Raw genomic sequence first — 54,764 nt, 5'->3', positions numbered from 1 at the left:
CCGCGAGCCCCTCCGCCCACACCCGCACCTCGGCCACGCACACATCATCGTCCACACGCAGACGATGACCCCTCAACTCATCGGAACCGGCACCAACACGCCGACAAGATCAAAATAAACGCGACTGTAGTACTAGACGCCGAACGCAGACCGCCCGATCCTGTTACAGGATCGGGCGGTCTGCGTGGCCGGCCGGTCGGGCAGGGTTTCGCCGTTGTCCACCACGGGACCGCGGCGGCTCGTTAGGGTCGAAACACACCCGCGTTCACCGGAGCAGAGAGTAGTCGCCGATGTCCAGTTTCCCGGGCCTCACCCACGTCGCGATCACCGTGTCCGACCTGGCGGCCAGCACCGCCTGGTACACAGCATTGTTCGGTTCGGCTCCCGTCCTCGACGAGGACGAGGAATCGGGCACGTTCCACCACACGGTGTTCGCCCTCGACGGCGGCATGCTCTTCGGCCTGCACACCCATCCCGACAGCGGCGCCCCTGCGCGGTTCGACGAACGGCGGGTCGGGCTCGACCACATCGCGTTCGGTTGTTCCCCCGACGCACTGCCCGGTTGGGTGGAGCGGCTCGACGCACTCGGCATCGAGCACGGGGGCATCAAGACGGCGCACTACGGGTCCGGAATCTCGTTCCGCGACCCCGACAACATTGCGCTGGAGTTCTTTGCGCCTCCGGCACCCGTGAGTACTTCTTAACGTCGGGCGGTTGATAAGTACTCACGGGCGCCGAAGGCGCATAATCCCTTCCAGCTCCTCGGCGCTGAGGAGTCCGCGCTCGAGGACCAGTTCGGTGACGCTGCGGTCCGAGTCGAGAGCGTCCGCCGCCAGCCGGGTGGCGGCCTCGTAGCCGATGTGGGGGCTGAGCGCCGTGACCAGCCCGATCGACCGTTCCACCCCGGCGCGCATGTGCGCGACGTTGGCGGTGATCCCGACGACGCAGCGGGACGAGAGGGCCTCGCAGGCCGCGGCCAGGTGGCTGAGCGACGCGAACAGGCTGTGCGCGATGATCGGCTCGAACGCGTTCAGCTGCAACTGGCCGCCTTCCGCGGCGAGGGTGATGGTGACGTCGTTGCCGATGACCTCGAACGCCACCTGGTTGACGACCTCCGGGATGACGGGGTTGACCTTGCCCGGCATGATGGACGACCCGGCCTGCACCGCAGGGAGATTGATCTCGCCGAGCCCGACGCGGGGTCCCGACGACAGCAGCCGCAGGTCGTTGCACATCTTCGACAACTTCACCGCGGTGCGTTTGAGCACCCCCGACAGCTGGACGAAGGAGCCGACGTCCTGGGTGGCCTCGACGAGGTCCGTTGCGGTCGTGAGCGGCAGTCCGCTGACGGCGCGCAGTTCCTCGCACACGAGCCGGGCGTAGTCGGGGTGGGCGTTGATTCCGGTGCCGATGGCGGTGCCGCCGAGGTTGATCTCGGCGACGAGCAGCGCGGCTTCTTCGAGCCGTTCGGCATCTTCCCGGACCATCACCGCGAACGCCCCGAACTCCTGCCCGAGGGTCATGGGGACGGCGTCCTGCAGCTGGGTGCGTCCCATCTTCAGGTGGTCGGTGAACTCGGCGGCCTTCGCGGAGAACGCTTCCGCGAGTCCGTCCATCGCGGCCCGCAGTCGGCGAATCGCGAACTGCAGCGCCACCTTCAGGGCGGTGGGGTACACGTCGTTGGTGCTCTGGCTCAGGTTCACGTGTTCGAGGGGATGCAGGAACATGTAGTCGCCGGGCCGGTGCCCGAGCAGTTCGAGACCGCGGTTGGCGATCACCTCGTTGGCGTTCATGTTGGTCGACGTGCCCGCCCCGCCCTGGATCACGTCGACGACGAACTGGTCGTGCAGCGCGCCGCCGCGGATTTGTTCGCAGGCGGCGACGACGGCGTCCGCGCGGCGCTCGTCGAGCAACCCGAGGCGCCGATTCGCGACCGCGGCCGACTGCTTGACGCACGCCAGGGCCGCCACCAACTCCGGGTAGCGGCCGATCGGGGTGCCCGTGATGGTGAAGTTCTCGAGCGCCCGCAGGGTGTGGATGCCGTAGTGGGCGTCGAGCGGGACGTCCCGCTCCCCCAGCAGATCGTGTTCGACGCGTGTGCGGACTGGCTGGGCGATGCGGGACATCGGTTTTCCTTCGGGTGGCTAGGCGAGCAGGTGGGTGCGGAGACCGGGGTCGGTCGCCGCGTCGTGCAGGGTCAGGGCCAGCGCGAGGGCGCCGTCGACGGCGGCCCGGTCGGCGGCGGGCGCGGCGCTGGCCGCGGCGAATTCGGCCTGATGGTTGACGGCGGGTGCCGAGTCGATGCCGATGTAGGGGTGGATCGCGGGGAGCACCTGCGAGACGTTGCCCATGTCGGTGGACGCCCGGTTCATCAGCGAGTCGGCGCCGGTGCGGAACACCCGGCCCAGCCCCTCCGCGTTCCGGACGTACGACGCGAGCAGCGCTTCGTCGGTGCGGAACTCCGAATACGGTTCGCTCTCCGGGGCGATGGTCAGTTCACAGCCGGTGGCGACGGCGCCGGCCTCGAAGCAGCGGGCGACCCGGGGTTCGATGCGGGCCAGCTCGTCCAGGGTCTCGGCGCGCACGTACCAGCGGCCCTCGGTGCGCTGGGGAATGGCGTTGGGCGCCTCGCCCCCGCGGGTCATCATCCCGTGGACGCGGGTGCTCGCCGGAAGCTGTTGCCGGAGCAGCCCGATGGCGACCTGCGCGACGGTGAACGCGTCGGCAGCGTTGACCCCACGCTCCGGATAGGCCGCGGCGTGCGCGGCCTTGCCGTCGTAGCGGATGTGGCTGTGGGACACCGCGTACGGCTCGGCGCGGGCGACGTCGACCGGCCCGGGGTGAGCCATGACGGCGGCGTGGACGCCCTCGAACGCCCCGCGTTTCAGCATGTCGATCTTGCCGCCCCCGCCCTCCTCGGCAGGGGTGCCGAGCACCGACAGGGTGATGCCGAGGTCGTCGACGAGCGGCGCGAGGGCCAACGCCGTCCCCACCGAGATGGCGGAGATGACGTTGTGCCCGCACGCGTGCCCGAGTCCGGGGAGCGCGTCGTACTCCGCACACACCGCGAGGTGCAGCGGCCCGGTGCCGACGTGCGCGCGGAACGCGGTGGGCAGCCCGCCGTACTGCTGCTCCACCGTGAAACCGGCGTCCGAGAGCACCCCGGCGACCCGGACGCACGAGCGTTCCTCCTCCCACGCGACCTCCGGGTGGGCGTGCAGGTCGTGCGACAGAGCCAGGATCCGGTCTTCGGCGCGCCTGGCCCCGTCACGAATCGCGGCGCCGGCGGTCACAGGTCACCCGGCACGCCGTAGGACGGGGCGGCCGTCGGATCGACACCCCGCACCCGGTAGTCCCGCTTCTGCGGTTCCCACACCGTCCACAGCCGGCGCAGTTCGCCGACCGGGTCGTCGTGCCAGTCGACACGCAGATCGGTGACGGCCCACGGCACGTCCTCGACCACCTGCATTCCGGCGGAGTGCACGGGCCCGGCCTCGCCGCCGGCGGTGACGGCGGCGGTGAGACCGTCGAGCAACCGGGCCTCGAACGTCGGGGCCGTGCTCGACACATAGCCGAACAGCAGCGACCGGATGACGCCCTCGTCGCGGAGCATGTTGCCTGCGACGGCGGCGCCGCTGCCCTCCGCGCTGCTGTGGATGCCCAGCGTCTGCGCTCCCGAGTGCACCGCGGTTCCGCCGTCCGCATCCACGACGACGATCTGCCGGTACTCCGGAAACCTCTCCTGCGCGAGAGCCGATTTCAGCGCGGTCTCCGCGTTCTCACCCGACGCGAGCGCGTCGAGCCCGATCGGTCCCAGCTGCGGATTGGTGACGTTCTGAGAGGCGACGACACCGACACCGGACCGCACGTGCAGGCAGCGCGACGCCACGGCGGGGCTCGAGGAGCAGACGACCATCCCGAACGCGCCTGCGGGATCACGGGCGACGAGTGAGAACGTCATGAGCTGATCACGGCCGTCGCGTCGATCTCGACGAGCCATTCGGGCCGGGCCAGGGCGTCGACGACGATGCCGGTGGACACCGGGTGCACCCCCTTCAGCCAGCGCCCGACCACTCGGTAGACGGTCTCCCGGTACCGGACGTCGACCAAATAGATGGTGACCTTGACGACGTCTTCCAGGCGGCTGCCCGATTCCTTCAGCAGCATCGCGATGTTCGTCATCGCCTTCTCGGCCTGGGCCTCGACGTCGCCGATTCCGACGGACTCCCTCGTGTCGAGGTCCTGGCCGATCTGCCCGCGGAGGTACACGACGCCGCCGGCGACGACGGCCTGCGCGAGATCGTTGTCGAGGTTCTGCTCCGGGTACGTCTCGCGGGTGTTGAACGGTCGGATGCGGGTGTGGGTGGTCATGCCGCACCTCCGTCGACGTTGTCGGACAGTCCCGCCGCGGCCTTGACCAGCCCGAGCGGCCCGTCGAAGTCGAAGTTGCGGTACACCGCGGCGAGCTGCGCGAACGGCGGCGACTGGGCGAAGAGCTGGAACGTCAGCCGATGTCCGGCGTAGTCGCTGTTGAGCAGGTCACGGGCGAACGCGAGGAGTTTGCGACGGTCGTCGGCCACCCAGTTGTCGTTGATCGAGTAGAACTTCTCCAGCCACGGCGCGACGTCCGGGTCGGCGAACGTGGCGGCGTCCGGGGTGATGCAGATCTGGCCGCCGCACAGTTCGCGGGCGATGTGCATCATCGCGGGCAGCTGGCTGAGCGCCATCACCCGGCCGGTGTAGAGCAGGGACTGGTTGGGCATGAGCAGACCGCCGGGGCTGGGCTCGGTCAGCGAGATCGCGGCGGTGAGGTGCGCGTTGATCGTCTCCCGGTAGCAGGCCAGCTGGGCGAGCTTCTCCTGCACGGCCTGCTGCTTCTCGAGCCCGCTCTGCTTGACGTTCCACAGTGCCGAGCCGATCATCAGGTCGGCGAGGTGCAGGGTGCGCTGCACGAACGGGAACGCGCTGTAGCGGTGCAGGGTGGAGCGGATGAACGTCGCCGCCCGCGTGTGCCGGTAGAACAGCACGTCTTCCCAGGGGATCTCGACGTTGTCGAACACGACGAGCGACTCGACCTCGTCGACCCGGTTGGCGAGCGGGTAGTCGGCGGCGGGTGCACGGCCGGCGAACCCGTTGCGGGAGATGTACTTCAGCCCCGGCGCACCCATGTCGAGCACGAATCCGACGGCGTAGTCGGACAATTCACTGTTGCCCCAGTTCGCGATGGTCGGCTTGGTGAACGCCTGGTTGGAATACGCGGCGGCGGTCTCGTACTTCGCGCCGCGCACGACGATGCCGTTGTCGGTCTCCTTCACGACGTGCAGGAGCATGTCGGGGTCCTGGTCCTGCGGGGCCTTGGACCGGTCGCCCTTGGGGTCGGTGTTCGCCGACACGTGGAACGGATCCTCCCGGACCGAACGCTCGAGATGGCGGCGGATGTTCTCCGAGAAGCGAGGATCCACCTCGTTGAGGACGTCCTGCCCGTCGAACAGCGACCACATCTCACCGATGGTCTCGTCCCCGACGCGGGTGACCACACCTCGGGTGTCCTCGAGCACCAGATCGACGGCGGCGCGCTTGTCGAGCCAGTCCTGCTGGGTGCGGGGCAGCTTGTTGGCTATGGCGTTGCGTTCACCGGAGTCGGGGTCGACGTAGGTCATCGCGTCCTGCGTGGCCTCGTCGTGCGCGAGGTCGTAGATGCGTGCCCGGACGTCGACGATCGGCTTGAACATGGGATGGTCGGCGACGTCCTTGACGCGTTCCCCGTCGACCCAGACCTCGCGGCCGTCCCTGATGGACTCCCGGTATTCGTCTCCGGTGCGGATCATTTCGTGCTCCTGGTCCTCGGCGCGGGGTGTGCGTCCGGGTAGTCGGGAAAGGTGGAGGGTTCGAATGCTGCGGGCTTGCTGTAGGCATGGGCGGCGTAGACGAGCGGTTCCCCGGGGTGCGCCTCCACGGCCGCGACTCGTCCGATGTAGACGCGGTGTGTACCGGCGTCGATGACCTCGTGGACGGCGCAGTCGAACGACGCGATCGCGTCGTGGACGCGCGGTGAACCGGATTCGGCCACGGTCCAGTGCCCGCAGGTGAAGTCCCACCGCTGCTTGCCGGGCCACGGACGGCCCGCGAACGTGTCGGCGACGTGATCATGCTGGGTGGCAAGCACATTGACGCAGAAGACGCCGTTCGCCGAGATCGCGTCGTTGACGGGGCTCCGTCCGTGGAGGCAGACCAGCACCAGCGCCGGGTCGGCCGAGACGGAGCACATCGCGCTCACGGTCTGCGCGGCCCGCCCGCCGGGACCGTCGGTCGCGACGACGGTGACTCCGGTCGCGACGGCGCCCATGGCCGTGACGAAGTTCGCGGTCGAGCTGTCCGGCACCGGTGGGGCCACCGATGTTCGGGCCGTCGTTTCGACGGCTGAGTGAGGGTCGGCGATCGGCATGACGGGCTCCTTTCTGTGTGCGGTGAGCGAGGAGTTCGTGCCGTGGAACCAATCTTGAAGTCCGCGGCGAAATCTGTACAACACAGATAAGTGGATCACTGCATAACGAAAATCGATGCAGCGCGAACGGGTGACCCGCAGCGTTCGGACCAGCGATAATTCCTACATCAGCCGATGCGGACGGGGACGATCATGACGCCACTGCAGCGCTACATAGCCGAAGAGATCGCAATCGACCATGCCGACGGGCTGCTGACGCGCCGGGAGGCGCTGCGCAGACTCGGTCTCATCGGCCTCGGGGTGGCGGCGGCGACCTCCCTGCTCGCCGCGTGCTCCACCGGCAACGACGAGCAGTCGTCGACGTCGGCGCCGGTGACACCCGGTGAAGCGACACCCCCGCCGCCCGGAACGGCCGACGCCGTGAGCACCGAGGCCGTGACGTTCGCGGGCCCGGACGGGCGGGTCCTGCAGGGCGCCTGGGCCGAAGCGGCCACCCCCCGAGGGACGGTGCTCGTGGTGCACGAGAACAAGGGCCTGACCGATCACATCCGCTCGGTGGCGGGCCGATTCGCGGGCGCCGGCTACTCGGCACTCGCCGTCGACCTGCTGTCCGAGGAGGGCGGGACGGCGACGTTCACCGACCAGGCCCAGGCCACCGCCGCGCTGGCCACCGTGCCGCCGGAACGCTTCGTCGGCGACATGAAGGCCGGGGTCGACGAACTCGGTCGCCGGGTACCGGACAAGAAGACGGCGGCGGTCGGGTTCTGCTTCGGCGGCGGCATGGTGTGGCAGCTCCTCGCGTCCGGCGAACCGCGGCTGGCCGCGGCCGTCCCGTTCTACGGACCCCTGCCCGAGGGCGCGGACTTCTCCGGGTCGAAGGCCGCGGTCCTCGCCATCTACGCGGAGCTGGACGCCAGGGTGAACGCGTCCCGCGACGCCGCCGCCGCGGCACTGACGAAGGCGGGGCTGCCGCACGAGATAGTCACCGTTCCGGGTGCCGATCACGCGTTCTTCAACGACACCGGGCCCCGCTACAACGCGACCGCGGCGGCCGAGGCCTACGAACGCGTGCTCGCCTGGTTCGGCGAATATCTGGGGTGAGGCGGGCGCATCAGCAGCGCGGCCACGAGGAAGCAGACGGCACCCACGAATGTGCCCAGGTCGGCAATCGCCGCGTTCTCCAGCGCGTCGGTGCCGGGCACGATGAACGCGGCGATCGCGGACACCCCGAACGCCACCGACCCGATCATGTTCAGCCAGGTGCTGCGCCAATTGCGAGCATGCGGATCCCACAGTTTGTCGGTATCGGTGGTGGCCACCACCGCCAGACCGCTGGCGACGAGGAACGCCGTCGATCCGAAGAGGTCGGGGCTCCACCCCCACACCCGGTCCTGTTCGACGTTGAGCCCCTGGATCAGCGCGACCGCGGTACTCACGTTGAACAGGAGCGTGCCGACGAACTGGATCAACGCGGCCCACCAGTCGTAGCGTTCGATCCGGTGCGATTCCGCCCCGGGCACCGGTCTGCCGCTGAGCGACAACTGGACGAATCCGGCGATGGTGAAGAACAACGATCCGACGAAGTAGGTGATGTTGTCGAGTTCGGGTCCGACGGCGTCGCCGTACACCCGCGTGGCCGCGAGTCCGAACAGGAAGGAGCCGATGATGAATCCCTGGGACTCCCGGCGCAGGCGCAGCACTCGGCGTGGCGCGGAGGAGGTGTGGTCCTTCGGCATCGTGACAACGTCCCCCTCACCCGTCGGCCCGGATCCTCAGACTCTCCGATGACCCGGGTCCGGTCAAGGCCGGGCGCAGAAATTCGGCTGCGAGTCCACGCGGGGTGTGCCAGGGTCGAACCATGACGAGCACCGGCGGAATCACGATCAGAACGGCGACCGAGCAGGACTGGCCGAGGATCGTCGTGCTCAACGAGATCTGCTTCGTGACACCGCAGACGGAGGAATTCACCGCCCACTGGAGGCAGCTCGTCAGCGGCGAACCGCCGGTGATCGCACTGGACGGCGACGAGGTCGTCGGCGCGACCATGGACATTCCCATGACGGTCACCGTTCCCGGCGGCGGCAGCGTCGCAGCGGCGGGCGTCACCGCGGTCACGGTCGCGCCCACCCACCGGCGGCGCGGCGTTCTCCGCGCGCTGTACACCGAACACCACGCGCGGATCCGGGCGTCGGGCGTGCCGCTGTCGATTCTCACCGCCAGCGAGGGCGGCATCTACGGACGGTTCGGGTACGGACCCGCGACGGTCGAGTCGACGGTGAGTATCGACCGCCGGTTCGCCGTCCCGCACCCGAAAGCACCGGATCCCGGCGGAGTGCGGATGGTCCATCCCGCGGAGACAAGGCCCGCGTTCACGGACGTCTACCACCGCTGGCAGCAGGTGACACCGGGCGCGCAGGTGCGGCCGGAGATCGTGTGGAACCGGATCTTCGCCGACCGCGAGAGCGAGCGGGGCGGCGGCACAGCGTTGTTCGGAATGGTCCACGACGACGGCTATGTGCTGTACCGCCGCGCCTCCGGCGACAACGGATCGTTCGCCCGGGTGGAGGAGATCCGCACGGTCACCGGCGACGCCCACGCCGCGCTGTGGCGGGCGATGCTCGGCCTCGACCTCGTGCGCCGCATCGAAGCGAACCTCACCCCCGAGGATCCGCTGCCCCATCTGCTCACCGACGGCCGGCTCGTGCGCACCTCCTCGCGTCACGACGAGTTGTGGGTGCGGATCATGGACGTCCCCGCCGCGCTGGAGGCCCGCACGTTCCGCGGCGACCTCGACGTCGTGGTCCAGGTCGACGACGGGTTCCTGAACTCCGGTGGCCGATTCACCCTCACCGTCCGGGACGGCAAGGCCGTGTGCACGCGGACCGACGCCGCACCGCAGGTGTTGCTCGACCTGGACGTGCTCGGCAGCCTGTACCTCGGCGCGCACCGGGCGCGGACGTTCGCGGCCGCGAACCGGCTGTGGGCCGCCGACCCCGACGTCCTCGACCGGTTCGAGCACGCGTTCGACTCCGACCGCGACGCCCAGATGGGGTGGGGGTTCTAGTACCGCGTCATCTGAGGAATTCGAGTGCCTGCGACGCTCCGTGGTGACGTCGGTTCGATCCGTCCTTCGGTGCGTTCCCCGATGCCGTCGATGACCCGCGGGTCCCAGTCGTCGAGGACCGCAGTGACGTGGTGCCGACGCGTTCGTCGGCAAGACGGCACACGACGCACCCGGTCCCGGATCCGGCCGGGACTGGGATCTCACCTGACCTTGACGACGACTTTGCCTTTTGCACGCCCCTGCTCGACGTAGGCCAGAGCCTCTTTCGTCGCCTCGAACGGAAAGACTCGATCCACCACCGGACGGATGACGCCGGCATCGATGAGGGAGGCAAGTTCGCGTAATTGGCGACCGCTCGACTTCATGAGGAGGAAGGAATAGGTCACCTTGCGCTGCTTCGCTTTCCGTCTGATCCGAAAGCTCATCAGGCACATCACCTGTTGCACGATCCAGTTCAATCCTGCCTCTCTCGCCAACGCGGGATCGGGCGGACCGGCAACCGAGATGACCTTACCGCCGGGCCCGAGAACACGCAGCGATTTCTCCAGAGTCTCCCCGCCGAGGGTATCGAGGACCAGATCGTAGTCGTGCAGGATCTCCGCGAAATCATCCTTCTTGTAGTCGATGACGATGTCCGCACCCAGACGCTTCACCCACTCGGCGTTCGCGGTGCTCGTCGTCGTGGCCACCGTCGCACCGAGATGCTTCGCCAGCTGAATCGCGAACGTGCCCACGCCGCCGGAGCCCGCGTGGATGAGAACCTTCTGTCCAGCCTGCAGGTTCGCGTTCTCGATCAGAGCCTGCCACGCAGTCAGGCCGACCAGCGGAACCGAAGACGCCTCTTCCATGGTGAGTTCGCGGGGCTTGATCGCCACGTCGTCCTCGTTCACGGACAGGAACTCCGCGAAAGTGCCGATGCGTTCCTGCGCGGGCCGCGCATAAACCTCGTCGCCGGGCTTCAATCGCCGCACGCCGGGGCCGACTCGGACGACGACGCCGGCCAGGTCGTTGCCCAGGACGATCGGCAGGCGATACGGGAGAATCGGTTTGAGTTTTCCGTCTCGGATTCGCAGATCCAGAGGGTTCACGCTCGCGGCATGAATCTGGACCAGGACGTCATCGTCGCGCAACTCCGGCTCGGGCATCTCGCCGACCCGCACGCCGTCATTGTTCCCGTAGCGATCGAGAACGACTGCTTTCATGATATTTCCCTGTCTACTGTCGGCTGGGGCTGCACGCCGGGAACGAGTTGGTCGCTGCGGCCCAACGCGGCGACTTCGGTCTCGAGGGACGGCACCGTCGCGGCGGCGAACCGGCGCGTCCACGGCCAGACGAGCGGCGAATTCAGCAGCGCCTTGGCCCAATTGGCGACGACGACGGCCCGTGGCACATAGACACGGCTGCGGCGATGCGCGAGCCCGTCCACGATGGCAGCGGCTGCTCGGCCGACATCGGTGGTGACGTTGCCCGGATAGGGCAGACGCTTGCGCATCTGCCGAAACGAGGGAATGTCGACCTCGGCACCCCGCACGAGGTCGGTGTCGATCCAGGACGGATGGACGAGGCCGACCGAGATCCCGAGGTGGGCCACCTCGGCACGATAGGCGAGTGCGAGCGACTCGACTCCGGCTTTGCTGGCACCGTACGAGGCCATGCCGCCGATCGCGGTGAAGGACAGCGCGGATGCGACGATCAGCACGTGCCCCCGGCTGCGCTCCAGGTGTGGTGTCGCGTGCTTGAGTGTGCGGAAGACGCCGTTCACGTTGACATCCATGACCCGCTCGAAGGACGTCTCGTCCGCGTGTCGCACCGTCCCGTAGGCGACCACTCCCGCATTGGCGACGACCAGGTCGACACCGTTCATGGCGCCTGCGCACTCGTCGATCGCAGACTGCAGCGCCGCACTGTCCCGCACGTCCGCTTCGCACCAGTGCGCGGAGGGACCGAGGTCGTCGGCGAGGGCGCGTAGCCGGTCGGGTTCGAGTCCGATCAAAGCGACACGAGCACCCTGCGCCGAGGCAAGGCGGGCCACCTGTTCGCCGATGCCACGCGCGGCTCCGGTGACGATTACTTTCCGGCCCACGAGATTTCGTTTCATGGCCCGACTATAACTTCGTTATTCAAGGAGCGCAACGGTCCCGCCGCACCTATTCGGCCGGCATACGAGCTTAGACTCAGGCGCCCGCCGAACTGTCGGCCACCGGACGGATCGAGTCGTACTCGCGCAGGACCCGTTCGTGTGAGGCCTGCGCACGTTTGCGGGTGTCGCCCAGTCCGACAGCGAAATTGACCCCCATGGGCAGCAGCACCTGCAGAACCGCATCGTCGAATTCGATGAAGTGCTCACCCAACTCGAGGGTGATGTAACCGTGCACGAAACTCCACAACTGGGCAGCGATGACCGTGGGTTCCTGCTGCCGGACCCTGCCGGAGCTCACCAGCCGGGCGCACGCGTCTGTGACGTGGGCGTGAGCGATACGGAAGGCGGCCGAATGCCCACTCAACCGGACGTCCGAATCGAGCGGTCGGTAGGTCGCGCGGGTGGACAGCCCGAACATCAGGTCGTAGAGATGGGGGTTCTCTCGCGCGATTCGCCGGCACGTCAAGGCCAGAGCGAACAGGTCCGCGATCGGATCCTTCGTCACCGGCACTTGGCCGAATGCGGTGCCGAGTTCGGTGAAGCCATGGTCGACAACCGCACGGATGAGCTCGGGAACCCCTCCGAAGTGACTGTAGAGCACCATCGTCGACAACCCGGTTGCCGACGCCACCGTCCGCGCCTTGATCGCGGACGGCCCCTGCTCGGCCAGCAGGCCGACCGTGGCCTGGATGAGCCGCTCCGGAACGCTCTGCGTCACCGGACCCGCCGATTCGTCTTCCATATTCCACCTGATCCACAGCTGCCTCGATCCGAGACGGCGCCCTTCGGAAGTGATCCTTGCCACCTCCATATAACGTAGTTATAGTAGCCGTATAACGAAGTTACAGCGACTCGCGGTTCCGCAGGGGTTGCCACTTCCTCCGAACTCACGGAAGCAGAATTCTCATGACATACGAAGCCAAGGGCCACCTCGAGGTCGAGGACCGCGGGGGCGTGCTGATCGTGCGGGTCGACGGCGGCCCGCACAGCCTGTTCGGTCTCGACATCGCCCGCCGGCTCGACGAGTTGGTGGACCGCGTCGACCACGATCCGGGCATCCGAGCGGTCGTGTTCACCGGGGCCCGTCCTGGCCGGTTCGTCAGCCACGCCGATGTGCGGTGGCTCCAGGAAGAGGGCGCTGCCATTCCGCCGCTGGGCCGACGCGGCGCCGCCGCGGTTGCGCGGGTGGCCCGGGGTGCCGATCGCGCCCGCGCGCTCGAGCCGGTCGTGCGCAAGACCCCGCTGTGGGGAGCCGTCCAACTCGACCGCCTGCACGCGACGTTCCTGAAAATGAACGCCAGCGGCGTCATCTTCGTTGCGGCCCTGAACGGTTCGGCTCTCGGTCTCGGTGCGGAATTCGCCTGGGCATGCGATCTACGGGTCATGGCCGACGGCGACTTCTTCATCGGCCAACCGGAGATTCTCCTGGGAATCAATCCCGGCGGCGGCGGCACCCAGCGCCTGACCCGGCTGATCGGCACCCACCGATCCCTGGTCGCCATCCTCGAGGGCAAGCCGTTCACCCCCGCCCAGGCGTTGTCCAACGGCGCCGTCGACGAGGTCGTCCCGACCAGCGATGTCCTCACGCGGGCAACCGAACTCGCCGAATACTTCGGGTTGCGGCCACGCGAGGCCGTCGCGGCGATCAAGCGGTCGGTATACTTCGGTGGCTCGATGTCGCTCGCGGAAGGCCTGCACGTCGAGCGCACCGAATTCCTCGGCACCGACCAGTCCGAGGACGGTCAGCAACTGATGCTCGACTACCTCGAGACCATCGACGCCACCGGCGAACTCCCCCTCTACAACCCGGACACCTACAAGCAGGCACTCGCAGCAGGTCGAGTGCCCGGCCGCCGCTCGACGAACGGACAGTGAGACCCGCCATGGCCGGCAAGAAGCCCTTCACCCGCCACGATGTCCTTTTCTCCTCCGGCGACAGCTCCTGCGCCGCGTGGCTCTACCTCCCCGCCGGGGTCACCTCCCCGCCCGTCGTCGTCCTCGGGCACGGCCTCGGTGCGACCCGCGAGATGCGCCTGGACGCGTTCGCCGAGCGGTTCGCCAAGGCCGGCATCGCCGCCCTCGCCTTCACCTACCGGCACTTCGGCGACAGCGGCGGCCAACCGCGCCAACTGCTGTCGATCAAGAAGCAACTCGCCGACTGGGATGCCGCCATCGCATGGGTGAAGGCGCGTCCCGGCCTCGACGGCACCCGCATCGCGGTCTGGGGCAGCTCCTTCGGCGGCGGCCACGCCATCACTGTCGCCGCACACCACCCGGAATTACGCGCAGCGGTATCCCAGTGCCCGTTCACCGACGGGCTCGCCTCCGCACTCGCGCTCGGCCCAGCCGCCTCCCTGAAGGTGATGCCCGTGATCGCCCGGGATCTCGCCGCCCGGGCCCGCCGTGCCGCGCCGGCGATGATCCCCCTCGCCGGCGCCCCCGGCTCACTGGCCCTGATGAACGCCCCGGACGCGCTTCCCGGCTACCAGGCGATCGTGCCGCCCGATACGACCTTCCGGAACGAGGTCGCGGCACGGGTGGTCCCGAGCCTGATCACCTACCGGCCCGGGCGGGCTGTGAGAAAGATCCAAACCCCGATCCTGTTCTGCGTCAGCAACACCGACACCGTCACCCCGCCCGCCCAGACGCTGCGCTATGCACGAACCGCACCCCGGGGCGAGATCAAGACCTACGACGCCGGGCACTTCGACTTCTACCTCGGCGAACCCTTCGAAGAGCTGGTCCGCGACCAGATCGAATTCCTCACCCGCCACCTCACCCCGGCGCCCGCCCCAGCCACCCCTGGTCGAATCGCCCCGCCTCGAAGGTAGGTACGCCCTCCATGAATTTCGCCTCGCTGCCCGACCGCCGCGCCGAAACCGACCCGCACGAACCCGCAGCCTCCGACGCCGCTCAGTCGCTCACCAACGCACAGTTTCTGGACCGTGTCCGCGCGGCAGCTCGGCATCTCCGTCTCCTGGGAATCGGTCCCGGAGATGTCGTGGCGTTGAAGCTGACGAACCGGATCGAGTTCGTGATTCTGTTGTTCGCGACCTGGCGGATCGGCGCCACCATCACCCCCGTCAATCCGAGCCTGACCGACACCGAGGTCGATCGACAACTCGGTGACTCCGGCGCACGGCTGCTGATCATCGAGGACGACGCACCCGGGGGCTCCGTCGCCACTCTCGCCGTCGGCGACCTCTACCACGACCCGCGGGAGTCCGATCCGACCCCACAGCCGGACTCCTCCGCGCCGGCCCTGCTCATCTACACCAGCGGCACCACCGGAGTACCCAAGGGCGTGATGCTCGACCACGCCAACATCGATGCCATGGCACACATGGGGGCCGAGGCGCTGCAGCTGGGTACGACCGACCGGTGCCTGCTGATCCTGCCGCTGTTCCACGTCAACGGCATCGTCGTCAGCGTCCTGACGCCGCTGCTCGCCGGCGCCAGTGTGGTCATCGCCGGCCGGTTCGACCCCCGCACCTTCTTCGACCTCGTCGAGGACGAACGCCCCACCTTCTTCAGTGCGGTGCCGACGATCTACTCCATGCTGGCAGCGCTCCCGGAACAGGTCCGACCCGACACGTCGTCGGTGCGGTTCGGGATCTGCGGCGCCGCGCCCGCCCCGGCCGAGTTGCTGACCCGGTTCGAGGCCCGATACGGGTTCCCCCTCGTCGAGGGCTACGGGCTGTCCGAAGGAACGTGTGCGACCACCCTCAACCCCGTCGAAGGTCCTCGCCGACCGGGAACGGTGGGGATTGCGTTCCCCGGTCAAAAGATTCGGATCCTCGGCGACGACGGCACCGAGGTGGAACCGGGCGTCGACGGAGAGATCGTCGTACGCGGCCCCAATGTGATGCGCGGCTACCTCGACCGGCCGGACGACACCGCCCGCGTCCTCGTCGGCGGCTGGCTCCACACCGGGGACGTCGGCCACCTCGACGCGGACGGTTACCTGACCCTGATCGGGCGGTCGAAGGACATGATCATCCGTGGCGGCGAGAACATCTACCCCAAGGAGATCGAGGACGTGCTCGCCGGTGACCCGGCGGTTCTCGAAGCCGCCGTGATCGGAGTACCCGACGACATCTGGGGGGAGGTCGTCGTCGCCTACGTCCAACCTCGACCCGGCGCGACCGTCGAGACCACCACCCTCACCGAACTCTGTGCGCACAAACTCAGCCGCTACAAACGCCCCACCACCATCCTCGTGGTCGACGCCATCGCCAAGAACGCCGTCGGCAAGATCGACAAGGCCACACTGCGAGCTACCCACGCCACGGCCACCGCAGCGCCGTGACCGATGCCATTTTCAGGAAGGTACGCCCCGATGACTTCGCTCCACGACCCGCTGCCATTGCCCTGCGGCCAGATACTTCCCAACCGAATCATGAAGGCCGCCTTGAGCGAAGGCCTCGGAGACAGACAGAATTTACCCGACGAACGGCTCGAGCAGCTCTACACCACCTGGGGCCGGGGCGGTTACGGTCTACTGGTCACCGGCAACGTCATGGTCGACCGCACCCAGCTCGGTGAACCGGGCAACATCGTCATCGAGGACGAACGCGGCCTCGACGCGCTGACCCGCTGGGCCAAGTCGACCAAGGACGCCGGTGTCCCCATCTGGGTGCAGCTCAACCATCCCGGCCGCCAGTCGAACCCGCTGGCGCTCGGCCACACGCCGGTCGCCCCCAGCCCGGTTCCGTTGAACATTCCCGGTGCCGCCACACCCCGGGAGCTGACGCCCGGCGAGATCGAGGACATCATCGAGCGCTTCGCGACCGCAGCCGCGGTCTGTGAGACCGCGGGGTTCGACGGCGTACAGGTGCACGGCGCGCACGGCTACCTCGTCGCGCAGTTCCTCTCCCCCTTGTCGAACCGGCGCGACGACGACTGGGGCGGCGACCCCGAGCGGCGGATGCGCTTCGTCCTCGAGGTCGTCCGCCGTATCCGTACGCGGGTCTCGCCCGGATTCGCCGTGGGCATCAAATTGAACTCGGCCGACTTTCAACGCGGCGGATTCACCGAGGACGAGTCTCGCGGCGTAGTGGCGGCGTTGGCGCACGAGGGCCTCGACTTGATCGAAGTCAGCGGCGGCAGCTACGAATCACCGGCCATGATGGGCTCGGCTACGGCCAGTACGCGCGCCCGTGAGGCTTACTTCCTCGAGTACGCCCGCACGGTCCGCAGCCTCGTGGGCGACATCCCGGTGGCGGTGACCGGCGGCTTCCGCTCTCGCGCGGCGATGGACGAGGCGGTTCGGGCCGGCGAGTGCGACGTCGTCGGCCTCGGCCGGCCCTCGGCGACGACGACCGACGCCGCGGCCGCCATCCTCACTAGACGCGCCGATTCCCTCACGACGCACCAGCTGCGATACGGGATGCGCAGTGTCCTGGGAAAGGTGGTCGACATCAAAGCGCTCGACGGGGTCCTCGACCTCGGCTGGCACACCGACCAGCTTCACCGCGTGGGCGCCGGACTCGAACCCGATCCGAATCGAGGTCGCCTTGCTGCCACAGTCGCACTGCTGCGCCGCAACGGCCGGGCGTCGTTCCGACGCAAGCGCGGCGGGTAGACGTCGCCCGGCCCCGACCGAAGGGACCGCGCGAACGACCCCGTGACGGTTCGAGGCCCCATCATCTGGTGGTGACGCGTCGCCACCAGATCGAGGGCAGTGACCACATCGTCCTGGATTTTCGTCGTACGCCAATCGACTCAGCCCGCCGTCCGTGCCTGTTTCGCGAACACGGCCCGCGCCCGCTCGGCGACGGCCCGGGCCCGCGCCGTGCTCCGAACACCCTTGAGCCGGGCGAGGACGACGGGGAGGCCGGGAACGTCGTCGGCGATCGGCAGTGTCGCGACCCTCCCGCCGTCGTACGTCCGGCCCTCGGCGGGCCGCTGGTTCAGTATCGAGAAGCCGTGGCCGCGGGCGACGAGCCCACGCACCGTTTCGTAGCTCGCGGACCGGTAGCGGACCATCGGGGTGACCCCCGACCCCGACAGCATGGCCAGGAAGTAGTCGCGGCTGCTCGGCAGGTCCAACAGCACCATCGGTTCGCCCTCGAGGTCGGCGAGCGCGATCGCGTCGTGGCCGGCCAGCCGGTGGTCCGGCGGAAGGACGACGTGCGGTCGGGCGACGCCCAGCGTCTCCGTCTCCATGTCTTCGCCCAGTGCGAGGTCGTAGGTGAGGGCCAGTTCCGCGGTGCCGTTCCGCAATGCCGCCCGCACCGCCTCCGCCTGGGTCTCGACGACCTCCACCTCGAGGTCGGGGTGCTGATCGCGCAGGTCCGAGATGAGCGTCGGGAGGATGAAGGGGGTGAGGGTGACGAAGCAGGCCAGGCGCACCGTTCCCCGGACGTTGTCCTCGTGGCCACGCGCCGCGTCGAGGACCTCCCCGAGATGGGCGAGGACGCTACGGGTGTCGCGGAGCATCTCCTCCCCCGCCGCCGTGAGAACGAGTCCGCGGGACCGTTGCCGGATGAACAGTTGGGTGCCGATCTGGTGCTCGAGTTGGGAGATCGCCGACGAGACCGCCGACTGCGCGACCATCAGTTCGTCGGCGGCCTTCGTCATGCTGGAGAAGTTCGCGGCCTCGACGAAATACCTGAGCTGGGTGAACGTCACGTCGGGTCGTCGTTGCATGCGCTCTCCTCGGGATCTGAGGCCACCAGGATCGCAGGTCTCCGACCGGGGAGCCACCCACGACCCGGGCTGCGGCCGCGACACCGTCAGCGGACGTCGGCCTTCACGAGGTCGGGGTCCGGCTCCGATCCGGGGCCGTCCTCCCGCGCGGTGCGCGGGCCGCTCGCGGACCGCACCGACGCGCCCCGCACGTAGCCGACCGCGCCGAGAAGCGCGAGCACGGCCAGCGTCCCGAGGGTGAACAGTTCGAACGTCCCCTGGCTCACGCCCCAGATCTCGTCGAAGTCGTAGTCCAGGCCGAACACCGATTCCAGCGTGCCGGGGAACACCGCCACCCAGGAACCGAGCAGCACCCAGGCGAAGCAGAGGGAGCCGAGGACGCGGAAGCCGACGTTCCCGGTGGGCACCCGGAAGGGCCGCGCGACGTTCGGGAACCGGGTGCGCAACCGGACCGCGGACGGGATGACGATCAGGTAGCTGAGCAGGAACGTCGAGATCGAGATCGTCAGCACCACCGCGAAGATGGAACCGCCGGACCCGGTGATCTGCATCGCCGCGATCATGAAGACGGTGGCGACGAGTCCGGACAGGAAGTTGACGCGCACCGGCGTTCCGAGGCGAGGATGGAATCGGCCGAAGAACCCGCCGAAGAAGGCGCCGTCGGCCGCGGCCATCGCCTGCATGCGGTCGCTGATGATCATCCACGCCGCGCCCTGGGTCATCAGGATCACCGCGAAGATCACCCCGGTCACGGTCAGCATGGCGGGTGCGGCGGGTCCGTAGACGCTGTACACGGTCGCGACCGCCTCGAGGAGGCCGCCGACACCGGTGATGTCGTCCGCGGGTACGACGAGGAGGATCGCGAAGATCGGCAGCAGGTAGGACGCGGCGGCGATGCCGCAGGCGCGGGCGATCGAGATCGGGACGTCCCGGGCGGGATTCTTCATCTCCCCGGCGGCACTGTTCCCGGATTCGAAACCGAGGTAGGAGAACAGCAGCAGCGGTGTCACCCCGAGGAGCCCGGTGAGGGTGGGGCTGAAGTCTCCCGCGGAGATGCCGGCGAAACCGTTCTTCGCGGCATAGATCCCGGTGGTAACGAGAAAGAACAGCAGGAAGACGATCTTCAGGAACGCGCCGACCGTCGGAATCCATTTGCCGCGTGCGAGACTCACCACGGCCGCGAGCACCGTCAGCCAGATGAAGACGAGTTTGAACAGGTAGTCCGTCACCGACCCCTCCTCGAACGCGGTGACGTAGTGGTTCCAGGTCTCGGCGGCGATGAACGCCATCGACCCGCCGACCCACACGGGCTGGGTGACCCACGTCAGCAGCGACGCGAGGGCGGCGAGTGGCCGGCCGAACGCTCGCCGGACCCACACGTAGACGCCGCCCTCACCGGTGAACGTGCTGCCGATCTCGGCGAAGATCAGACCGTACGGCAGCAGGAAGAACACCGCGAGAACCAGCGCCCAGGTGAAGGTCTCCGCGCCGAACGTGGAGACCTGACCGAGAACCTCGACCGACACCACCGCCGCGACGATGAGGAAGACGATGTCGAAACGGCCGAGGGACTTCTTCAGATGTCGTGTCTGTTCGTCCGCCAGGGCGGTCGGGGTGTTGTCGCTCATCGGTGCACCTCGTTGCGGGAGTCGATAGGAATGTGCTTGCGCGCTACCGTGTTTCGGCCGGCGCAGTGTCGGCCTTCGGCGGCAACGTTGCAGTGATGCCGGTCACTACTCTCGTCCGCACCCGGCAAATCTGTACAGCACAAAGATCCGGGGTAGTGCATCAGTTCTGCAGATGTCAAGGCTCTCGTGAATCCCCGCACCACTACACGCGTGCCTAGTCCGCGGCGAACTCGGCGATGGAGCACGACAGCACGGTTTCGAGGTAACGGAGGACGCTGTTGCGTGCGGTCCACGGCTCGATGCGCCGGTTCCGCGCGATGATGTGCAGACCGTAGGCGTCCTCGAGGCTCACCGCGGTGCGGGCGATTTCCTCGGTGGGCATCGACGGCGTGAACACGCCCTGGGACCGGCCGATCTCGAGCACCGTGCTGTACAGCGACACCTCCAAGTCGAACAGTGTCGACAGCAGTGCGGAGTGCGTCGCGTTGCGGCTCGCGTGGAGATGCAGTTCGTAGAGGACCGTGCACAGCGGATCGTCGGCGGCATCGGGAATGCCCAGGCGAACCGTGGTGCGCAGCCGCTCGACCGGATCGGCGAGATCCTGCACCGCGTCGTGCCTGCGCCGGTAGAACCGGTCGACCGCGTGCTCGTGCACCTCGACGAGCAGATCCTCGAGTGACGGGTAGTAGTAGCTGACCAGACCCGCCGACAGGCCCGCCTCCTCCGCGACGTCCTTGATGCGCAGCCCGGTCATGCCGCGTTTGGTGATCGCGGTGGTGGCCGCCGAGACCATCTCACTGCGCCGGACTCCCTGCCGCTTCGGACGTGCCATAACCACCATTATTGATGAACTTCATCAATAAACAAGTAGCGATCGGGGCGGAATTTACCCGACCAAGCCTGGACTTTCCCCTTCGGATCGGTAATTATTTGAGACAGATCGCAAAGAATCGCCGTCTCGGCGACAGTGGAACGGCCGGCCAGCCGAGTGCGCAGGCCACCACAGCGAGCCCACTCTCCGTCTCCAGTCAGGAACCCACCGTGCGTGATTCGCGATACGACATCCTGTTCGAACCGGTCAAGATCGGACCGGTCACCGCCCGCAACCGGTTCTTCCAGGTCCCCCACTGCAACGGCATGGGCTACCGCGACCCCTCCGGCGAGGCCTACATGCGGCGAGTCAAGGCCGAGGGCGGCTGGGCGGTGGTCTGCACCGAACAGGTCGAGATCCACCCCACCTCGGACATCGGCCCGTTCATCGAACTGCGACTGTGGGACGACCAGGACCTGCCCGCCCTCACCCGGATCTCCGAGAAGATCCACGAGGGCGGTTCCCTCGCCGGCATCGAACTCGCCCACAACGGCCTGAACAGTCCCAACCTGATCAGCCGCGAGACCCCGCTCGGCCCGCAGAATCTGCCCGTCGTCTCCTGGAACTACGACCCCGTCCAGGCCAGAGCGATGACCAAGTCGGACATCGCCGACCTCCGGCACTGGCACAAGGAGGCGGTGCGCCGGTCGCTGAAGGCCGAATACGACATCGTCTACGTGTACGCCGGGCACGCGATCGGCGGCCTGCACCACTTCCTGTCCCGCCGCTACAACAACCGGACGGACGAGTACGGCGGCAGCCTCACCAACCGCGTGCGCCTGCTCCGCGAGATTCTCGAGGATTCCCGCGAGGTCGCCGACGGCAAGGCCGCGGTCGCGTGCCGCATCTCCGTCGACGAACTCCTCGGCGACGAGGGAATCACCCGCAGCGAGATCGAGGACGTGATCGGCCTGCTCGGCGAGACCCCGGACCTGTGGGACTTCGTGCTCGGCAGCTGGGAGGACGACTCCGTCACCTCGCGGTTCGGACCCGAGGCGGAGCAGGAACCGTACGTCCGGGGATTGAAGCAACTCACCACCAAACCCGTCGTCGGTGTCGGCCGCTTCACCTCACCCGACACGATGCTGCACCAGGTCAAGAGCGGCATCCTCGACTTCATCGGGGCGGCCCGCCCGTCGATCGCCGACCCGTACCTCCCCCGCAAGATCGAGGAGGGGAACCTCGAGGACATCCGCGAGTGCATCGGCTGCAACATTTGCGTGTCCGGTGACTTCACGATGTCGCCGATCCGGTGCACCCAGAACCCGACGATGGGCGAGGAGTTCCGTCGCGGGTGGCACCCGGAGCGGATCAAGGTCCGGTCGAGCGAGTCGAACGTGCTCGTGGTCGGCGCGGGTCCCGCCGGCCTCGAGGCCGCACGCGCCCTCGGCCAACGCGGCTACACCGTGAGCCTCGCCGAGGCGAGCAGGCAACTCGGTGGCCGGGTGACCCGTGAGTCGAAGCTGCCCGGGCTGTCCGCCTGGATCCGGGTGGTGGACTACCGGCAGCAGCAACTCCGCAAGCTGTCCAACGTCGACGTGTTCATGGAGAGCGAGATGACCGCCGACGACGTCATCGACAACGACTTCCAGCACGTGGTCGTCGCCACCGGTTCGAGTTGGCGCCGCGACGGCGTCGGCCGGTGGCACACCCATGCCGTTCCCGTCGACGACCGCGCCGACGTCCTGACACCGGACGACGTGATGGCTGGGCTGCGACCCGCGGGCAACAAGGTCGTGCTCTTCGACGACGACCACTACTACCTCGGGGCGGTCGTCGCCGAACTCCTGGCGAAGGAGGGATTCGACGTCACCCTGATCACGCCGGCCGCGCACGTGTCGCAGTGGACGACGAACACCATGGAAGTGGTCCGGATCCGCAAGCGAATCATCAAGGCCGGGGTCCACGTTCAGGTCAACCGCGCCGTCACCGCAGTCACCCCGCAGGGCGTCCACACCGTGTGCGCCTTCACCGGCGACGAACAGTTTCTCGACGCGGACGGCGTCGTCCTCGTCACCGCCCGGCTTCCGCACGACGGGTTGTTCCACGACCTGCAGTCGCGCGAATCCGAATGGGCCGACGCCGACCTGCGCAGCGTCCGCGGCATCGGCGACGCCTGGGCGCCGTCCACCATCGCGGCGGCCGTCTGGTCCGGACACCGGTACGCCGAGGAACTCGACGAACCGCCCGCGCCGGGCCCGGTCGCCTTCCGCCGGGAAGTCACCGGCCTGTCGCTCGAACCCGTCAGCACCCTGACGATCCCCCCGTTCGCCACCGCACAGAATTGAGGAACACAGCCATGACCGCAGTACACCCCATCCCCACCGGCGCCGAGAACGTCGCGGCGATGACCCCCAGCGCCTACGTCACCGCGGACACGCTCCGGGCGGGCGATCCCCTGGAACACGAAATGGTCCACCTGAGCAGCCGCGACGAGAAGTTCACCGTCGGCTCGTGGCGCGCCGAGCCCTACCGCGAGTTCATCGAGTCCTACCCGGGCGACGAATACACCCGGGTCCTGGAGGGTTCCGTGACGTTGACGTCGGACGACGGGGTCGCGCACACCTTCGGTCCCGGCGACGCGTTCACCCTGACCAGGGGGTGGCGCGGGGAGTACCGCGTCGACGAACCGCTGCTCAAGCAGTTCGCCATCTACATTCCCTGACCACCACTTTCGAGCACGAGGATGACGATGACCGATCCGACCACACTCGACGACTGGACAGCGCTCGCCGCGACGATCACGCCGCGCCGCGAACTGTTCGTCGACGGCGCGTTCCGTCCCGCGAAATCGGACGAGACGTTCGATTCGATCAATCCGGCGACCGGCGAACTCCTCGCCCGGGTGTCCGCCGCGGACGCCCCCGACGTCGACGCGGCGGTCCGGTCCGCGCGGGAGGCGTTCGACTCGGGCATCTGGTCGCGCAGCCCGGCGTCGCACCGCAAACAGGTCCTGCTCAGGCTCGCCGAGCTGATCCTCGAGCACCGCCACGAGCTCGCCCTGCTCGACTCCCTCGACATGGGCAAGCTCGTGGTGGAGGCACTGACCGTCGACGTCCCCTCGGCCGCGGCACTTTTCACGTTCTACGCCGAGGCACTCGACAAGATCGGCGGGGAGATCGCGCCCACCGATCCGGGCAGTCTCGCGCTCGTCTCCCGCGAACCGCTCGGTGTCGTCGCCGCCGTGGTGCCGTGGAACTTTCCGCTCGATCTGGCGGTGTGGAAGCTGGCGCCCGCCCTCGCCGCCGGAAACAGCGTCATCGTCAAACCCGCCGAGCAGGCCCCGCTGTCGGTGCTGCGCCTGGCCGAACTCGCCGCCGAGGCGGGCCTGCCGGACGGCGTCCTGAACGTCCTTCCCGGGCTCGGCGCCGCCGCCGGCGCCTCGCTGGGCCTGCATCCCGACGTCGACGTCATCGCCTTCACCGGTTCCACCGAGACCGGGAAGAGGTTCCTCCGGTACGCGGCGGACTCGAACCTGAAGCAGGTCTGGCTCGAATGCGGCGGCAAGAGCCCGAATCTCGTGTTCGCCGACGCCGATCTCGACGAGGCCGTGGAGAAGGCCGTGTTCGGCGCCTTCTACAACCAGGGGGCGGTGTGCTCCGCCAACTCCCGGTTGCTGGTCCAGGAGTCGGTCGCCGAGCAGGTGACCGACGCCCTCGTCCGCCGGGCGTCGTCGATCCGGCCGGGTAACCCGCTCGACCCCGAGTCCACGCTGGGCGCGATCGTCGACGAGAAGCACACCCGGACGGTCGCCAGTTTCATCGAACGCGCCCGCCCGGGCAGCCGGGTGTTGCTCGGCGGCAACCGAACCACCGTCGACGGCCGGGGATGCTTCCTCGAACCGACGATCCTCGGCGACGTCGCCGAGGCCGCCGAAGTGGTGACCCAGGAGGTGTTCGGACCCGTCCTCACCGTCCAGACGTTCACCGACGAGTCCGACGCCGTCCGCATGGCCAACGACAGCATCTACGGTCTGGCGGCATCGGTGTGGACGGAGAACCTGAACCGGGCCCACCGCGTCTCCGCGGCACTGCGGGCGGGAACCGTCTCCGTCAACACCGTCGACGCCATCAGCGCGCAGACCCCGTTCGGCGGATTCAAACAGTCCGGTTTCGGGCGGGACCTCTCCCTCCACGCGATGGACAAGTACACCGGGCTGAAGACGACGTGGATCCGGCTGCGGTGACGAACGGGCGAATGTACCTTCCGGCGCACCCGCGGCGCCCGGAGGTACATTCGCCCCGAAACGTGGCACCCCACGCCGGCGGGTCGAGCCGCTAAGCTGGCGCCATGTTCGCCCTCGTCCCTTCGGAACCAGATCCGCGATTGCGTTGTGCCACAGCACTTCATGGCAGCACCTCCACGATGGAGGCGATCACGGTACGCCGGCTCGACGCGGCCGACTGGGAGGCGGTGCTCCGGATCTACTCCGAGGGGATCGCGACGCGACGGGCGACATTCGACACGGTGACCCCGACCAGGTCGGAGTTGGACTGCCGCTGGGCTGGACGGGCACCGGTGGGTGGCCGAGGTGTCGGGGACGGTGGCCGGGTGGGCCGCCCTCTCCCCCATCTCCTCGCGACAGTGCTTCCGTGGCGTCGCCGAGAATTCCGTGTACACCGCCAGGGAGTTCCGCGGTGAAGGCGTCGGCACCGCACTGATGCGGCGGCTCATCGACGAGGCCGACTTCGCGGGACTGTGGACGCTGCAGGCCTCGGTGCTGGCGGTCAACACCGGATCCATCGCCCTGCACCACGCGGTCGGCTACCGGACGGTCGGGGTGCGGGAACGGCTCGCGCAGATCGACGGCGTCTGGCACGACAGCGTCCTGCTCGAGCGCCGCCGGGACACCTGACACCGCCGCGCCCCGGGGATACCGTGGAGGGATGCTCCCCATCGTCGACCTCGCCGAACTGGACACACCGGCCGGGCGGGAACGGTTGCGGGAAATCACCCACCACGTGGGCTTCTTCTACCTCGACGGGCACGGCGTGGACCGCGAGTTGCTCGACCGCGTGTTCACGGTCGCACGGGAGTTCTTCGCACTGTCCGAGGACTCCAAGCAGGCCGTCGCGATGCTGAACAGCCCGCACTTCCGCGGTTACAACCGCGTGGGCGGCGAGCTGACCAACGGCGAGACCGACTGGCGCGAACAGATCGACATCGGACCCGAACGACCGCCGATCCCCGGCGCCACCGACTACCTGCGTCTGCAGGGGCCCAATCAGTGGCCCGGCGACCTTCCCGACCTGGAGAAGACGATCGAGGCGCTGGACGCCGCGCTCGCCGACGTCGGGATGCGACTGCTGCGGCACTGGGCCGCGTCGCTCGACGCCGACCCCGCGATCTTCGACGACGCGTTCGCGCACGCCCCCGCCACCCTGATCAAGGTGGTCCGCTACCCCGCGCGGCCGAGCGCCGACCACACGGGCGAGCAGGGAGTGGGCGCCCACAAGGACTCGGGTGTACTGACCATGCTGCTCCTCGAACCTGGCTCGTCCGGACTGCAGGTGGAAACCGAGGACGGCGACTGGATCGACGCGCCCGCCCGGGCGGGGTCGTTTGTCGTGAACATCGGCGAACTGCTCGAGGTCGCGACCGGTGGCTACCTCCGGGCCACCCGGCATCGGGTGCTCACACCCGCCGGTGCGCCGGAGCGGCTGTCGGTCCCGTACTTCCTCAATCCCGCTCTCGACGCCACGGTCCCGGCGATCACCCTGCCACCGCATCTCGCCGCGCGAGCCCGCGGAATCGAGGACGACCCGTCGAACCCGCTCTACAACACGTATGGCGAGAACGCGTGGAAGAGCCGCACCCGCGCCCACCCCGATGTCTACGCACGCTGGTATCCGGACGAGGCGGAACCGGGGTAAAACGCCCACCACCACCGGGAGTAATGTTCCCGCAGTGTTGCTCCTGACCTCTCGGCGTTACGTCGACCTCCGCCTGCAGGCGAGTGCCATCTGTCCGCGCTCGCGCTGACGCACCGCATCACTCAGGACTCTCTCTCGCCGTACCCGCCCCACCGGGCGCAGTCACACGGCCCCATGCGAAAGGCACACCCATGCCCAGCCCCGCGCTGTCCACGCGCGCCGAGACCACCTCTCGGCGCCGAATCCCCCAGTGGGCCACATCGTTCGGTCCCCAGATCGTCACCGGACTCGTCGTCGGTGTCGTCCTCGGTCTCATCGCCCGCGCCATGCCCCTCGCCGCCGACGGCAACGAGAACTGGCTCGTCGGAACCGTCCACACCATCGGTTCCAGTTATGTGAAACTGCTTACCGTCGCGGTGATTCCGCTCGTGTTCACCGCCATCGTCAGCTCGATCGCCAACCTGCGCGAGGTGGCCAACGCCGCCCGCCTGGCCGTGCAGACGCTGCTGTGGTTCGCGATCACCGCCTTCATCGCCGTGATCATCGGGATCGTCGTCGGGTCGATCACCCAGCCCGGAGCCCGCACCGGCGTCAGCGCCGCCACCGAGAAGGCGCCCGGCACCACCGGTTCGTGGTGGGCGTTCATCACCGGACTGGTCCCCAGCAACTTCCTCGGACTGAACGCGAAGACCACCGTCACCGAGGGCGCGGCCACCACGTCGCTGAGCTTCAACGTGCTGCAACTGCTCGTCGTCGCGGCCGCGATCGGCATCGCCGCCCTGAAGGTCGGGGCGAAAGCCGAACCGTTCCTGCAGTTCAACGCATCGCTCCTCGCCATCGTGCAGAAGGTGCTGTGGTGGATCATCCGTCTCGCACCGATCGGGACCGCGGCACTGATCGCGAACGCCGTCGCCACGTACGGCTGGGACGCCATCGGCTCCCTCGGCTGGTTCACCGCCGCCGTGTACGTCGGCCTGGCCATCGTGTTCTTCGTCGTCTACCCCGTCCTGATCCGCGCGCACGGACTGTCGGTGCGCGCCTTCTACTCCGGCGTGTGGCCCGCCACACAACTCGGCTTCGTATCGCGATCGTCGATCGGCACCCTGCCCCTCACCGAGCGGGTCACCGAACGCAATCTCGGCGTCCCCCGCGAGTACGCGTCGTTCGCCGTGCCGCTCGGGTCGACCACCAAGATGGACGGCTGCGCCGCGATCTACCCCGCGATCGCAGCGATCTTCGTCGCCGAGTTCTACGGTGTGCCTTTGTCGTTCACCGACTACCTGCTGATCATCGTGGTGTCGGTCATCGGTTCCGCGGCCACCGCAGGCACCACCGGAGCCACGGTCATGCTGACGCTCACGCTGTCGACGCTGGGACTTCCCCTCGCCGGCGTCGGCCTGCTTCTCGCGGTCGAGCCGATCGTCGACATGGGACGTACCGCGGTGAACGTCACCGGTCAGGCACTCGTCCCCACCATCGTCGCCAAGCGGGAGGGCATCCTCGACGAAGCCCGCTACAACGCCGAGCGCACCGGCGACCCGTTCCAGGACGACGACACGGTCGTCGCGGCGTAGCGAACGCTCGACGAGAGCCTTCCCCACGTGGAAGGCTCTCGTCATGGCCGACCTCAGCACGATCAAACGACGGATCGTCATGCAGTTCCAGCGGCACGTCGCCAACCCGCTCACCGCGCGACTGTCGGGCCAGACCCTCCTCGAAACCACCGGCCGGGTCAGCGGGCAGCCCCGCGTCACACCCATCGGCGGCCGGCGCACGGGCACCGAGTTCTGGCTGGTGTCCGAATTCGGGGAGAAGTCGAACTACATCCGCAACATCCGTGCGAACAATGCCGTTCGCCTGCGGCTCCACGGCCGGTGGCACAAGGGCACGGCGACCCCGCTGCCCGACGACGACACGACGGCCCGGCTGGCGCAGCTGCCCCGGATGAACAGCACCGCCGTCCGCGCGGTCGGCACCGACCTTCTGACGGTCCGGATCGATCTCACCGACTGAGACTCGAACCCCCACAAACGCCCACCGAATAGTCATCCGCACACGCAATAGCGCCCGCATCCGAACAATCGCTGAGCATCTACGGACCAGTCAGTCCGAACGGCCGTTCGGGCATGCACGTTTTGCGGCCTGGCCAGGTGTGATGTTCGCAACTCGGCGTTCGGCCTCCACGCCGGGCGCAGATTTGCTACCGCTCGTCGCGCTCGAATCGAGCAGCTTGCAGATCGGACTTAGCCTCCGCTAATCTGCGGTTTCGCGTGGACATGCCAAAGTCCGCATTTCAGACAACGACGTCTGCCTCACCGGCGCATCGGTACGGGGCCGGTTCTCTGCCGTGATCCTCTCGCCGACGCCACCCGTGCGCCCAGCACGGACCCCCATTCGGCGAGTATCGCGAGGAGACAGTCGGTTGAACACGAGTGCCACCGAGTCCGGCCTGTACGACAGGACGCTCGACAAGAGCAGCTGCGGCGTGGGCTTCATTACCCGCAAGGACGGCATTCAGACCCATGACGTCCTCCTCCGCGGCCACGAGGCCCTGTGTGCCGTTCCTCACCGCGGTGGCATGTCCGCCGAGGGTGTCGGCGACGGCGCCGGCGTGTGCGTCGACCTATCGGTGCCGTTCTTCCGCGCCCTGACCGGTGACGGCGAGCTCGAGGCGGGCCGCTTCGGGGTCGGCAACTTCTTCCTCCCCACCGACGTCGCGTTCCACCGCGACGCGGAGGCCGTCATCGAGCGGGCTCTCGCCGAGCAGGGGTTCCGGGTGCTGCTCGAGCGGGACGTGCCCGTCGACGCCACCGTGCTCCGGCCCGCCGCGATCCGGCACCAGCTGCCGATCCGGCAGTGGGTGTTCACCACGCCCGACACGTGCGCCGACGAGGCCGAGTTCGACCGCCGCATCCACGACGCCCTCCTCGCGATCGAGGCCGTCGCGTACACCCAGCCGGACCTGGCCGGGCTGTACCCGCTGTCGCTCAGCGCCCGCACGCAGGTACTCAAGGGCCGCCTCAACTCGAACGAGGTGATGCCCTACTTCCAGGACCTCGTCGACCCGGCGCACGCCATCCACACCCTGTACTTCCACACCCGGTTCTCCACCAACACCGACCCGCATCCGACGATGGCGCAGCCGTTCCGTCTGATGGCGCACAACGGTGAGCTCAACACCGACAAGAAGAACCGGCTGTCCGAGACGGCCCTCGCCCGTGCCCGCAACCGAGAGATCGTCCGTCCGCACGGTCAGTCCGACAGTTGTCGCCTCGACCAGACACTGCAGAGCCGCGTCGTGGAGGACGGCCTGGACCTGGTGACCGCCGTCGTGTCGATGATGCCGCCGGCGTGGGAGAACGATTCCACCCTGTCGCCCGAGGTGCGGGCGATGCTCGAGTACTTCTCGCTGTACGAGGAGAAGAACGACGGTCCGGCCGCGCTGATCTTCGGTGACGGCACCGTCGTCGGCGCCCGGCTCGACCGGCTCGGTCTTCGTCCGCTGCGTTCGGTGGAGACGGACGAGTACCTGTGCGTCACGTCGGAGGCCGGGCAGATCGACTTCGACCCGAACACCGTGCTGCACCGCGGACGCATCGAGGCCGGCGGGATGCTGTACTTCGACCACCGCGTGGGCCGCTCGTACTCCACCGACGAGGCGCTGGAACTGCTCGCCGCCCGCAACGACTACCCGACACTCGTCGCGGAGGCCCGCCGGACCATCGAGGCGCTGCCCGAGGTCGAGGCCGAGCCGGGTCCGCTGCGCTACAACGGCGACCTCGAGCGCACCCAGCGGTACGTCGCGTACTCGCACAACCAGGAAAGCTTCAAGTTCATGATGGACCCGATGCTCGCGTCGGGTCAGGAGAAGATCTCCGCGATGGGCTACGGCAACGCCATCAACGCACTCTCCGATCAGGAGGGTGGTGTCGCCAAGTACTTCTCGCAGCGTTTCGCGCAGGTCACCAACCCGTCGCTGGACAGCATCCGTGAGGCCGACGGCATGACGCTGCGCGTCGCGCTGGGCGCCAAGCCGAACAGTGGCGCGCAGTCGGCGCCGCAGATCGTGGTGCCCTCGCCGATCCTCACCCACATGGACATGCTGCGGATCCGCAAGCAGACCGAGACACCGGTCCAGCGGTTCCCGATGCTGTACACCCCGGTGCACGGTGACCCGGCCGCCAATGCGGCGGCGCTCGAGGCCGCCGTCGACGGTCTCTGCGACGAGGTGGAGACGTTCGCCCGCGAGCAGGGCGGCATCGCGATCCTCACCGACCGTCACGTGGCCACCGACCGTGCGGCGCTGCCGATGATCGTGGCGATCTCCGCGGTCAACCAGCGGCTGATCGAGGAGGGCCTGCGTCTGCGGGTGTCCGTCGTCGCCGAGAGCGGTCAGATCTCGTCTTCGCACCACGTGGCCGCCGCCCTCGGTTTCGGCGCGGCCGCGATCTACCCCCTCGCCGTCCGTCTGCGCGCCGAGGAGAAGTTCGCCGACGACGCCGACCAGGCGTTCAAGCGGTTCGCGAAGGCCGCCGAGAAGTCGCTGATGAAGACGATGGGCCGGGTCGGCCTGTGCACCGCCGAGAGCTACATCGGCGGCGAGTTCTTCGAACCCAACTACCTCGACACAGACGATCGGGTGCTGCGCCGCTACTTCGCGAATGTGAAGACGCCGGTCGGCGGTGTCGGGTTCGCCGTCATCGCGCAGGCCGTCGCGGACTGGCACCAGCGTGCGCTGTCGGTCACCGGGGAGAAGGACGTCCCGCTGCTCGGACTGTTCAAGGAGCGCGCGGAGGGCGCGGGCCACTCGTACGGCACGGCGGCCGTGCGCGGCTTCGTCGACCTCACCGAGGAACCCATCGCGTTCGACACGGCGGGCACGCAGGACCACACGGAGTCGCTGCGACTGCTGCCGCTGAACCGGCTCGAGGACGCGTTCGGTCTCGACGACGACGCCTACCGCAACGCCGGTTTCCAGAAGTTGACGCACGAGGCGATCGACCGCTTCGAGATCACCCCCGGCTACCGTGCGTTCGCGCGGACGATGGCCGACGAGCGGACCCGTCGTCCCGTAGCGCTGCGCGACGTCCTGGATCTGCCCGCCGATGTCACGTTCCTCACCACGGCGGCCGAGTTCCGCAAGCAGATGGGCCGCTTCTCCCGCAAGGGCAACAACAGCTTCGCGGTGCGCGGACTCGCATCCGAGGCCGTCGGCGACGACGGGTTCCGGCTCCGGCTCACCGGCCCCCACGCGGGCGAGGCCTCCGTACTCGCGGCGCTCGGCGAGTCGCTGGTGATGCGGTTCGGCGACGACCTGCGCGAGCACCGCGTCGACGGCGACGCGCTGCTCGTGCGCACGTCCGGTGAGGCGCTGCGGTGCCTGTCGCTGCTGCGCACCGCTCCGGCGAGCCTGCCGATCGACCGGGTGCAGAAGGCCAGCGACATCACCCCGTTCCTCACGTCCGGCGCCATGAGCCACGGCGCGCTGAACTCCAACGCGCACGAGGCCGTCGCGCACGGCACCAACATGGTCGGCGGCATGTCGAACAGCGGTGAGGGCGGCGAGCACATCTCCCGCTACGGCACCATCCGCGGTTCCCGGATCAAGCAGTTCGCGTCGGGCCGCTTCGGCGTGTGGGCCGGCTACCTCGCCGACCCGATGCTCGAGGAACTCGAGATCAAGATCGCGCAGGGCGCCAAGCCCGGCGAGGGCGGGCAGCTGCCCGCACCGAAGGTGACCGTCGAGATCGCGGCCGCCCGCGGCGGCACTCCCGGCGTCGAACTCGTCTCTCCCCCACCGCATCACGACACGTACTCGATCGAGGACCTCGCGCAGCTGATCCACGACTGCAAGGCGGCGCGGGTCCGCGTCATCGTGAAGCTCGTGTCCTCGGAGGGCATCGGCACCATCGCGGTCGGTGTCGCGAAGGCCGGGGCCGACGTCATCAACGTGGCAGGCAACACCGGTGGCACCGGCGCCGCCGCGGTGACGAGCCTCAAGTACGCCGGACGGTCGGCGGAGATCGGCGTCGCCGAGGTCCATCAGGCGCTGTGCGCCAACGGTTTGCGGCAGAAGGTGCTGCTCCGCTGTTCCGGTGCGCACCAGACGGCCAGCGACGTGGTGAAGTCGGCGCTGCTCGGCGCGGACAGCTTCGAGTTCGGCACCACCGCCCTGATGATGCTCAAGTGCGTCATGGCCAAGAACTGCAACATCAAGTGCCCGGCCGGCCTGACCACCAACCCCGAGCTGTTCGACGGCGACCCGCGCGCCATGGCGCAGTACCTGCTCAACATCGCGCACGAGACCCGCGAGGTGCTGGCGGAACTGGGCATGTCCTCGCTGCGCGAGGCCCGGGGACGTTCGGATCTGCTGCAGCTGCTGGACCACCCGTCCAGCGTCGGCCAGCTCGACCTGCGCGCGATGCTCGCCGTGGTCGACGAGGTCACCATCGGCGATCCGGTGTACCTGGAGAAGGACTACACGCTCGACGACGGCTGGCTCGTGCAGCTGCGTGCCGCGCTGATCGAGCAGGGCGAGGCCACGGTCGAACTCGGCGACGGCGTGCACCTGAGCAACCGCAACAAGAGCGTCGGCGCCCAGCTGGCGGTCGACATCGAGCGGATGCTCAATCACGAGCTCACCGAGGTCGCGCTGCCCGCCGTGCTCCGCGACGAACGCGGCCGCGGCTACCTGCGCGACGGCAGCGTCCGGATCGCGACGTCCGGGTCCGCGGGCCTGTCGTACGGCGCGTTCTGCAACGACGGCATGGCCCTGGTCCACACCGGCACCGCCAACGACGGCGTCGGCAAGGGCGCCAACGGCGGCAGCATCGTCGTGCGCTCCCCCGGTGGCGGTTCCGATCGCCACGGCGGCAACGTGCTGATCGGCAACTTCGCGCTGTTCGGCGCCACCGGTGGCCGCACCTTCGTCGAGGGCCAGGCGGGTGACCGCTTCGCCGTGCGCAATTCGGGTGCCACCGCCGTCGTCGAGGGTGTCGGCGACTTCGCCTGCGAGTACATGACCAACGGCGCCGTCCTCAACCTCGGCAGCTTCGGCAAGGGCGTCGGCAACGGCATGAGCGGCGGCTTCGTCTACCAGTACGACCCCGAGAACAAGCTGCCCGGCAAGGCCAGCGCCGACTCGATCCTGCTCGGTTCGATCACCGGCGACGACGAGCACGCCGCGCTGCACCGTCAGGCCGTGCACGTGCTGCTCGGGTGGCACCTCGAGGCCACCGGCTCCGCCAAGGCGGCGTGGCTGCTGGAGAACTGGGAGACCGAGCAGCACCACTTCGTGTACGGCATGCCGCGCGCGCTGCTGCAGTACCAGGACAGCGACGAGATCCTGAAGGCCAAGCCCCGCAAGGACCTGGCCGACGAACTGGCCGCCGCGCTGGTCGGGCACCAGGTGCGCAAGTTCAAGCTGGACTACCGGGACGGTCACGCCGTGCTGGACGGCGCGGTCCCCGGCTACGGCGAGGCCGACACCGAGGCGATGTTCGCGCTGCTGAACAACTACACCGTGCTGAACGCGGCGCAGGAGATGGCGCTGTCCAAGCTGCCCGGTGTCACCGATCCGTCCGACCCGGCCGTCGACAAGGCCGTCCGCAACCTGCTGCTCACCGAGGACTTCTTCCTCATGCAGCGATTGCAGCGGTACGCACGGGAAGCGTTGAAGGACTACAGCGACGAGGATCTGGCCGTGATGGTCGCGGCCAAGCGGCTCGCCGACTACAAGGACGCGCTGCGCCGCCGCAACGTCCGGTCCATCGACGCCCCCGGCACGTACGGCTGGATCCTGCACCAGGATGCGAAGAACGTCGACAAGATCGGCCGGCTGCCCGGTTTCGAGGAGCTGTTCGCGCAGCACGCCCTCCCCGATCTGATCCCTGCGAGAGACGTGGTGCCCTCATGAAATTGCCCTACATCCCCCAGGACGCCCCGTTCAGCGAGGACCAGCGCGTCTGGCTCACCGGCTTCCTCGCCGGAATGAGCTCCCGTCTCGTCGTCGGCGGCTCCGACGCCCCCGCCGCCGCCGGTGGGCAGCTGCCCGCCATGCACGTGCTGTACGGCAGCCAGACCGGGAACGCCGAAGGTGTCGCGGAAGATGCTGCGGCCGCAGCACGTTCGCACGGCTTCGCGCCGGTCGTGAGCGCCCTCGACGACGTCGACACGGACGCACTCGCCGCGATGCAGCGCATCCTCGTCGTCACCTCCACCTACGGTGAGGGCGAGATGCCCGACAACGCCGAACTGTTCTGGCAGGCGCTGGCCGCGGAGACCGCACCGCGGCTCGAGACCACCGACTTCGCGGTGCTCGCACTCGGCGACACCGGGTACGACGGGTACTGCCAGGCCGGCAAGATGATCGACACGAGGCTCGAGCAGCTCGGGGCCCACCGCGTCACGCCGCGCGTCGACTGCGACGTCGACTACGAGGACGCCGCCGCCGCGTGGGTCGCCGACACGCTGCCGTTGTTCGCGGCCGTCGAGGGCATTCGCGGCGAGTCCGCCGTCGCCGACGTCGCCGAGCCGGTGACGAAGCCGGCCCGCACCCGGTCGCAGTGGAACCGCAAGAACCCCTACGGTTCCACGCTGTCCGTGAACCGGCGGCTGTCGAGCGAGGAGTCCGCGAAGGAGATCCGCCACTACGAGTTCGCGCTCGCCGACAGCGGTCTCGACTACGAGGCCGGTGACGCGCTCGGTGTGATGCCGATCAACGATCCCGCCCTCGTCGACGCCCTCGTCGACCGGCTGGGCATCCCGGCCGATGCCGCCGTCACCGGCAAGGAGCGGCCGTTCAGCGACCTGCTGCTGCACGCGTACGAGATCTCCACGCCGAGCCACGAATTCATCGACGAGATCGAGAAGCGCGCGGGCGACGAAGAGCTGAGTCACGTGCTGCGGCACGGCGACAAGGAGGCCCTCGACGCCTGGTTGTGGGGCAAGGACGTGCTCGACCTGCTGCTCCTCGAACCGTCCGTGACGCTCACGGCGGACGAGTTCGTCGGACTGCTGAAGCCGTTGCAGCACCGGGCATACTCCATCTCCTCCAGCCCGCTGGCCAACCCGGGCAGCGTGCACCTGACCGTCGCCAGCGTCCGCCACAGCTCGGCCGGACGCGACCGCGGCGGCGTGTGCTCCACCTTCCTCGCCGATCGGATCGCCGAGGGCGGCAACGGCGGCATCTTCGTGTCGAAGAACAAGTCGTTCCGCGTGCCCGCGAACGACGACGCACCGATGATCATGGTCGGCCCGGGCACCGGCATCGCGCCGTTCCGCGCGTTCCTGCAGGAGCGTCAGGCGCGGGGCGCGTCGGGACGCAACTGGCTGTTCTTCGGCGACCAGCACCGCGCGTCGGACTACATCTACGAGGAGGAGATCGCCGCGATGAGCGACAGCGGTCTGCTCACCCGCCTCGACCTCGCCTTCTCCCGCGACCAGGCGGAGAAGATCTACGTGCAGAACCGGATGATCGAGAACGGCGCCGAGTTGTTCGCCTGGCTCGAGGACGGCGGCCACTTCTACGTGTGCGGCGACGCCACCCGCATGGCGAAGGACGTCGACCGGGCCCTGCACGAGGTGATCGCCACCCATGGCACCCTTTCCACCGAGCAGGCCGCCGACTACGTGACCAAGCTCAAGAAGGAAAAGCGCTACCTGCGCGACGTGTACTGACCACGTCGGCAGCTACTCACGAGGAGCAAGAACAATGGCAGTGGTGATTCTGTACGGCAGCGAGGGCGGGACCTCCGAACTGGTGGCCGACAACATCGCCGACGTGCTCGGCGACTACGGCGACACGTCCCTGTACGACATGATGGAATTCGATGCGGGCGATCTCGACCCCGCGAACTTCCACGTCATCGTGTGCTCCACGTACGGTGAGGGCGAGCTGCCCACCGGCGCGGAACCCTTCTTCGAAGGGCTAGAGGAGGACGAACCCGACCTCACCGGCATGCAGTTCGCGCTGTTCGGCCTCGGCGACAAGGTGTACGAGGAGACGTACAACCGCGGCGGCGAGATCATGGCCGAGAAGCTGATCGCCCTCGGCGCGGTCCAAGTCGGCGAGCATGGTCGGCACGACGGCTCCGGCTCCGTTCGCCCGAAGGATCAGGCCGAGGAGTGGGCCAAGAACATCGGCGAGGAATTCCTGGGCTGACACCCTCAGACCGGGAGCCGCGACTGCACGCTCCGCACCCAGTCGCGGCTCCCGTCGAGGTAGCGGTCCCGCGCCGACGCGAACAGGCGGACGCTGTCGACGCCGGGCCAGTCCGCGGGCAGCATCCCTTCCGGCAGGCCCGGGTCGATGTACGGGATGATCCGCCATTCGTCGAGCAGCGGCACGAAGCGCACGAACGCTTCGCGCGGCGACACCTCCTCCGTGGCAGCGAGTGCGACGCGGTGGCGGTCGAGGAAGTCGCGGTGCCGCGCAGCGATGCCGCCCAGATCCCACCACCGGGCCGCCGCGTCCCCCATCGAATCGGGGACGAACACCGACGTCGACACAAACGTGGTCACGTACTCGGACAGGCCCAGCGCGTCGACGATGTCCCCGACCTCGCCGGCGAGGTGTTCGGGGGCGATCCACAGGCCCGGCGACACGATTCCGCACCCGATCCAGCCGAGCCGCCGACGCAACTGGTGCCGCGCCGCTCGCTGCGCTTCGGGGATGGTGAACGAGATCAGCCGCCACGGATCGGTGTCCGCCATCTGCCGGAAACCGAAGATCCGCGGATCGCCGCGGGTAAACATCGACTCTGCCTGCTCGGTCACCTCGTACCCACTACGGCCGTCGCGGGCGTGGGGGCGGAGCACCCCCTTCTTCTTCAGCCGAGCCACCGCGATGCGCGTCGATTCGGGCGGGATGCCGACCGCCTGCATCACTTCCACGAAATCGGCGATCGCCACCCACCCGCCGACGTCGCGCACGTACGCACCGAGCACGGTGCGGATCAGTGACGTGGCGCTGCCCGGTCGCGAATCGAAGTCGTCGAGGATCGCGCTCGCCGGTTCAGTCGGCGAGTTCATCACGGATCGCGAGTATCCCGGCGCATACCTCGCCGAAACTCGTGCTCAGCGGGCTCAGGCCGAGACGCAGTCCCTGCGGGGCCCGGAAATCGGGTATGACGCCCTTCGTCCACAGTCGCTGGACCACGGCCTCGAACCGCGGGTGGTCGATGATGACGTGACCGCCCCGCTCGGCGGAATCCTCCGGTGATCCGATCTCCACGCCGAGCGGAATCAGCACCTCGCGCACGAGGTCGAGTGCGTACTCGGTCAGGGCGATCGACTTGGCCCGCACGGCGTCCATCCCGACCTCACCCAGGAGGTCCAGGGTGTCCTGCAGTGCGATCATGCCGAGGACCGACGGCGTCCCGCTGATCACGCGCCGGACGCCCGGCGCCGGCTCGTAGCCCTGCGCCATCGCAAATGGGTTTTCGCGGCCCATCCAGCCCCAGATCGGCTGCACGAAGTCCTGCTGGAGGTCGGCCCGGACGTACGCAAACGCCGGTGAGCCGGGTCCGCCGTTCAGGTACTTGTACGTGCACCCCACCGCCAGGTCGATGCCCCACGCGTCGAGGTCGAGGGGGACCGAACCGACGGAGTGGCACAGGTCGAGCAGCAGCAGCGCGCCCGCCTCGTGCACCACCCTGGCGGCCCCGGCCGCGTCCACCAGGTAGCCCGAGCGGTACGCGACGTGGCTGAGAACGACGAGCGCGGTGTGTTCGGACACCACGGACCGCAGGTCGTCGACGGTGACACCGCCGCGGGTATCCGATTCGATCCATCGGAGAGTGAGCCCGAGTTCGCCGGCGATGGATTCGAGCACGTACCGGTCCGTCGGAAAGTTGTCCCGGTCCACGACGATCTCGGTGCGACCCGGCCGCAACGCGAGCCCACCCCGCGCCAGTTTGTACAGCAGGACCGTCGTCGAGTCGCCGATGGTGGTCTGACCGGCGGCCGCGCCCAGCGACACCCGCGCGAGGGTGTCGCCGATCGTGATCGGCAGTTCGTACCACTCCTCGTCCCACCCGCGGATCAACCGGCCACCCCACGACTGCGTGACGAACGCGGTGATCCGCTCGGCGCTCGCCTTGGTGGGCCTGCCGAGCGAGTTCCCGTCGAGGTAGGCGGGCACCGACGGGTCGTCGGCGCCGATGAACAGGTCGCGGTACGAGCGCAACGGGTCCGCGGCGTCGAGTTCCGCGGCGCGGGCCGCCAGCACATCCGTCGACGTGGTCATCATCGTCCGATCTCGGTGCGCACGGCCAGCAGCTCCGGGAAGAACGTCAGTTCGAGGGCCTTCTGCAGGAATCCCACCCCGCTGGATCCACCCGTCCCGGACTTCATCCCGATGGTCCGCAGCACCGTGCGCATGTGGCGGAAGCGCCACAGCTGAAAGTTCTCCTCGAGGTCGACGAACTCCTCGAACGCCTCGTAGACGGCCCAGTGCTCCTCGGAATTCTCGTACACGAACTTGATCAGCGGCATCAGGTCGTCGTTCAGGCTGTAGGCGGCGGTCACATCGCGGTTCAGCGCAGACGCCGGCACGTCGTATCCGAGCCGCGACAGGCACTGCCAGAACGCGTCGTACAGACTCGGCTCGCGGAGCAGCCGGTCGAGCAGTTCATGGGCGGCGGGATCGGCCTCGAACACCTTCAGCATCCCGGCGTTCTTGTTGCCGAGCACGAACTCGACGGCGCGGTACTGATAGGACTGGAACCCTGACGAATTGCCGAGGAACTGGCGGAACTCGGAGTACTCGGTGGGCGTCAGCGTGGCCAGCACCGACCACTGCTCGGTCAGCGTCTTCTGGATGTGCTTGACGCGCGCCACGCCCTTGAGCGCCCTGCCGATGTCGTCCGCATCGAAAGCGTCCCGGGCCGCGAGGGTTTCGTGCAGGACGAGCTTCAGCCAGAGTTCGGTGGTCTGGTGCTGGATGATGAACAGCAGCTCGTCGTGATGCTCGGGCCTGCTCACCGGTTTCTGCGCGCTCAGCAGGGTGTCGAGGTCCAGGTACGAGCCGTAGCTCATCCGCTCGCTGAAATCGGTGACGATCTCTTTCTCGATGGCACTGGTGTTGGCCTGCACGCCCATGGCCGTCCTCACTGCTGGTGTTCGAGTACCGGGCTCCGACCTCCATATTACATAATCGTGGCGACCGCTACAGTTATCGAATACCCGCTGGCTCGCTCCTCGGACCTCAGGCCAACTCGGCCGCCCACTCGGCGAAGCTCTGCCAGCCCACCTCGGGGTAGAGCCGGCGCAGTTCGCCGATGTTCGCGTCGTACCCCGTGTCGGTGAGGAAGCGGAACATCGCGCGCATGTCTGGCGATGCGATGGCGTCTGCGTCCGACGAATGGGCATGCACGGGTGTGCCCAGCACCTCACCGAGCACCTCGGCCATTCGACGTGGCGTCGGATCATCCGATGCCAGGTCGATTCTGGTCCCGGCAAATCGGTCCGGATCGTCGAACACGAGGGCGACGAATCGACCGAGGTCCCGGCGCGACAACTGCTGCAGCGGGGTATCGACCGGCAGTGGCAGATCGAGCCGGCCTCGGCGGATGCCGTCGAGGCCGCCGAGCAGGTTGTCGTAGAAGTAGGTCGGGCCGACGATCGTGTACGAGACCGAGGATTCTCGCAGCAACGCCTCGGTCACGGCCTTCGTGTCGAAATGTGGCACCCCGGTGCTCTTGTCCGCGTCGGCCACCGAAGAGAACACCACGTGCGGAACACCGGAATCACCGAACGCGCCGACGAGCGCGGCCCCCTGAGCGATCTCCGCCTCCGGGCCGTCCTCGAAAGGCGTCGTCATGGCGAACACGCCCGCACACCCGTCGACTGCAGACGCGATCGCCGCCCGATCGGTGATGTCCGCCACGGCGATGTCGACTCCTCGCAGGCGCAATGCCTCTGAGCGAGAAGAGCTTCGACGGACGAGCGCCCGGACCTCACGCCCTCGCTCGAGCAACGCGTCGACGACAGCGCCTCCCTGACCACCCGTCGCTCCGACGACTGCATACGGCTCACTCATGGGCACAACCTCTCTCCTCCTCGACCGCGCCAGCGTACTCGCAGGCCCGATCCGCCCTCGGACTACTCGGCCATTTCGGAGACCGCGACCGCGGGGTGCGCGGCAGCGGTGCGCTGGGGTTGTGCGACGAGGATCAGCACCAGAGACAGGAGCAGTCCTGCGACGCTGACCGCAATGAGCGTGCCGTACCCGCCGGCGCTTTCGACGAGGCGTCCGCCCATCAACGGGCCGAGTGCGAATCCGCCGCCGATGGCGAGGTTCGCCAGGTTCACCAACTGCCCGGACCGGTCCAACCCGGAGAGGGTGGCCATGAGGTAGGGAAGGATGAAGGTCCAGGTGAACTTGAAGAGCAACGCAGCCAGGGTGAATCGGAGAACCCCGGGTATTCCCGCCAGCAGCGCGACCGACAGGGTCATCGCGAGGTAGCCCACGAGGAGATTGAATCGGGTGCTCGGGCGTGCACCCAGAACGGTGGCCCCGACCGATCCTGCGATGCCGAGCACGGTGGCGATCGACAGGATCACGCTCGAGGTTTCGTTGTCGATCAGCGACGTGCCCGCGATGCCACCGAGGAACGTCCAGATGCCGCTGAGGCTGACGTAGAAGGCGAGCAGCGCGATCAGGCCCAGGGTCGCGCGGAGGGCGTAGTTCGATGTGGAGACCGTGTCGTCGTCGCCGGCGCGGCCCGCGAAGGTGTTGCGTTGCGGCAGGAAGCGGACGAGCGGGAGGACGAGGATCATGAGAATGGCGAGAACCCAGTATGCGATACCGATCCCGAAGGTGCCGAAGAACTTCGGGAGTACGGCCAGTCCGATCGCACCGAAGCAGAGTTGCCCCATCAGCCACAGGCCGTAGACACGGTCGCGGTCCCTGGTCTGGGCTGCGAGTGACATACACAGGACCATCAGCGATCCGCCCGCGAGGGAGGTCAAGAATCGGACCGCGACCAGAGTCCCGTATTCGCCGATGTTGGCCGAGCCGATATTGCCGATGATGAAGATCGTCCCGAAGATCGTGGACATGGTGCGGAGGTTGTACTTCTTCATCCACCACAGCGCGGGAATCGACGCGATACTCATCGCACCGAGTTCGGCAGCGAACAGATCACCCGTCTGCGACGGACTCAGTGCGAGCTGCAGTTGCAGTTGGCTTGCCGCGGCAGGCGCCATGAGAAGGAGCATGGCGACAACGGCCGAGAACAGGACGATGACGGCTACGCGTCCTGCGGAGTTGGGGTCGGTGCTGTCGAAAGGGACGCGTCGACCGTCGAGCGACTGGGGCATCGAATGTTCCTTCGTGAAAGGGGGAATGCGGATCGCTGTCAATGCCCTTCTGCGCGTGCTCCGATGCGCCCCGGATCATCTGCTGCTATCAGGATGACCGGCTTGCCCGCACCGTGTCGGGAATCGAAGGCAGCGACGGCTTCGGAGAGTGGCCGCACGCTTGTTGCAGGTGGCCGCAGGCGACCGTCCCGGACCCGGCGCTCGAGGCGGACCAGGCACTCACGATCGGATTCGACGACGAAGAATATCGCCCGTCCCTGCTCGGGCATCACCCGCGGGGGTTCCGCGATGGTGACGAGTACGCCACCGGAACGCACCAGTTTCGCTGAACGGTCGAGTGTTTCGCCGCCGATGACATCGAGTACCACGTCGACCTCGTCGAGATCTTCGAGCCGGTGTCGATCCAGATCCACGAAGGCGTGGGCGCCGAGACCGAGAACCGTGTCAGCGTGCCGAGCACGACCGGTGCCGATGACCCGGGCGCCGGCGTCGAGCGCCAGTTGCACTGCCATCGACCCGACCGCGCCGGCCGCACCATGGATCAGTACGGTCTGCCCCGCGGCGAGTCGCCCGTGATCGAACAGCGCCTGCCACGCGGTGAGCCCGGAGATCGGCAGGGCGGCGGCCACGGTGTGATCGACACCGCCCGACAGCGGCGCCAGGTTTCGGGCCTCGACCGCGACGTACTCGGCGAGCGTACCGTTGCGGGTCCAGTCGGCGACCCCGAAGACGCGCTGCCCGATTGTCAAACCGGTCGTGCCATAACCTAATTCAGCAACGACGCCGGAGAGTTCGTGCCCGGGAATGGACGGTGCCCGGTCGCGCCCTGCACGGTCGGACCAGGTGCCGGGCCAGTCGAGCTCACCGGGCGTGAAGCTCGCGGCGTGCACGCGGACGATGACGTCGTTCTCTGCCGCATGAGGGTACGGAACTTCCGCCACCGACAGTCCACCGACACCGGATTTGTGGTCGGACGCGATGACCGCTTGCATGAAAACCTCACTTCGTTTCGTTTCGATTGCGCAACGTGGAGTCGCGGCGGCGCTCAGGCCTGGTGCTGACGTGCGCTGGGGTGACGCAGATGATCGCGGGCGATGATCTCTTCCGGTTCGAGCATGGTGATCATGTCGACGTCGGGAGCGCAGATGCACACGGCGACGAACCGGCTCCAGGCCTGCGGATCGGGATTGGAGACCTGGTAGTGCACGACGTCACCGCCGGGTTCCCAGAATGCCTCGCCCGCAACGATTACCCGGGGCTCTTCGCCTTCCAACTCGAAGAAGATGCTGCCCTCCAGTACGTAACCGAACACCGGTGCGGAGTGGCGATGCGGCGCGAGTCCGGGGTCTGCCGGTGGGAGTTCGACGAGTTGTGTCATCGCGTGCGAACCCACGGGAATGACGGGCGGGGTGGCGCAGAGCAGGTCGGTGACCTTGACGTTTGCGGTATTCAGCATGCTCTGAGGCTAGTACGGCAGCGAGCCGCCGCATGGGCCACTTCCACACCGAATTCGGGGTCCACTCACGGGAGTTGCCGGACCAACGCTTCCACAGCGGCAGGCCATGCGCTCTGCGCAGGCGCGGCGAAACCGACGACCAGACCGTCGCGGTCGACGTCGACTTCGGGATGGCGGTAGAGCGCGAGGCCCTCGACAGCGAGATTCCGCCACGCCGGTTTCTGCGCGGCGGCGCTCTCGTTGCCACCGGCTAGGTGCAGCAGCACATGCAGGCCCGCAGGCAGTCCGGTCACGCGAGTGGCAGGCGACGACCGGCCGACCGCATCGACGAGTTGCTCCCGCCGGCGGCGGTACTGCGCGCGCATCGCACGAATGTGCTTGTCGTAGGCGCCGGTTCGGATGAACTCGGCCATCGCCAGTTGGTCGACGAAGCCGCAGGTGGCCTCGGTCTCGCCCTTCTGGCGGGCCACCGTCTCGACGAGCCGGTCCGGAAGGATCAGCCAGCCGAGCCGGAGGCCCGGGGCAAGGGACTTGCTCGATGTGCCCATGTACACCACCCGTTCGGGGTCGACACCCTGAAGCGCGCCGACGGGGCTGCGGTCATAGCGGAATTCCCCGTCGTAGTCGTCCTCGATGATCACGCCGCCGGTTCTGCCCGCCCAGTCGACGACGGCCGCGCGCCGGTCGGAGCGCAGCGGTACGCCGGTCGGGAACTGGTGCGACGGGGTGAGCAGCACGCCACCCACATCCTGCATGTCGTCGAGCGCGACGACATCTGCGCCACCGCCGTCGACGGCCAGCGGCGGACAGCGCAACCCTGCCGTGCGCAGTGCTTCGCGGTGCGTCGGCAACCCGTAGGACTCGACGGCCAAGGAGACCACCCCGGCACCGGCCAGCGCACGGGCCAACAGGGTGAGCCCCTCCGCGGCACCACAGCAGACCACGATGTTGTCGGGCCTGCAGACGACGCCGCGAGCCCGCGCCAGGTACTCGGCAAGCGCCAGACGCAGTTCGGGACGGCCGTGCGGGTCCGCGTAACCGAACGCCTCGAACGGGACCGCGTGGAGCGCCTGCTTGACGGCGCGACTCCACTGCCCGCGCGGGAACGACGACAGGTCGGGCTGTCCCGGTCGCAGATCGTGGCCAGGGCGGCGCGCCGGCAGCCTCCGCACGCGAAGCCCTTCGGCCCGCACTGCCCCCGCAGCACGGCGGGACACCGTCGTCCCGGAGCCGTGTTGTGACGTCAGCCAACCCTCCTCGACGAGTTCCGCGTACGCCCGCGCTACCGTGTTCCGCGCGATGCCCAGGTCCGCGGCGAACGCGCGACTCGACGGCAGCCGAGTGCCCGGGGACAGCCGGCCCGAACGGATGGCGTCACGCAGAGCGTCCATCACGCTGTCGCGGACCCGGCCGGCAGGCCGCTCGAGGTGCAGATCCAACCCGGCCCTCGGGGCCGGTGGTAAATCGGTGTTCGTGGTGTCGGCGGACACCCCTTCGTCGGCGCTCAGCACATCCTCCAGTTGACGGGAAGGCCTGACCAGGAGCTTACGCCGGTGCGGGCATCTCGCCGCGGATGCCGAGTCAATGCAACAACGACGAGGGTGGCACACCGTAGCGCTGCCGGAACGCGGCGGCGAACCGGCCGAAATGAGTGAACCCCCATTTCAGGGCAACGTCGGTCACCGAACGGGCCGAGCCCGAGGCGAGTTCGGCTCGGACGCCGGCGAGACGGATCTCGGTCAGGCATTCGCGGGGAGTCTTGCCGAGGTAGATACGGAAGCCCTCCTGCAGGCGCCGTACGCTGACCCCGGCGACGTCGGCCATCTCCGCTGCGGTCCACAGACGGTCGGGCTCGGCATGGATGGCATCGATCACGCGAGTGACGATCCGGGGTCGGACAGCGTACCGATCGTCGGTCTCGTCCGGAATGACAGCGAGTAGGAATCCATCGGTGAGCGATGCCGCCAGTCCCTGTGCCACATGTGTGTTGGTCAACAGCGCATCATCGACAGATTGATCGACAATGCTGCTCAGCAGTCGAAACCAGCTGGCAGCAGCGGGCCTGCGCAAATCGATCTGATCGGGGATCACTGCGTCGGCTCGGCCTGTCACGCGCCACAACTCGCGTTGGACGAAATCCCGATCGATCTTGACGCCGAGAATCGTGCAGGTGCCCGGCCACCGCGTGATATCGGCCGGCGTGTCAGCGGGGTTGACCGTGGCGAAGCCCGGGGTGGACACGACGAGTCGCCCCCTGATCCGGGTCTCCAGCTCGCCGTGAAGCGGGATGTTGATGCCGACCGCGCCGGGATGCTCACTGTGAACGGCAACATCAGCGCCCCAATTGATTCGGACAATGTGCAGCGGCCCGAGATGCAGGGCCGACACCCCTGAAGACGTGGCAGGGCCGGAAGCCGCCAGGGGCATGAGCTCATGCGGAAAATAGGCGTCGGATACTGCATGAGACACCGCATCCCAATCGGGATTTCGTATGCCACCCCCGGGGTGCTCGCCGCTTGACTGGGTGCCGGAAAAGCTCTCGCGCAATGTAATCGACCTCGCGGTGAACGGATCGCCACGCGGCGTGTCCGTGCCTATCTTCTATCACACTCACCGCAGAATCAGAAGAGAGCGCGGATACGACGGTCCGACGCGGACCGCGGCCTGACGGCTCAGCGATGACGCCGCCTTCGAACAAAGTTTCGGTATTCCGACGTCACATCGCCGGGGTTGCGATATTCTAACTTCGTCTGTCGCAATGTGGAGGTGTCGTGTCGAAGGCGAGAACTCGCAGCGGCAACGTTCCGTCCACCGCGACCAGCTTCGTCGGCCGGCGGCAGCAACGCAAAGAGATCCGCGACCGCCTGGCGAACGGACGGCTGGTGAGCTTGATCGGGCCGGGCGGAGTCGGCAAGACCCGATTGGCGTTGCACGTCGCCGACGAGATGAACCACCTTTTCGAAAACGGCGTGTATTTCGTCGAATTGGCGTCCGTCTCAGACGGAGGCGACGTACCTTCTGCAGTCATTCACGCACTGGGAATTGTCGATCAGTCGAATCGTGACGCCACGGCAAAGCTGATCGCATATCTTCGCGATCGCGAGATCCTGCTCATCCTCGACAATTGCGAGCACGTACTCCCGGGGTGCGTCGCATTGGTCAGCCAAATTCTGCGATATGCGCCGTCGACACGGATTCTGGTCACTACCCGCACGTCGCTGACGATGACCGAAGAATTCCTTTATCCAGTACCTCCACTCACCGTTCCCGATGACGCGGCACCGGTCACCGTGGAATCCTTGTCGCAATTCGAGTCGATCCGATTACTCCATGAACGTGCGGAGGCCGCCTCCCCCGGTTTCGTCCTCGACGAGCACAATGCCGCCGCAGCGGCGCGTTTGGTTATTCAGCTGGAGGGAATTCCGCTGGCAATCGAACTCGCGGTCGCCCGAATGCGCATTCTTTCGCTCGACCAAATCCTGGAACGACTGACGGACCGATTCGGGCTGCTCACAATGGGAAGTCGATCGGCCGCACCGCGCCAGCAGACCCTCCGATCGCTCGTCGATTGGAGTTTCGCACTCTGCACGGAACCGGAACGTCATCTTTGGGCACGCCTCTCCGTTTTCGCAGGCAGTTTCGACCTGACGTCGGCCGAAGGCGTGTGCGGCGACGGAGACGCCGAGGGCGGCCACCCTGCGACAACCACGCTCGATCTGTTGAGTTCCCTGGTGAATCAATCCATCCTCGGAGTCGAGGACCAAGAATCGACGATGCGCTTCCGGATGCTGGAAACGATCCGGGCGTACGGCGCAGAGATACTCGCGCTGACGGGAGACTCCGAGAAATTCCGCAGCCGCCACCGTCAGTACTTTCTCGGCGTTGTCAAAGGTCTGGAACGGTCCTGGTGCGGGCCCGGCCAAGCCGCCTCGGCCCAGTGGATGCGCATCGAGCGGGAAAATCTCCGCGCCGCGCTGGACACCGCAGGCCCGGGCGACAACTACCAACTCGAGTTGATCGCCGGACTGCGATATCGCTGGTACGCCGATGGATATATTGCCGAGGGTCGCAGGTGGGCAGACGAAGCGCTCGACGCATCCGACGGTGACCGGGCGCCCACGCCGGCCCGGGCAAAAGCGCTGTGGGTCGCTGCCAGGGTGTCGCTTCTCCAGGGCGACCACGAGGTGGCAGCACTGCGCCTCGACGAATGCGAAGCAGCGGCGACGCAGCTTCACCTTGCTGATGCGGCGGCCCACTGCGTCGGGCTGCGGGGACTCGCTGCACAGCTTCGCGGCGACCTTGCCGAGGCCGAGACTCATTTCGAGGTCGCGCTGCGAGAGTTGGCCGACGTCGGCGAGACCGCCGAATGGCTGATGGCGTCCTTCGAGTACGCCGTCGTGCTTTCCCTCGACGGCCGTAGCGCGGAGGCATCGGCCGTCAGCACGTCGGCGCTGGCCGTGTGCCGGGATCGCGGTGAACGATGGGCGCGCTCGTACCTGAAGTGGAGCCAGGGCCTCGATCACTGGCTGCAAGGCGACTTCACCGCGGCACATGAGACCGCGCTCGACGCGCTTCGCGATCACCGCATCTTCGATCCGTCTCTGGGGACCGCCCTGATGACCGAGCTTCTGGCCTGGATCGCGGGGTCGACCGGTCAGTTCGAGCGCGCGGCACAACTGATCGGGGCCTCTCGAAGCCTGTGGCGACGCACGGGTACGGAATTGGTGGCATTCGGGCCGAAACTCACGGGCTATCACTCCGCCTGCCGCGGTCTGCTCGAGCAGGCCATGGCGCCTCGGGCCCGGTCGACAGCTCTTCAGGCAGGAGCAAAGCGGTCCCCGACGGGAATCATCGCCTATGCACTGGCGGAACAGGTCGCCGAGTCGATTCCCGAGGATGAGCCACCCGCGCTCACCAGTCGGCAGCAAGAGATCGCAGCCTTGATATCGAAGGGCCTGACCAGTCCACAGATCGCGGCGGCTCTGGTGATCTCGGTGCGCACCGTGGAGAGCCACATCGAGAACATCATGACGCGCCTCGGGTTCGTCTCACGCAGCCAGATCGCCTCGTGGTACATCGGACAGTCCCGCTGACCGGACCGCGAAATCGCAGGTCGGAACCGTTTCACCGCGTTCGACGCTGACCGCACCCGGTACGGACATCCGCAACTTCCGTACCCCCTACCGTGATCTGCCCCATGTGCGTAATCCCACGCTGCGGCAGATTACGACGGGCCACACGTTGTGACCTACCCCATTCGCGCAGCCCGACGGTGCGTCCGATCACACCGTGGCTTGGTGCAACACCGTCCACGCCGGGGCATCCGGCCGAAATTCGAAGGAGTCCCCATGGCATCGCAGTTCGAGGCCCGACACTCCGGCCAGGAGCCTCGGCGAGCGGACCCCGAGAATCAGGCACGCGAGGACCTCGCGATGGAAATCAAGGCCAAGACGCCCATCACCGACACCGTCACGCAGCTGACCCTCGTCCGCGCCGACGGTCGAGACCTCCCCGACTGGACTCCGGGTTCCCACATCGACGTCGTACTCGGACCGGACATGGTCCGGCAGTACTCCCTGTGCGGGGAACCCGGCGATCGTCGTTCGTGGCAGGTGAGCGTCCTGTACCAACCCGACGGCCGAGGCGGCTCCACACGCCTTCATCACGAATTACGCGAAGGCGAAAGCATCACCGTTCGTGGGCCACGCAACAACTTTCACCTCGTCGACGCGCCCCGGTATCTGTTCATTGCGGGAGGAATCGGAATCACCCCGTTCCTCCCGATGATCACGTCGGTCGATCGAGCGGGCGCCGAATGGTCCCTGATTTATGGAGGTCGCAGTCGACGCAACATGGCATTCGCAGACGACCTGAAACAGGCTCACCACGACCGCGTGACGTTGGTTCCGGCAGACATCCACGGGCGGATTGATCTCGCTCGCATCCTTGCGGATGTCACTCCCGAAACCGCGGTGTACGTGTGCGGCCCGGAGAGTCTGCTGTGTGCTGTGGAGGCGATGGCCGCCGAGTTCGACAATATCGGCGAAATTCACCTGGAGCGGTTCACTCCGAAAACTCCGACGGACGCACCCGTCCTCGATGAATTCGAAGTCGAATTCGTCCGGAGCGGTATCACCGTCTCGGTCGGATCGGATCAATCAATCCTCGATGTAGCACGGGCCGCCGGCATACCCGCACCATTCTCCTGCTCCGAGGGAACGTGCGGGACCTGCGAAACAAATATCGTGTCGGGCCTGGCCGACCACCGCGATTCAGTTCTCAGCCCCGCAGAGCAGGAAGAAAACAGCACCTTGATGATCTGCATCAGTAGGGCTGCGTGTCCAAAGATAACGCTCGATCTCTGACAGTCCACCGAAGAGAGGAAAACAATGACTGGGTGCCCGGTCGCTCATACCGCCGCAGGATTCTCGTTCTTCGACCGCGAATATCAGGAGAATCCGGGGGCCTCGCTGGCGTGGGCTCGCGAGAGCCAACCGGTGTTCTACAACGACGATTCGGACTACTGGGTCGTCACGCGGCACGAAGACGTGAAATCGGTCTTCAGCCAATTCAATCAGTTCTCTGCGGCCATCACCCTGACGCCCGTCACCCCTCCTTCCGAGGAGGCCGGCGCGCAGCTCGGCAAGTACAACTTCGCGCCCTGCCCCGTCCTCGCGGATTCCGACCCGCCCATGCATCGGCAGTACCGCCGGCTGAACGCTCCGGCATTCATGCCGGACCGGATCGACCCTCTCGCTCCCTACATTCGGGATACGACGAACGCCTACATCGATCAATTCGTCGATCAGGGTCACGCCGATCTCGTCGCCGATATGCTCTGGGACATCCCCTGTTTGGTCGCTCTGCAGTTCTTGGGGATTCCCGAGGAGGACGTCGACACGGTACGCAAGCTGGCCACGTCCATGACCGAATTCGTGTGGGGGCGGCCGAGCCCCGAGGAGCAGATCCGTGCCGCCGACGGCCTGGGCCAGTTCTGGGAGATGGGTGAGCGCGTCATCGGGAAACTCAAGGAACTCGACAATCCACCAGGGTGGCTGGGCCATGCGATCACGATGCAGCGCGAACACCCGGACGTCATCTCCGACACGTGGCTGCAGACGAACGTCATGGGTGGCGCGATGGCGGCGCACGAGACCACGACGAATGCCACCGCGAACGCGGTCGTCACTCTGTTGAGGAACCGCGACCAGTGGGATCGCCTGTGTGCGGACCCATCTCTGATCCCCGCGGCGGTCGAGGAGTGTCTGCGGCTCAATCCCTCGGTGGCCGCTTGGCGCCGAGTCGCGAAGCAGGACGTGCAGGTCGGCGACATGACGATTCCCGCGGGCGGAAAGATCCTCATGGTGATCGCGTCGGCGAATCAGGACGGCTCCGTGTTCGTCGATCCCGAACGGTTCGACATCGACCGAGACGCCAAAGCGCACATCGCATTCGGCGCGGGAACGCACATGTGCCTGGGCAACCATCTCGCCCGGCTGGAGATGATCATCTACCTGGAGGAACTGACGCGGCGCCTGCCTCACATGACTCTCGACCAGCAGGAGTTCCACTACGTTCCGAACATCTCGTTCCGGGGCCCGGAGTCGCTGCACGTCAGTTGGGACGTCGAGAAGAACCCCGTCCTCACCTGAGCGGCCCTCGCGCGCCGAGCGCTTTCGAGTACTCCCGAACGCTACGAACGGAGAAAGCACGCATGACCACCCACTCCATCGACTTCTCTGATACCAGGACCTGGCCGCCACTGGACGGACTCGCGCCGGGATTCGACGGCAACAAGGCCGTCAGGTCGAGCAGTGTGGCCGGCCGCGACATCGTGTTCACCAACTCCCACGGCAGCCGGGTGTCGCATCGTTTCGGCACGGCCACCGTCGAATGGAGCTACGAGCCCGGAGCCGGCGACCCGCACCCCGCGATCTCCGGAACGGACGACTACGAGGCCTTCGACGTCGCGGAAGGATTGGTATACACACAATTCCATCATCGTGACAACGTGCCGAATACAGCAGTCAGCCTCGTCCTCGACTTCGACCACGGACGAAGCCTGGCCATCGTGAGCACGATCGGAGATCCGGCCGAAGGCCGGACCCGGGTCCAGCACAACTTCCTGCAGGGCCGCATCGAGGGACTCGAGACCCGCGGACCGGAACCGGCACCCACGACCGCACTCCTGGGTCGACGAGTGCTGTGGACCTTCGGCGACGACCACAGTTACGAGCACATCTACCTCGGACCGCACTCTTACACGTGGCACTGCCTGGCCGGACCCGCGGCCGGCCTTGCGGACACCGACGAGTGTACGACCTATCAACTACGCCCCGGAATCTACGTCTTCGCCTCGCGGGAAAAGGTGATCCCCTGCGCGTCGGTCACCATTGCCGATCACCGCGATATCACGTCTCTGCGATCGTACGGGGCCCTCTTCGGGCTGGACGAGACAGGTGAACTGCCGACGCACTTCACCTTCGGCGCAGTAGGCGAGCTCCTCAGTCACACGGTACGAAACACTCACTCCTGAAAGGACACGCCCATGTTGGCCAAAGGAAACGTCAAGGTCACCGACCTGCTCTGCACCACCCCGCCCGCCATTCCCGAGGGTTCGCACGCGATGACACAACTCGTCGAACTCCCGCCGGCCGACCCCGGACTCGCGCCGCATCGTCACTCCGGACCGGTCTTCGGTTACGTAGTCGAGGGCAGCATCTTCTTCGAGTTGGAAGGCGAAGAGCCCCGGGTAATCGTTGCGGGCGAGGCGTTCTGGGAACCCGGCGGTGACGTCGTGCACTACCAGGTCTCCAATCCCGATCCGCAGGCNTGGAGCCGGTTCGTCGCCGTGTGCATCTGCGCTCCCGGCGTGGACATGATCACCATGCTCGAACCGGAAGAGATCATTGCCCGCGACCATCTGCGTCACCCCAGCGCACGTCAGCACCAAGGCTGAGCGCCGCTGCGATTCCGAGTCGCGCAATCGAGACGAAACGAGGATTCATGTCAATACTGTCGCGACGGGCGGTGGCCGACATCATTGCCCGCCGGTTCGCCGCCAAGATCAACTCTGCGATTCACCCCGCCGGCGAACCGCGGTTCCCTGAAATCACCATCCGCACAACCGACATCAGCATCGAGACGCGCCACGGTCCGGTTGCTGCGACCATCTATCCCCCGCAGTCGCCGACAGGCACCCCCGGGGTCTACGTGAATGCTCACGGCGGCGGCTTCGTAGTGGGACACCGGGAGCAGGACGACGCCTGGTGCCGCTTCCTCGCCGCCCATGCCAATGTCTATGTGCTCAATACGGATTACGCGTTGGCGCCGCACAAACGGTTTCCCACGCCCGCCGAGCAGTTCTACGACGTTGTTCAGTGGGCATCGGCACCCGAGCGTGACTGGGACGGCAGGCGGTTGTGCGTCGGCGGCCAGAGCGCGGGAGGCAATCTGTCGGCAGCCGTGTCGCGGATGTCGCTGGAGAACGACGGCCCCGCCATCTCGTTGCAGATTCTGCACTACCCGCCGCTCGACATCGTGACGCCTCCCTCCCAGAAGCCGTCACCGCTGGGCTCGAAAGCCGTCCTGCAGCCGTGGTTGTGTGAGGTGTTCGACACCGCCTACACCCCCGATCGCGCACAACGTAGCCACCGGTTCGTCTCGCCGGCATGGGGAGACAACGCCAACGGCATCGCAGGTATCGCACCGGCATTGGTCATCACCGCGGAGTTCGACCGACTGCGCAGCGAAGCCAAGCGGTACGCGGACAAGCTCGAGGCGGTCGGCGCGCTCGCCGAGTACGTCGAGGTGCGCGGTGTCGACCACGGTTACGACATCATGACCGACGAGACCGAGATAACCCGCCGGATGTACGAGGTGATCGTCGCTCACGTCAACCGGGCGATCGACTGAAGTTCTCTGTCCCACAACCATTCGACAACCTACCCAGAAGGAACAATATGAGCAGCGTAAATGTCGGCAAGCAGCACCCGACCGTCTACAAGAGCCTGGTGAAGCTGGACGCGGAAGTGAAATCCGCTCTGGATCTGGCGGGCGTGGATCCGCTTCTGGTGGAGTTGGTGAAGATCCGCGTCTCCCAGCTCAACGGCTGCGCCTTCTGCCTTCGCATGCACACCCGCGACTCTCTGGCCAAGGGCGAAAAGGCGGATCGGCTCGCGGTCGTCGCGGCGTGGTGGGAAGCGCAGTACTTCAGCGACCAGGAGCGTGCTGCGCTCACTCTCGCCGAACAGGTCACCGGTCTCGCCGTTCCGGAACGGCGCACCTGGGACGACGGCTCCCTCACAGAGGATCAGGTGTCCGCGATCAGCTGGCTCACGATCGTGATGAATGCCTGGAACCGGGTTGCCATCACCAGCCACTACCCAGTGGCGCCGTAGAGCGTGCATTCTGTGGGTCGCCGAGTGTGACGATGTTCGATATCCCAGTCGCGTACGCGACGATGTTCGTCGGAGCGGTCGGGGCCCTCGTCCCGATGTGGCGAGCGCACGGAACCAACTGCCGGGTCCGGATCGCGCACGGTGCGATGGCGCTGTCCATGGTCGCGATGATGATCCCCGGCATGCCGGCAGGGATTCACCTGCTGGAGGGTGCCGTCCTCATCGGCCTCGCCGTGTTCGTCACCGGCGAGACCATGCACCGCCGGACCGCGATTCCGTGCGCGGTCGACCTCACGGCCATGGGGGTGCTGCTGCTCCTGGCGCCGATGTCCGCTGCCACCCCGGCGGCGTCGGCGCCNGCACCCTCCGGCCACCACCACGGTGGCGCAGGAATCTCGACNGGCTGGCTTCCCCTCNTCGTGCTCGTGTGCTGGGCACTGTCGACCTTGTATCTCTACCGCTCCACCCCGCGCCGCGAGCGTCCCGGCGTCAAGTTCGCGGCGGCGGGATCCGCACTGATGATCCTGGGCATGGCCCCGATGGTCGTCTGACACCACAGAGGGGTCCCGAACAGAATCCTCGCCCACTTCGCAAAGCCGTTCAGAGAAAAGAGTTTCCGTGACCCGCGTGTCCGAACCCACCGCACCACAGACAGTCGAGCTGACCGACGAGGAAATCTTCGCCGGCCACGTCGGCGGCAAGCTGTTCATCGAGCTGACCGCTCCCCTCGATTCCCAACGGGATCTGTCCATCGCCTACACCCCCGGTGTCGCGCAGGTGTCCCGCGCGATCGCCGCTGACGAGACCCTCGCCGACCGCTACACCTGGACCAACCGACTCGTGGTCGTCGTCTCCGACGGCTCCGCGGTCCTCGGCCTCGGGGACATCGGCCCCCGCGCCTCCCTCCCCGTG

At 67.4% G+C, this 54,764-nt stretch carries 47 protein-coding genes and 1 pseudogene; 26 read left to right on the top strand and 22 right to left on the bottom strand.

Translation table 11 applies throughout. The features are described from left to right. The first annotated feature begins 290 nt into the window (after positions 1–290). Positions 291–704, top strand: a complete 414-nt coding sequence (locus CA951_RS38635; protein ID WP_087561895.1) for a VOC family protein — start codon at positions 291–293, stop codon at positions 702–704. 21 nt (positions 705–725) lie between these two features. Here the strand turns inward: CA951_RS38635 and CA951_RS38630 are convergent, their stop codons facing one another. The 6 genes from CA951_RS38630 to CA951_RS38605 are packed head-to-tail and all read right to left on the bottom strand — an operon-like array spanning position 726 to position 6,445. After that, positions 726–2,126, bottom strand: coding sequence for an aspartate ammonia-lyase (locus CA951_RS38630; protein ID WP_087561894.1), 1,401 nt, complete (start codon positions 2,124–2,126; stop codon positions 726–728). Between the two features lie 18 nt (positions 2,127–2,144). Next, on the bottom strand, positions 2,145–3,293 hold the full coding sequence (locus CA951_RS38625; protein ID WP_087561893.1) for a M20 family metallopeptidase: 1,149 nt from the start codon (positions 3,291–3,293) through the stop codon (positions 2,145–2,147). Continuing rightward, positions 3,290–3,961, bottom strand: a complete 672-nt coding sequence (locus CA951_RS38620) for a DUF1028 domain-containing protein (protein ID WP_087561892.1) — start codon at positions 3,959–3,961, stop codon at positions 3,290–3,292. The genes CA951_RS38625 and CA951_RS38620 overlap by 4 nt, the downstream gene beginning before the upstream one ends. Further along, positions 3,958–4,371: a RidA family protein gene (locus tag CA951_RS38615; protein ID WP_087561891.1), complete on the bottom strand. Its 414-nt coding sequence runs from the start codon at positions 4,369–4,371 to the stop codon at positions 3,958–3,960. The genes CA951_RS38620 and CA951_RS38615 overlap by 4 nt, the downstream gene beginning before the upstream one ends. Continuing rightward, entirely contained in the window at positions 4,368–5,828 is a 1,461-nt protein-coding gene (locus CA951_RS38610; protein ID WP_087561890.1) for a 4-hydroxyphenylacetate 3-hydroxylase family protein, read from the bottom strand. Before CA951_RS38610 ends, CA951_RS38615 begins: the two co-directional genes overlap by 4 nt. Next, positions 5,825–6,445, bottom strand: a complete 621-nt coding sequence (locus CA951_RS38605; RefSeq protein ID WP_087561889.1) for a flavin reductase family protein — start codon at positions 6,443–6,445, stop codon at positions 5,825–5,827. Before CA951_RS38605 ends, CA951_RS38610 begins: the two co-directional genes overlap by 4 nt. A gap of 192 nt (positions 6,446–6,637) precedes the next feature. Between CA951_RS38605 and CA951_RS38600 the strand changes: the two genes are divergently transcribed. Then, a complete protein-coding gene (locus tag CA951_RS38600; protein ID WP_087561888.1) occupies positions 6,638–7,546 on the top strand; it encodes a dienelactone hydrolase family protein in 909 nt (302 codons plus the stop codon). Here CA951_RS38600 and CA951_RS38595 read toward each other — a convergent pair. Beyond that, complete coding sequence (locus CA951_RS38595) at positions 7,504–8,181, bottom strand: hypothetical protein (protein WP_087561887.1); 678 nt, start codon at positions 8,179–8,181, stop codon at positions 7,504–7,506. The two genes, CA951_RS38600 and CA951_RS38595, sit on opposite strands and share 43 nt — an antisense overlap. Positions 8,182–8,303: 122 nt before the next feature. Here CA951_RS38595 and CA951_RS38590 point away from each other — a divergent pair, with 122 nt between their 5' ends. Then, positions 8,304–9,509 carry an enhanced intracellular survival protein Eis gene (locus CA951_RS38590; RefSeq protein WP_087561886.1) on the top strand — a complete coding sequence of 402 codons (1,206 nt, stop codon included), beginning with the start codon at positions 8,304–8,306 and terminating at the stop codon, positions 9,507–9,509. Positions 9,510–9,709: 200 nt separating this feature from the next. Here the strand turns inward: CA951_RS38590 and CA951_RS38585 are convergent, their stop codons facing one another. From CA951_RS38585 to CA951_RS38575, 3 genes are all read right to left on the bottom strand, one after another. Beyond that, positions 9,710–10,711, bottom strand: a complete 1,002-nt coding sequence (locus CA951_RS38585; protein ID WP_087561885.1) for an NADP-dependent oxidoreductase — start codon at positions 10,709–10,711, stop codon at positions 9,710–9,712. Beyond that, positions 10,708–11,607 carry an SDR family oxidoreductase gene (locus CA951_RS38580; RefSeq protein ID WP_087561884.1) on the bottom strand — a complete coding sequence of 300 codons (900 nt, stop codon included), beginning with the start codon at positions 11,605–11,607 and terminating at the stop codon, positions 10,708–10,710. The genes CA951_RS38585 and CA951_RS38580 overlap by 4 nt, the downstream gene beginning before the upstream one ends. Before the next feature lie 76 nt (positions 11,608–11,683). Then, positions 11,684–12,391, bottom strand: a complete 708-nt coding sequence (locus tag CA951_RS38575; protein WP_087561883.1) for a TetR/AcrR family transcriptional regulator — start codon at positions 12,389–12,391, stop codon at positions 11,684–11,686. A gap of 164 nt (positions 12,392–12,555) precedes the next feature. Here CA951_RS38575 and CA951_RS38570 point away from each other — a divergent pair, with 164 nt between their 5' ends. Genes CA951_RS38570 through CA951_RS38555 form a run of 4 tightly spaced genes read left to right on the top strand, consistent with a single transcriptional unit; the run spans position 12,556 to position 17,233 of the window. After that, positions 12,556–13,524 carry an enoyl-CoA hydratase/isomerase family protein gene (locus CA951_RS38570; RefSeq protein WP_087561882.1) on the top strand — a complete coding sequence of 323 codons (969 nt, stop codon included), beginning with the start codon at positions 12,556–12,558 and terminating at the stop codon, positions 13,522–13,524. An 8-nt stretch (positions 13,525–13,532) separates the two neighbouring features. Then, positions 13,533–14,480, top strand: a complete 948-nt coding sequence (locus CA951_RS38565) for an alpha/beta hydrolase (protein WP_087561881.1) — start codon at positions 13,533–13,535, stop codon at positions 14,478–14,480. 11 nt (positions 14,481–14,491) lie between these two features. After that, positions 14,492–15,958: a class I adenylate-forming enzyme family protein gene (locus tag CA951_RS38560; RefSeq protein WP_087561880.1), complete on the top strand. Its 1,467-nt coding sequence runs from the start codon at positions 14,492–14,494 to the stop codon at positions 15,956–15,958. Between the two features lie 30 nt (positions 15,959–15,988). Continuing rightward, a complete protein-coding gene (locus tag CA951_RS38555; protein ID WP_087561879.1) occupies positions 15,989–17,233 on the top strand; it encodes an NADH:flavin oxidoreductase/NADH oxidase family protein in 1,245 nt (414 codons plus the stop codon). 140 nt (positions 17,234–17,373) lie between these two features. Here CA951_RS38555 and CA951_RS38550 read toward each other — a convergent pair whose 3' ends face one another. The 3 genes from CA951_RS38550 to CA951_RS38540 all read right to left on the bottom strand — a co-directional run bounded on the left by CA951_RS38550 (position 17,374) and on the right by CA951_RS38540 (position 20,760). Further along, positions 17,374–18,300, bottom strand: a complete 927-nt coding sequence (locus tag CA951_RS38550) for a LysR family transcriptional regulator (protein ID WP_072944066.1) — start codon at positions 18,298–18,300, stop codon at positions 17,374–17,376. Positions 18,301–18,386: 86 nt separating this feature from the next. After that, positions 18,387–19,928 (bottom strand): APC family permease, encoded by a 1,542-nt coding sequence (locus CA951_RS38545; protein ID WP_087561878.1) that lies wholly within the window; start codon positions 19,926–19,928, stop codon positions 18,387–18,389. A 214-nt stretch (positions 19,929–20,142) separates the two neighbouring features. Further along, positions 20,143–20,760, bottom strand: a complete 618-nt coding sequence (locus CA951_RS38540; protein ID WP_256974261.1) for a TetR/AcrR family transcriptional regulator — start codon at positions 20,758–20,760, stop codon at positions 20,143–20,145. A 209-nt stretch (positions 20,761–20,969) separates the two neighbouring features. Between CA951_RS38540 and CA951_RS38535 the strand changes: the two genes are divergently transcribed. From CA951_RS38535 to CA951_RS38490, 10 genes are all read left to right on the top strand, one after another. Next, positions 20,970–23,087, top strand: a complete 2,118-nt coding sequence (locus CA951_RS38535) for an FAD-dependent oxidoreductase (protein WP_087561876.1) — start codon at positions 20,970–20,972, stop codon at positions 23,085–23,087. 11 nt (positions 23,088–23,098) lie between these two features. Further along, entirely contained in the window at positions 23,099–23,464 is a 366-nt protein-coding gene (locus tag CA951_RS38530; RefSeq protein WP_087561875.1) for a cupin domain-containing protein, read from the top strand. A gap of 27 nt (positions 23,465–23,491) precedes the next feature. Then, positions 23,492–24,985 (top strand): aldehyde dehydrogenase, encoded by a 1,494-nt coding sequence (locus tag CA951_RS38525; protein ID WP_179220481.1) that lies wholly within the window; start codon positions 23,492–23,494, stop codon positions 24,983–24,985. A gap of 345 nt (positions 24,986–25,330) precedes the next feature. Continuing rightward, positions 25,331–25,654 (top strand): GNAT family N-acetyltransferase, encoded by a 324-nt coding sequence (locus CA951_RS38520; RefSeq protein WP_256974260.1) that lies wholly within the window; start codon positions 25,331–25,333, stop codon positions 25,652–25,654. 31 nt (positions 25,655–25,685) lie between these two features. Then, entirely contained in the window at positions 25,686–26,672 is a 987-nt protein-coding gene (locus CA951_RS38515; protein ID WP_087561873.1) for an isopenicillin N synthase family oxygenase, read from the top strand. Positions 26,673–26,863: 191 nt separating this feature from the next. Then, positions 26,864–28,246: a dicarboxylate/amino acid:cation symporter gene (locus CA951_RS38510; protein ID WP_087561872.1), complete on the top strand. Its 1,383-nt coding sequence runs from the start codon at positions 26,864–26,866 to the stop codon at positions 28,244–28,246. Between the two features lie 43 nt (positions 28,247–28,289). Continuing rightward, entirely contained in the window at positions 28,290–28,685 is a 396-nt protein-coding gene (locus CA951_RS38505; protein ID WP_087561871.1) for a nitroreductase/quinone reductase family protein, read from the top strand. A 409-nt stretch (positions 28,686–29,094) separates the two neighbouring features. After that, positions 29,095–34,587 (top strand): glutamate synthase-related protein, encoded by a 5,493-nt coding sequence (locus CA951_RS38500; protein WP_087561870.1) that lies wholly within the window; start codon positions 29,095–29,097, stop codon positions 34,585–34,587. Beyond that, positions 34,584–36,350, top strand: a complete 1,767-nt coding sequence (locus tag CA951_RS38495) for a sulfite reductase subunit alpha (RefSeq protein WP_087561869.1) — start codon at positions 34,584–34,586, stop codon at positions 36,348–36,350. Before CA951_RS38500 ends, CA951_RS38495 begins: the two co-directional genes overlap by 4 nt. 34 nt (positions 36,351–36,384) lie before the next feature. Further along, the gene (locus CA951_RS38490) at positions 36,385–36,834 is read left to right on the top strand and encodes a flavodoxin domain-containing protein (protein ID WP_087561868.1); all 450 of its coding nucleotides are present in this window, start codon (positions 36,385–36,387) and stop codon (positions 36,832–36,834) included. A 5-nt stretch (positions 36,835–36,839) separates the two neighbouring features. Here the strand turns inward: CA951_RS38490 and CA951_RS38485 are convergent, their stop codons facing one another. From CA951_RS38485 to CA951_RS38445, 9 genes are all read right to left on the bottom strand, one after another. Continuing rightward, a complete protein-coding gene (locus tag CA951_RS38485) occupies positions 36,840–37,703 on the bottom strand; it encodes a PaaX family transcriptional regulator C-terminal domain-containing protein (protein WP_087561897.1) in 864 nt (287 codons plus the stop codon). Continuing rightward, on the bottom strand, positions 37,687–38,922 hold the full coding sequence (locus tag CA951_RS38480; RefSeq protein WP_087561867.1) for a kynureninase: 1,236 nt from the start codon (positions 38,920–38,922) through the stop codon (positions 37,687–37,689). The genes CA951_RS38485 and CA951_RS38480 overlap by 17 nt, the downstream gene beginning before the upstream one ends. Then, positions 38,919–39,773, bottom strand: coding sequence for a tryptophan 2,3-dioxygenase (locus tag CA951_RS38475; protein WP_087561866.1), 855 nt, complete (start codon positions 39,771–39,773; stop codon positions 38,919–38,921). The genes CA951_RS38480 and CA951_RS38475 overlap by 4 nt, the downstream gene beginning before the upstream one ends. A 106-nt stretch (positions 39,774–39,879) precedes the next feature. After that, positions 39,880–40,719, bottom strand: coding sequence for an NmrA/HSCARG family protein (locus CA951_RS38470; RefSeq protein ID WP_087561865.1), 840 nt, complete (start codon positions 40,717–40,719; stop codon positions 39,880–39,882). A gap of 56 nt (positions 40,720–40,775) precedes the next feature. Further along, positions 40,776–41,996, bottom strand: coding sequence for an MFS transporter (locus tag CA951_RS38465; RefSeq protein ID WP_087561864.1), 1,221 nt, complete (start codon positions 41,994–41,996; stop codon positions 40,776–40,778). A 38-nt stretch (positions 41,997–42,034) separates the two neighbouring features. Continuing rightward, entirely contained in the window at positions 42,035–42,988 is a 954-nt protein-coding gene (locus tag CA951_RS38460; protein WP_087561863.1) for an NADP-dependent oxidoreductase, read from the bottom strand. A 53-nt stretch (positions 42,989–43,041) separates the two neighbouring features. Then, a complete protein-coding gene (locus CA951_RS38455) occupies positions 43,042–43,452 on the bottom strand; it encodes a cupin domain-containing protein (RefSeq protein ID WP_087561862.1) in 411 nt (136 codons plus the stop codon). 65 nt (positions 43,453–43,517) lie between these two features. Then, a complete protein-coding gene (locus tag CA951_RS38450; protein WP_256974262.1) occupies positions 43,518–44,942 on the bottom strand; it encodes a PLP-dependent aminotransferase family protein in 1,425 nt (474 codons plus the stop codon). A gap of 91 nt (positions 44,943–45,033) precedes the next feature. Further along, entirely contained in the window at positions 45,034–45,999 is a 966-nt protein-coding gene (locus CA951_RS38445; protein WP_256974259.1) for an AraC family transcriptional regulator, read from the bottom strand. A 224-nt stretch (positions 46,000–46,223) separates the two neighbouring features. On the opposite strand from CA951_RS38445, the gene CA951_RS38440 reads away from it, so the two are divergent. The 9 genes and pseudogenes from CA951_RS38440 to CA951_RS38400 all read left to right on the top strand — a co-directional run. After that, on the top strand, positions 46,224–48,545 hold the full coding sequence (locus CA951_RS38440; RefSeq protein WP_087561860.1) for a LuxR C-terminal-related transcriptional regulator: 2,322 nt from the start codon (positions 46,224–46,226) through the stop codon (positions 48,543–48,545). A 465-nt stretch (positions 48,546–49,010) separates the two neighbouring features. Next, positions 49,011–49,817, top strand: a complete 807-nt coding sequence (locus CA951_RS38435) for a PDR/VanB family oxidoreductase (RefSeq protein WP_256974258.1) — start codon at positions 49,011–49,013, stop codon at positions 49,815–49,817. A gap of 24 nt (positions 49,818–49,841) precedes the next feature. Continuing rightward, the gene (locus tag CA951_RS38430) at positions 49,842–51,104 is read left to right on the top strand and encodes a cytochrome P450 (RefSeq protein ID WP_087561858.1); all 1,263 of its coding nucleotides are present in this window, start codon (positions 49,842–49,844) and stop codon (positions 51,102–51,104) included. A 62-nt stretch (positions 51,105–51,166) separates the two neighbouring features. Continuing rightward, on the top strand, positions 51,167–51,988 hold the full coding sequence (locus tag CA951_RS38425) for a MoaF C-terminal domain-containing protein (protein ID WP_087561857.1): 822 nt from the start codon (positions 51,167–51,169) through the stop codon (positions 51,986–51,988). A 12-nt stretch (positions 51,989–52,000) separates the two neighbouring features. Further along, on the top strand, positions 52,001–52,411 hold the full coding sequence (locus tag CA951_RS38420; protein ID WP_087561856.1) for a cupin domain-containing protein: 411 nt from the start codon (positions 52,001–52,003) through the stop codon (positions 52,409–52,411). A 47-nt stretch (positions 52,412–52,458) separates the two neighbouring features. Next, positions 52,459–53,367, top strand: coding sequence for an alpha/beta hydrolase (locus tag CA951_RS38415; protein ID WP_087561855.1), 909 nt, complete (start codon positions 52,459–52,461; stop codon positions 53,365–53,367). Positions 53,368–53,414: 47 nt separating this feature from the next. Further along, a complete protein-coding gene (locus CA951_RS38410; protein ID WP_087561854.1) occupies positions 53,415–53,852 on the top strand; it encodes a carboxymuconolactone decarboxylase family protein in 438 nt (145 codons plus the stop codon). 32 nt (positions 53,853–53,884) lie between these two features. Beyond that, a complete protein-coding gene (locus CA951_RS38405; protein ID WP_087561853.1) occupies positions 53,885–54,403 on the top strand; it encodes a hypothetical protein in 519 nt (172 codons plus the stop codon). A gap of 67 nt (positions 54,404–54,470) precedes the next feature. Further along, positions 54,471–54,764, top strand: a pseudogene (locus CA951_RS38400) (NAD-dependent malic enzyme); the annotation flags it as partial.

The sequence above is a fragment of the Rhodococcus sp. NCIMB 12038 genome (assembly GCF_002165735.1).
Taxonomy (GTDB): domain Bacteria; phylum Actinomycetota; class Actinomycetes; order Mycobacteriales; family Mycobacteriaceae; genus Rhodococcus_F.
This window is presented reverse-complemented; position numbering and strand designations above follow the sequence as displayed.

Excerpts from the sequence above, each read along its gene's own strand:
- CA951_RS38545 (WP_087561878.1), bottom strand. The coding sequence starts at position 19,928 with ATGAGCGACAACACCCCGACCGCCCTGGCGGACGAACAGACACGACAT.
- CA951_RS38480 (WP_087561867.1), bottom strand. The coding sequence starts at position 38,922 with ATGATGACCACGTCGACGGATGTGCTGGCGGCCCGCGCCGCGGAACTC.
- CA951_RS38560 (WP_087561880.1), top strand. The coding sequence starts at position 14,492 with ATGAATTTCGCCTCGCTGCCCGACCGCCGCGCCGAAACCGACCCGCAC.
- CA951_RS38635 (WP_087561895.1), top strand. The coding sequence starts at position 291 with ATGTCCAGTTTCCCGGGCCTCACCCACGTCGCGATCACCGTGTCCGAC.
- CA951_RS38590 (WP_087561886.1), top strand. The coding sequence starts at position 8,304 with ATGACGAGCACCGGCGGAATCACGATCAGAACGGCGACCGAGCAGGAC.
- CA951_RS38425 (WP_087561857.1), top strand. The coding sequence starts at position 51,167 with ATGACCACCCACTCCATCGACTTCTCTGATACCAGGACCTGGCCGCCA.
- CA951_RS38555 (WP_087561879.1), top strand. The coding sequence starts at position 15,989 with ATGACTTCGCTCCACGACCCGCTGCCATTGCCCTGCGGCCAGATACTT.
- CA951_RS38570 (WP_087561882.1), top strand. The coding sequence starts at position 12,556 with ATGACATACGAAGCCAAGGGCCACCTCGAGGTCGAGGACCGCGGGGGC.
- CA951_RS38485 (WP_087561897.1), bottom strand. The coding sequence starts at position 37,703 with ATGAACTCGCCGACTGAACCGGCGAGCGCGATCCTCGACGACTTCGAT.
- CA951_RS38540 (WP_256974261.1), bottom strand. The coding sequence starts at position 20,760 with ATGGCACGTCCGAAGCGGCAGGGAGTCCGGCGCAGTGAGATGGTCTCG.
- CA951_RS38620 (WP_087561892.1), bottom strand. The coding sequence starts at position 3,961 with ATGACGTTCTCACTCGTCGCCCGTGATCCCGCAGGCGCGTTCGGGATG.
- CA951_RS38615 (WP_087561891.1), bottom strand. The coding sequence starts at position 4,371 with ATGACCACCCACACCCGCATCCGACCGTTCAACACCCGCGAGACGTAC.
- CA951_RS38550 (WP_072944066.1), bottom strand. The coding sequence starts at position 18,300 with ATGCAACGACGACCCGACGTGACGTTCACCCAGCTCAGGTATTTCGTC.
- CA951_RS38605 (WP_087561889.1), bottom strand. The coding sequence starts at position 6,445 with ATGCCGATCGCCGACCCTCACTCAGCCGTCGAAACGACGGCCCGAACA.
- CA951_RS38575 (WP_087561883.1), bottom strand. The coding sequence starts at position 12,391 with ATGGAAGACGAATCGGCGGGTCCGGTGACGCAGAGCGTTCCGGAGCGG.
- CA951_RS38525 (WP_179220481.1), top strand. The coding sequence starts at position 23,492 with ATGACCGATCCGACCACACTCGACGACTGGACAGCGCTCGCCGCGACG.
- CA951_RS38495 (WP_087561869.1), top strand. The coding sequence starts at position 34,584 with ATGAAATTGCCCTACATCCCCCAGGACGCCCCGTTCAGCGAGGACCAG.
- CA951_RS38585 (WP_087561885.1), bottom strand. The coding sequence starts at position 10,711 with ATGAAAGCAGTCGTTCTCGATCGCTACGGGAACAATGACGGCGTGCGG.
- CA951_RS38630 (WP_087561894.1), bottom strand. The coding sequence starts at position 2,126 with ATGTCCCGCATCGCCCAGCCAGTCCGCACACGCGTCGAACACGATCTG.
- CA951_RS38610 (WP_087561890.1), bottom strand. The coding sequence starts at position 5,828 with ATGATCCGCACCGGAGACGAATACCGGGAGTCCATCAGGGACGGCCGC.
- CA951_RS38490 (WP_087561868.1), top strand. The coding sequence starts at position 36,385 with ATGGCAGTGGTGATTCTGTACGGCAGCGAGGGCGGGACCTCCGAACTG.
- CA951_RS38595 (WP_087561887.1), bottom strand. The coding sequence starts at position 8,181 with ATGCCGAAGGACCACACCTCCTCCGCGCCACGCCGAGTGCTGCGCCTG.
- CA951_RS38510 (WP_087561872.1), top strand. The coding sequence starts at position 26,864 with ATGCCCAGCCCCGCGCTGTCCACGCGCGCCGAGACCACCTCTCGGCGC.
- CA951_RS38460 (WP_087561863.1), bottom strand. The coding sequence starts at position 42,988 with ATGCAAGCGGTCATCGCGTCCGACCACAAATCCGGTGTCGGTGGACTG.
- CA951_RS38600 (WP_087561888.1), top strand. The coding sequence starts at position 6,638 with ATGACGCCACTGCAGCGCTACATAGCCGAAGAGATCGCAATCGACCAT.
- CA951_RS38530 (WP_087561875.1), top strand. The coding sequence starts at position 23,099 with ATGACCGCAGTACACCCCATCCCCACCGGCGCCGAGAACGTCGCGGCG.
- CA951_RS38565 (WP_087561881.1), top strand. The coding sequence starts at position 13,533 with ATGGCCGGCAAGAAGCCCTTCACCCGCCACGATGTCCTTTTCTCCTCC.
- CA951_RS38410 (WP_087561854.1), top strand. The coding sequence starts at position 53,415 with ATGAGCAGCGTAAATGTCGGCAAGCAGCACCCGACCGTCTACAAGAGC.
- CA951_RS38455 (WP_087561862.1), bottom strand. The coding sequence starts at position 43,452 with ATGCTGAATACCGCAAACGTCAAGGTCACCGACCTGCTCTGCGCCACC.
- CA951_RS38465 (WP_087561864.1), bottom strand. The coding sequence starts at position 41,996 with ATGCCCCAGTCGCTCGACGGTCGACGCGTCCCTTTCGACAGCACCGAC.
- CA951_RS38435 (WP_256974258.1), top strand. The coding sequence starts at position 49,011 with ATGGTCCGGCAGTACTCCCTGTGCGGGGAACCCGGCGATCGTCGTTCG.
- CA951_RS38515 (WP_087561873.1), top strand. The coding sequence starts at position 25,686 with ATGCTCCCCATCGTCGACCTCGCCGAACTGGACACACCGGCCGGGCGG.
- CA951_RS38475 (WP_087561866.1), bottom strand. The coding sequence starts at position 39,773 with ATGGGCGTGCAGGCCAACACCAGTGCCATCGAGAAAGAGATCGTCACC.
- CA951_RS38430 (WP_087561858.1), top strand. The coding sequence starts at position 49,842 with ATGACTGGGTGCCCGGTCGCTCATACCGCCGCAGGATTCTCGTTCTTC.
- CA951_RS38580 (WP_087561884.1), bottom strand. The coding sequence starts at position 11,607 with ATGAAACGAAATCTCGTGGGCCGGAAAGTAATCGTCACCGGAGCCGCG.
- CA951_RS38415 (WP_087561855.1), top strand. The coding sequence starts at position 52,459 with ATGTCAATACTGTCGCGACGGGCGGTGGCCGACATCATTGCCCGCCGG.
- CA951_RS38505 (WP_087561871.1), top strand. The coding sequence starts at position 28,290 with ATGGCCGACCTCAGCACGATCAAACGACGGATCGTCATGCAGTTCCAG.